Source organism: Micromonospora sp. NPDC005806 (assembly GCF_042871425.1).
Classification (GTDB): domain Bacteria; phylum Actinomycetota; class Actinomycetes; order Mycobacteriales; family Micromonosporaceae; genus Micromonospora.
In genome coordinates, this window is sequence record NZ_JBIAIL010000018.1 from 1 (window position 1) to 55323 (window position 55323).

Sequence of the window (55323 nt, forward strand, 5' to 3'; positions counted from 1 at the left end):
ATTCCGAACCCGGAAGCTAAGCCCTCCAGCGCCGATGGTACTGCACTCGGGAGGGTGTGGGAGAGTAGGACACCGCCGGACAAACTTTCCAGTCAGGGTCACCCTTCGGGGTGACCCTGACTGCGTTTTCGGGCCGGTTCTGCCAGCCCCCGCCGCCGCCGAACGACCGCGCCGGCCTTTCGGAAAATGCCCGCGTACCTGCTGTCGGTTCTCGTACCGTCGGGACGGGACCGGCCCCGGTGGCGAGCCCCGCCGCGGTGGCGGGAAACGTGACATGGGGTACGTCTGGTCCATGATCGGGACGCACCGGTCCGGGTACCTGCTGATGGTTCGGCCGGAACTGACCGCCAGGCGTTGGCGGAGGCAGGAGTGGTCATGAAGATCGGAATCATCGGGTCGGGGCATGTCGGTGGCACGCTGACCCGTCGACTGCGCGCGCTCGGGCATGACGTGACGGTGGCCAACTCGCGCGGGCCGCAGAGCCTGACCGGCCTCGCGACGGAGACCGGTGCCCGGGCCGGCACCCTGGAGGAGGCCGCGCAGGGGGCGGAGCTGGTCGTCATCGCCATCCCGGTGAAGGCGGTGCCGGACCTGCCGGCGGGGCTCTTCGACGACAAGACCGTCGTCGACGCGGACAACTACTACCCTCAGCGCGACGGCGACATCCCCGAGCTCCTCGACCGCAGCCTCAGCTCCAGCCGGTGGACCGCGGACCACCTCAAGGGCGCCCGGGTGGTGAAGGTCTTCAACAACATCCAGGCGGTTCACCTGATGGACAACGGCAAGCCGGCCGACACTCCGGGCCGGATCGCGCTGCCGGTTGCCGCCGACGACGCAGACGCCAAGCAGATCGTCATGGCACTGGTGGAGGAGCTGGGCTTCGACCCGGTGGACGCCGGCACGCTCGACGAGAGCTGGCGGCAGCAGCCGGGCACCCCCGTCTACGGCACCGACCGTGACGCAGCCGGCGTACGGACGGGGCTGGCCGCGGCGCGGCCCTGAGGGCGTACGACGGAAGGGAAGCCCCGCCGGCGACGTGGCCGGCGGGGCCTTTGCGTGCCTGCGCTCGACGGGGGTCAGGCGGGCGGCTTGACGCCGCAGATGAATCTCGGCTCGGGGTCGTAGCGCCAGCTGAACTTCTCCCGCTTGATCACCTTGCCGTCCTTCCTGATGACCCGGTAGGCGTCCTGGGCGAAGCCCACGCTGCCCGCGGCGGAGATGCAGTCAGGGCCGGGTTCCAGGTAGACCGTTCGCGGCTGGGTGATGTCGCGGCGCGGGCTGTACTCGGTCTTGACGCTGTCGTAGATCTTGGTGCTCCAGATCGACACGGTGATCGTGCTGGACGTGTACGACGTGTCGATGAGGACGCCGTGCGGGGTGTTGTTGCGGAACTTGAAGTCGAGTTGCGGCCAGTAGATGGTCGACTCGATCACGGACGGGTAGCGGCTGAAGTAGAACGAGTGCGGCTTGTGCTCCACGTCCTGCATGCCGGCGTAGTAGGTGGCGTTGAACAGCGTCGTGGTGAACTGCGAAACGCCGCCGCCGACGCCCGGCACCAGCTTGCCGTTGACGATGGTCGGCGCATCCTGGTAGCCCTGGTCGTACCCGCGCTCGCCGGTGTGGCCGTTGAGGGAGAACGTCTCGCCCGGCTGCACGATCGTGCCGTCGACGTCCTTGGCCGCCTGGACGATGTTCTGGCTGCGCGGGGAGGAGAGGCCACCGGGGAACCGGGTGGTGAACGTGGACACCTGTTCCTTGATGCCCAGGTCGGCGAGCTTGGCCTCGGTCAGCTCCGGCTGGGCCGGCTTCAGCTCCGCGGTGACCGTCCGGCCCTCGGCCTTCGGCAGGACGGCGAGCAGGTCCCGGCTGAGCGTGGCGGTGTCGACCTGCTGGCCGGCCCGGCCGGGCACCACCGTCGGCTTGCCGCCGACGATGGTCAGGCCGGCGTTCCTCGGCTCCACCTCGACCTTCGCCAGCCCGTCGCCGAGGGAGTCCCGCAGTCGCTTGACGTCGACACGGGGTGTCAGCTTGCCTGCCTCGTCGGCCGAGAAGCGCAGGCTCCGGGCGATCGCCGCGGGCGGGATGGTGACCGAGCCCCGGCCGGTGGCGAGGGTGACGGGCGCGGCGACGGCCGGCCTGGCCAGTTCGGTGACGAGGCGGTCCAGTTCCTCCCGGCTGGTCGCCGGCCACTTCTCGATCAGCGGCACGCTCACCGGCTTGCCGGCGAGCCAGCCCGCCGTGATTGCGCCGACCGCGCCGTCGTGGTCCATGGTCAGTGCCGGCTTCGGGTAGACCGGCTTCGGGGTGGTGCCGGTGAAGATGATCGCCGGCATGGTCATCTCCCGGCCCTGGCCGCCCACCACCCGGCGCAGCACCGCGTCCAGCCGGGCGGCGTCGACGGTCAGCACCGGGTCGACCGTACGGGAGCCGAAAAGCCGGCTCACCGCGTGCGCCTCGGCGGCGGCCGCCGCCGCCACGGTGGCGTCCACGTCGACCGCGAGGCCGATGTCGGCGGGCCTCACCTGGAGGCTCCTCACCTCGGAGGTCTTCTCGAATGCGGTGAGGGTGATCGGGGCGCTCAGCGCCGCCGCCCGGCGATCCAGCTCGGCCCGTAGCGCCCGAGCCGCCTCGGCCCGGCTCCGGCCACCCAGCTCGGCGCCGAGCACGGTGGTGCCACGGGGGATGTCCCCGGCGTACGCCCAGGTGCCGGCACCCACGCCGGCGGCCAGCACGGCCGCGGTGATCCCACCGGCGAGCAGCATCCGGCCTCGCCGGTACCAGGCCGGACCGCCCGGCCGGCCGGGTGTGACGGCGGCCTCCGGCCCATCGTCCGGCCAGCTCACCGCGGTGACCTGCACCGTGGGCCGGTCGTCGGCGGGCGGGAGTTTTTCCCCGTACAGCGTCACAGCAACCTCGATCGGAAGTACCACGTGGGGATCTCTCTCGCCCACCCGGAAGACACCTACGGTAACCAACGCTCGAGCCGGTCGGGAGTCTCCGTCCGGCCCTCATCGGCGCAGCGTGTCGGCAGGTCGGCGAGGTGTCGCGGTGATCACCCGTCCCGGGTATCCGCCGGACCGCCGGTCGTGGCACGGTGTGCGGGTGCGGACGGATGAGCAGGGCCTGGCGTACGGCGGAGGGTGGCTGGACCGGGCGGGCGCGCTGCGTACCGACCCGGGGTGGGTCGCCGACCGGCTGACCGAACGGGAGAGCGTGCTGTTGCCGTTCTGGCAGGACCGCTGCCTGGTGTCGGCGGAGCGCCTGCCGGTGCGGTTGCCGGCGGTCGACGCGGCCGGGTTGCTCACCGCCGCCGACGAGACGGTCTTCCTCGGCCTGGACTCGGGTCGGGCGGTGTTCGCCGCCGACCTGTCCGGGCGGGCCGAGCGGGAGGCGGTGGAGCTGGCCGGCGCCGCCGAGGCGGTGGATGTCCGGGCCCTGGTGGGCGGGCTGGGGGCGGCCGACGCGGCCGTCCAGGCCTACGCCAAGGGGTTGCTGCACTGGCACCGGGGTCAGCGGTACTGCGGGAGCTGTGGGGCGGCGACGGCGGCGCGGGACGGCGGGCACACTCGCTCCTGCACCGGCCCCGGCTGCGGCCGGCTGCTCTTCCCGCGCATCGAGCCGGCGGTGATCGTGCTGGTGGAGGCGCCCGGCGAGCCTGGGCGCTGCCTGCTGGCCCGGCACCGGGGCGCGCCGGAGGGGTCCTGGTCGACGCTGGCCGGCTTCGTGGAGGTCGGCGAGAGCCTGGAGGACGCGGTACGCCGGGAGCTGGCCGAGGAGGCCGGGGTGACGGTGGCCGGGATGACGTACCAGGGGTCGCAGGCGTGGCCGTTCCCAGCGGGGCTGATGGTCGGCTTCCGAGCGACGGCGGCCTCGACCGAGGTCCGGGTGGACGGCGAGGAACTGGCGGATGCGCGCTGGTTCACCCGGGAGGAGCTGTGGGCCCGGGCGGCGCAGGGGCGTCCACTGGGCCGGATCGACTCGATCGACCATCACCTGCTGGGGTCCTGGTTGGACGGGCGGGGCTGACGGCCCGCCGACCGGTCAGCGGCCTCCGCCGGACGGGTGATTGGCGGGTCACCCACAGCGGTTTGTCAGCCCCCCGTTACCGAACTGTGACTTATCGCCGTGACGGCTACCACAAGTGAGACCCGATGGTCTTCGTGTCGTAATCGGGACGGTTTGTTCCGGACTTGTTGCTACTGGGATGTTAACCGTTGGTAACCGTGGGCGATGTCGCTACCACAACTGTGTTACCCGCCAGTAGCAAGGGACTTGTGAGCTGTGTCGCTTCGCGAGACCATCCAATCCGCGTACTGCGCGGCCCGTCGGCACAACGGTCGCCGCGCCACCCCGCAGCTTTCCCCGTCCCGAGTCGCGACCGCGCCGGTGACGCACCCCCGTCGAGGAGGACCTTGTGAGTGAATCGGAAGACCGCCAGGTGAGTGGCGGCACCCGCTGGCGTCGCTTCGCCGCGATGATGGTGCCGGCGACCGTCGTGGCCGGCGGCATCGTGTTGGGCATGACCAACGGCGCCATCGCCGCCTCGTTCGCCGTGTCGGGCCAGACCTTCAAGGTCGGCGCGTCGAAGCTGGAGGGCGACGGCTTCAAGCAGTACGGCGGCCTGGTCAAGGAGAGCGACGGCACGGCCCACCCGGTCGCCGTCTCCGAGATCGCCAGCGCCAAGCTCTACGACCTCTGCCAGTCGGTCAACGCCAGCATCCCGGGCGTGCCGATCGTGCTGACCATCAACGCCGGTGGCGGCGGCAACCCGGCGACCGCCAGCGGCCTGCTGATCGACATGGACTCCCTCGAGGGCAACGCGGAGTTCACCAACATCAAGATCGGCCGCGACGCGGGTGACATGAACCCGTCGCAGCCCGTCGTGCCCAAGTCCTTCGGCCAGAGCGCCGACAAGGTCGTCATCACCGACCTGGAGCAGGTGGCCCGCTCCACCAGCGCCGGCACCTTCACCCTGAACGGCCTCAAGCTCAAGGTGAACGTCGGCGCGGGCGCCAAGGAATGTTTCTGATCTGATGTCGAGGCCCGCGGAGGGCGCCCTCCGCGGGCCTCAGCCTTGTCTCACGCAGTCAGCACCGCCAGGAGGAGTACGTGACAAACGCCGAGACGCAGCACGCCCGGCCCAACCGGCTCGGGCAGGCGTGGCGTGGGTTCCGCCGCTGGCGGCGGACACGGCCGTTCTGGGGTGGGCTCTTCACCGCGCTGGCCGGTCTGGAGATCTTCGGCACCACGCAGATGAGCCTCAACGGCCTCACCTTCCAGATGGGCCCGACCGGTTTCCTCTCCTGGTTGATCCCGGTCATCCTCGTCGCCTGCGGGATGCTGCTCTGGTTCAGCCCGCCGCAGCGCATGTTCTACGCGATCGTCGCGGGGATCACTGCGGTCTACTCGCTGATCGGGGTCAACCTCGGGGGCTTCTTCATCGGCCTGCTGCTCGGCATGGTCGGCAGCGCGCTCGGCTTCGCCTGGGTGCCCGCCAAGAAGCCGGCCCCCGCCGTGGAGCCGCCCGCCGAGGCCGTCCCGGCCGGCGAGGAGGACGCGGACGACGACGAACCGGCCCTCATCGACGAGCTGCTGCCCCGGCAGCGCGAGGACGAGACGACCGGCGTCCTCACCGACACGCTGCCCGAGCCGCGCAACCCGCTGCGGGAGCAGGCCCCGGCGGAGCCGCCGGCCGGGTCCGCCGACACCACGCAGGTGCTGCCGGCCGTCCAGCCGGACGGTCCGGAGGGCACCGGGCACCGCGACCCGAAGCTGTACGCGATCCTGCTGGTGGTCGCCAGCGTCGGCGCGGCCGGCCTGCTCGGGATCCGCGGTGAGCAGCCCGCGATCGCCGCACCCGTGGCCTGCCCGACCACCACGACCGCCCCGGCGACGCCGAAGCCGACCGCTTCCGCCTCCCCCTCGGCCAGCGCGAGCCCCGCCGCAGCGGAGCAGAGCTCGGGCGGCAACCTGCTGACCGGCATCATCGACGGCATCACCGGCCTCTTCACCGGCGGCGACTCCGGCAGCGCCGAGCCGTCGACCGCCCCGACGCCGAGCAGCGCGGGCACGGCGGCGGCCGCGGCCGAGCCGACGGCGAGCGGCGCCACGCCCACCGCGAGCACCAGCACCAGCGCGGCACCGGAGCCGAGCACCAGTTCCTCGGCGCAGCCCTCCGCCCCGGCCGAGCCGGGCACCGACCCCTGCGCCGACCCGACACCGACCAAGCCGGAGCCGGTGGAGCCGGGCAAGCCACTGCCCAAGCTCGCCGCCGACCCGAACCAGCCGATCGTCGCCGATCCGCCCTCCGACATGACCGGCTCCAAGCTGACCATGACCGGGCTGCGGTTCGAGGGGGTCGTCGAGCTGCCCACCCGCGACGGCACGCTCAAGTGCCTGAAGTTCACCATGGACAAGGCGGTGACCGAGGACTTCACCCTCCTGGCCAGCGGTCCGGCGGGCAAGAAGCAGCGGTACGTCACCGACCGGCTCACCGTCGAGGGTGATGTCGCCTTCTATGCCACCCGCTTCGTCGGGTACCTGCTCGGCATCAAGATCACGCTCGACCCGGACCTGCCGTTCCCGGACGGTCTCCCGATCACCTCGCCGCTCCCGGTCACCTTCACCGACCCGTCGATCAAGCTGGCGTACGAGAACTCGAAGTCGCTCACCGCCACGCCGACGCTCAAGGTCGACCTGGCCTGACCCCGAATACGCGAAACGGCCGGGAGCCGGAGGGAAACCTCCGACTCCCGGCCGTCCGTCGCCCTAGAGCCGGGCCAGCGCCCGGCGCAGCGGGTCGAGCCCCAGCGAGCCGAGGTCGAGCGCCTGGCGGTGGAACTCCTTGAGGTCGAAGTCGGCCCCCTTGCGGGCCTTCGCCTCCTCCCGGGCCTGGAGCCAGATCCGCTCGCCCACCTTGTACGAGGGGGCCTGCCCCGGCCAGCCCAGGTAGCGGTTCAGCTCGAAGCGCAGGTTCTCGTCCGGCACCCGGCAGTGCGCCCGCATGAACTCCCAACCCAGCTCCGGCGTCCACCGCTCGCCCGGGTGGAAGCCGAACGGGTTGCCCTTCGGGATCTCCAGCTCCAGGTGCATGCCGATGTCGACGATCACGCGGGCCGCGCGGAACGCCTGACCGTCGAGCATGCCGAGCTTGTCGCCCGGGTCCTCCAGGTAGCCCAGCTCGTCCATCAGCCGCTCGGAGTAGAGCGCCCAGCCCTCACCGTGCCCGGAGACCCAGCAGAGCAGGCGCTGCCAGCGGTTGAGCAGCTCGGCGCGGACGGCGGTCTGGGCGACCTGGAGGTGGTGACCCGGCACCCCCTCGTGGTAGACCGTGGTCACCTCACGCCAGGTGGAGAAGTCGGTGATGCCCTGCGGGACCGCCCACCACATCCGGCCCGGGCGGGAGAAGTCCTCGCTCGGACCCGTGTAGTAGATCGCGCCGTCGCTGGTCGGCGCGAGGCAGCACTCGATCCGGCGGACCTGCTCCGGAATGTCGAAGTGGGTGCCGTGCAGCTCGCTGATCGCCTTGTCGGCGAGCGCCTGCATCCAGTCCCGGAACGCCTCCTTGCCCTGGATGGTCCGGGAGGGGTCGGCGTCGAGCGCCGCCACGGCGTCGTCGACGGTGGCACCCGGACCCGCGATGCGCTTGGCAACGGTTCGCATCTCGGCCTCCAGGCGGGTCAGCTCTGCGAAACCCCAGGCGTACGTCTCGTCGAGGTCGACCTTGGCGCCGAGGAAGTACTGCGACGCCAGCTCGTACCGCTCCCGGCCGGCGGCCTGCTTCTGCCGCCCCTGCGGGGCCAGCTCGGTGCGGAGGAACTGCCCGAACTCCGCGGTGGCGGCGGTGGCGGCGGCCGCGCCCTTGCGCAGCTCGGCACCGAGCGCCCCGTCGGCCCCGAGCCGCTCGGCCAGGCCGTGGAAGAAGTTGTCGCCATTCGGGTCGGTCCAGATGTCGCACTGCTTGGCGACCTCGACCAGCTGCACCTGCGAGCTGACCTGCCCGGCCGCGGCCACCTCGCGCAGCGTCCGCTTGTAGCTCTCCAGCGCCGCCGGGAAACGGTTGAGCCGGGCGGCGATGTTGGCCTTGGCGTCGTCGCCCTCGGTCGGCATGAGGTCGAAGACCATGCGGATCTCGTGCAGCCCGCTGGCGATCACGTTGACCTCGCTGGTGGTCTCGCCGGCCTCGTGCCGGGCGAGCTCAAGACCGAGGCGCTCCTGCATCGCCTCCTTGGCGGTCCGCTCGGTCTCGGTGTCCGGCTCGGTCACGTCGAGGTCGGCCAGGGTGCGCCGAACCAGATCGGCGCGGGCCTCGTACCCCTCCGGGGAGAGGTCGTCGAGCTGGTCGTCGTAGCCGGCGATGCCGACGTAGGTGGCGCCGGTCGGGCTCAGCGGCGCCCAGTCGGCCACGTACCGGTTGGCGAGGTCATCGATTCGTCCCACGCTGCGACCCTACGTGACGGTGCCGCCTCGTTGTCGACCGTGTTTGCGGTGTTCACGCCAGCAGATCGGCCGGGTCGAGGTCGGCCGGGAACGGCAGGTTCTATGGCCGCCGCCGGCCCGGCGCGGCCGGCGTCCTGGACCGGTCAGCGCCCCGCGGCACGGCGGTTGCTGTGGCGGTCGACACGAGGTCCGATTTTCGCGGGACTTCGTCGCACCCCTCCGGCAGAGTGTCAGGGGTGACGGCGGACTTCACTCCTGACCGGGCAGCGCTGCGAAGCTGGCTGCCCGGGTTTCTGGCGCTCGGTGTGATCTGGGGATCCAGCTTCCTCTTCATCAAGGTCGGGGTGACCGAACTGCACCCGCTGCACCTCACCCTCTACCGGGTCGCCACTGGTGCGGCGACCCTGCTGGTGGTGCTGGCCGTGCTGCGCGACCGGCTGCCCCGCGAGCCCCGGGTGTGGGCGCACCTGCTGGTGGTCGCCGCGTTCGGCGTCGCACTGCCGTTCACCCTGTTCGGCTTCGGCGAGCAGCGGGTGGAGTCGATGCTCGCCGGCATCTGGAACGCCACCACGCCGCTGATCGTGCTGCCGCTGGCGGTGCTGGTGTTCCGCACCGAGCGGCTGACCGTGCGCCGCGCGGTCGGGCTGGGGCTGGGCTTCGCGGGTGTGCTGGTGGTGCTCGGCGTCTGGGAGGGCGTCGGCGGGTCGCACTTCACCGGCCAGCTCATGTGCCTCGGGGCGGCGGCGTGCTACGGCGTGGCCATCCCGTACCAGAAGAAGTTCATCGCGGGGAGCGCGTACTCCGGGCTGTCGCTGTCGGCGGCGCAGCTGCTGGTCGCGACGGCGCAGCTGGCGGTGGTGGCGCCGCTGGTGGCCGGGGCGCCGCCGGTGCCGACCAGCCTGTCCCTGCGGGTGGTGGCCAGCGTGCTGGCGCTCGGCGCGCTCGGCACCGGGCTGGCCTTCGTGATCAACCTGCGCAACATCCGGGTGGCCGGGGCAAGCACGGCGTCCACCGTCACGTACCTGATCCCGGTCTTCGCGGTGCTGGTCGGCGCGGTGGTGCTGGGCGAGCGGATGAACTGGCACCAGCCGGTGGGCGCGCTGATCGTGCTCGTCGGGGTGGCGGTCGCGCAGGGGGTCCTCGGCCGGCGCCGGAGCCGGGCGGTGGTGGGCACCCCCGCCGCGCCGGCCGCCGAGCCCGCCACCCGCCGCTGACCCGCCCGGTCAGCGGCGGGTGCCGGCCCACTTCACCAGGCGGCCCGTCTTCCAGGTGTTGACCACCCGGTTCGCCGGTACGCCGCAGAGCGCGGCGCGTTCGCAGCCGAACCGCTGCCAGTCGAGCTGACCCGGGGCATGCGCGTCGGTGTTGATGGCGAACCGGCAGCCGGCCTCCAGCGCGCGGCGGATCAGCCGCTTCGGCGGGTCCTGCCGCTCCGGCCGGGAGTTGATCTCGACGGCGACGCCGTGCTCCGCGCAGGCCGCGAAGACCGCGTCCGCGTCGAAGTCGCTCTCGGCCCGGGTACGCGCCCGGTGCCCCCGGTCGCCCGGCCCCGTCACCCCCGCCGGCCGGGACGACACCATCCGACCGGTGCAGTGGCCGATGATGTCCAGGTGCGGGTTCGCGATCGCGGTGAGCATTCGCCGGGTCATCTTCGCCCGCTCGTCGTTCAGGCCGCTGTGCACCGAGCCGACCACCACGTCGAGGCGGGCGAGCAGCTCCTCGTCCTGGTCCAGCGACCCGTCGGCGAGGATGTCCACCTCGATGCCGGTGAGGATGCGAAAGCCCTTCGGCAGCGCCTCGTTCACCGCGGCCACGTGGTCGAGCTGCTTTCGCAGCCGGTCCGCGGTCAGCCCCCGGGCCACCTTCAGCCGGGGCGAGTGGTCGGTCAGCACCAGATATTCGTGGCCCAGCTCGACGGCCGCCAGGGCCATCTCCTCGATCGGTGAGCCGCCGTCGGACCAGTCGGAGTGGGTGTGGCAGTCGCCGCGCAACGCGTCCCGCAGCTTCGCCGCCGCCTCGTCCAGGTCGGTGCCTTCGGTGGCGACGAGCCGGCGCAGGTAGACCGGCTCCTCGCCGGTCAGCGACTCGGCCACGCACCGGGCGGTGACGTCGCCGACCCCGGACAGCTCGGTCAGCTTGCCGGTACGTGCCCGTTCGGCCACCTCCGCCGTGGGCAGCGCGGCGAGCGCGTTGGCCGCCGACCGGAAGGCCCGGACCCGGTACGTGGCCTCGTTCGCCTTCTCCAGCAGGAACGCGATCCGGCGCAGGTCGGCGATGGGATCCCGGGCAGTCATGCCCTGCAACCTACGCGCCCGCGCCGCCGGCCGCCGAGCGTGCGCGCGGGGTGTCGGGAGTGGACGCCGCTCAGCCGGCGGCGCTGGTCGTGGTGGGGGCCTTCGGGCAGCCGTGCCGGCGCTGCCAGGCGACCACCTCGGCGGCCGGGCCCCGGTTGCCGCCCTTGCGCCACGAGGTCAGGTACGGGGCCGGCCAGATCACGCCCCGCCGGATCCACCAGTCGTCGTGCCCGGTGCACTTCGGGGAGAGGCCGAAGTGCAGGTGGCACACGTTGCTGGCGTTGCCGGTGTGGCCGACCTTGCCGAGCGCCTGCCCGGCGTGGACGCGTACGCCGGCGTCGATCCCGGACTCGATGGCGCTCAGGTGCGACCCGTAGTAGCGGACCCCGTCGTCACCGAGCAGCGAGACCGACAGCCCCCCGTTGTACGGCCCGAGGAGTACGCGACTGCTGAACCGGTCCACCCGGCTCACCTCGAGGATCCGGCCGTCGGTGACCGCCACGACCGGCTCGCCGCAGTCGGCGAAGATGTCCGTCCCCGGGTACGCGGAGTGGGTCGGGTGGTAGGCGACGTTGCTCGCCCGCACCGGGAAGACGTGCCGGAGGTTCGCCGGCGTCGGGGAAGCGGCGGCGGAGGTCGGTGCGGCAGCGGACGATCCGCTGGGCTGCGCAGCGCTGGCCTGGGCGCTCGGACCCTGCCACGCGTTCCCCGGGGCCGCCGGGCCGCCGCCGTCCTGGGCGCACCCGGCGGCCAGGGCCGGGAGGAGCAGCAGCAGGACCGGGAACGCCGAATGCGGACGGCGGCCGATCGATCGCGAGCGCATCCGGTCATCCTGGCAGAGAAGTACGGTGGGGACGAAACGCTGGAAGCCGGCCGGGAACGGTCGCTCCGCGTGACGCCGATGGGGTGCACGGTCCGTGAAGGGAGCAGGGGCGATGAGCGGGTGGGACGCCGTACCCGGGGAGACCGGCGCGGGCCCGGCCCGCCCGGGGCCGCGTACCCCCTCGGGGCTCTTTCCCGCCGGGGCGCCGATGCGGCCCACCTGGCGTGAGCCCTACCCGGTCACCGGTGGCGGCGTCGCCACCGGCGCGGTGACGGCCTTTGCCTGGCTGCTGCTGTTCGGCCTGCTCGGCCGGGACGTGCCCAGCTACGCCTGGTGGACGGTGATCGGCGGCGGGCTGGCCTGGCTGGCCGCCGCGGCACTGGTCCGGTACGGCGACCGGGGGGTCGCGACCGGCGTGGCGATCGTCACGGCGGGGGGCTGGAGCATCGCCGCGGCCATCGTCGTGGTCCGCTGGGCGCAGAGTGGCGACTGGCCGCTCTGGTAACTGCCCGTGATGGCTCCGCTGCGTAGCGAACGCCTCTTGACGTACGTGCGGTGACGGTTCACGCTCGCGGTATGGCCTGGACCACCCCGCCGCGGCTCGACCCTGAGCGGAGCCGCCGCCGCCTGCAACTCCTCGCCGAGTTGGCCGGCGCCCGCGCGGTACGTCAGCGCGAGCGGCCGCAGCGGGTCCGGACCGAGCGTCTGCGCCAGCTCATCGCCACCCGCCGGCGCATCGCCGGCTGACCGACTTTCTCCAGGAACGGCCGGCCCTTCGGGGCGTTGACCGGTCGCCTGCCGACCCGACCGGTTAACGTGCACGCGTGACGAGTCGGCGTCTGCCGAGGCCAATTTTGGGGGGACCGTGTCGTACTTCGCTGCTGCCGTGGCGCGCATCGACGGCGGCTGGACCGCCGACGAGGTGAGCCTGCGGGGCGTCACCGACATCGAGGAAGTCGCCGACCGGCTGCGCGACGTCGAGCCGGACGCCGACCTGTCCCTGCTCTTCGTCGAGGCCGACGACACGTACCTGGTGATCCTGCGCCTGGACGAGGGGGAGGACCTGCGGATCTTCGGCTCCGACTCGGCGTACGCGGACGAGTCCCGGCTCGGCGCCCTGCTGGTCGGCGACCTGAAGACCTCGGTCACCGGGCTGGAGGACACCGAGGAGCCGCGGGCGGTCGCCGGAAGCGACGACGACGCCGAGCAGCCGGCGGTGGACCCGGAGGCCGACCCGGTGGGCGACGCGGACATCCTCGCCGACCTGGGCATCTCGGCGCAGAAGCTGCTCGCCCTCTGCGGCCACGAGGGCATGATGCCGGCCGACGTGACCGCCGAGATCTGCCAGGTGCTGGGCTGCGGGGACGAGGTCGAGGAGCTGCGTGAGGTCTGAACCGTCCGAGTCTGTGGTGCCCGGCGCCGCGGAACCGGCTGACGCCACCGACCCGGCGCTGGAGACCGTACGCCCGGGGCAGCCGACCCCGGGCCGGCTGGGCCGGGTCGGGCCGGGCGCGGACGAGGGGCTGGCCGACCCGGGTGGCGTGGGCCGCCGGCAGCGGCACGAGCTGTGGATGCGCCGGGCCCTGGAGGTCGCGGTGACCGGCCCGGACACCGCACCGGCGGAGGACGTCGACGCGGCCGTCGAGGACATCCCGGTCGGCGCGGTGCTCTACGGCCCGGACGGCGCCGAGCTGGCGGTCGGGCGCAACGAGCGGGAGCTGACCGGGGACCCGACCGCGCACGCCGAGGTGCTGGCGCTGCGGCGGGCCGCCGAGCGGCTGGGACGCTGGCGGCTGGACGGCTGCACCCTGGTGGTGACCCTGGAGCCCTGCACGATGTGCGCGGGGGCGATCGCCCTGGCCCGGATCTCGACCGTGGTCTTCGGTGCGTGGGAGCCGAAGACGGGCGCGGTCGGCTCGCTCTGGGACGTGCTGCGCGACCGCCGCCTGACGCACCGCCCCGAGGTGTACGGCGGCGTGCTGGAGACCGAGAGCGCGGCGCTGCTGCGCGCCTTCTTCCGCTGACCGGTGCTGCCGGGCTCAGGCCGGTGTCGGCGCGGGGCGGAGCAGGGTCTCCGCCACCGCCCGGGCGGCCCCGCTCCACGGCGCCGGGCGCAGGGTCGCCGGGTCGAGCCGGACGATGGCCCGGGTGCCCTCGGCGTACACGGTGTCGCCGTCGAGCGAGCGGAATCGGAAGGCGTACTCGGCGCTGCTGGTGCCGAAGTGCTCCAGCCAGAAGTGCACCGCCACCGGACCGGTGGTGGCGATCGGGGCGCGGTAGCGGATGGTGAACTCGCGGACCGCGTGGAACACGTCGGGCGAGCTGTCCCGGCCACGGAAGCCGTGCCCCCGGCTGGCCCAGTACGGGGTGAGCGCCCGTTCCAGCAGCACCGCGTACCGCGCGTTGTGCAGGATGCCGAGGGCGTCGAGGTCGTCAAAGTGCACCGTGACGTGCTCGACGTGACCGAACTCGACGACCGGCCGGTCGACGGTGGCGTGGCTCATGGGCGGCCTTCCGGTAGCAGGGTCGGGTCGGGGCAGAGCGCCCGCAGTCGGGTGAGCAGGCCCTGGCGGGCGTGCCGGTAGGTGGCGTCCGGGTCCAGCAGCCGGGAGTGCATGGCCGCGCCGATCCCGAGCGCGTCGATCTCGTACGCCAGTTGCGGGACGTCCACGTCGGCGCGGAGTTCGCCGAGGTCGACGGCCTCCTGGACGAGGCGCTCGAGGAAGGCGGTCCAGCGGCCGAACGCGTCGGCGAGCCGGTCCCGGACCGGGCCGGGGCGGGCGTTGTACTCGAACTCGGTGTTCGCGAAGAAGCAGCCGCCGGGGAGCACCCGGGCGGCGTAGAAGTCGATCCGGGCCTCGTGCAGGGCCAGCAGCCGCCGGACCCCGCGCGGGGCGCGCAGGGCCGGGCCGACGATCCGCTCCTGCCACTGCGCCACGGCCCGGTCGACGGTGGCGAGCTGGAGCGCCTCCTTGGACCGCCAGTGCGCGAAGAGGCCGGACTTGCTGACCCCCAGCCGGTCGGCGAGCTGGCCGAGGGAGAGGCCGTCGAGGCCGGCCTCGGTGGCCAGCGCCACGGCGGCGTCCAGCACCGCCGCGCGGGTGCGGTCGCCACGGGCCACGCGGCCATCGGAGGTCATGCCGGCAGCGTAATCGAAAAAAGCATGACCGGTCGTATTTATTTATGTGACCTGGAACGCCGGCCGCCCCGCCACCGGGTGGTGGTGGGGCGGCCGACGGCTCCGGACGGGTCAGGCGATGGCGGTGTCGAGGGCGACCTCGACCATCTGGCTGAAGGTCTGCTCGCGCTCGGCGGAGGTGGTCTTCTCGCCGGTCTTGATGTGGTCGCTGACCGTCAGGATGGTCAGCGCGCGGGCCTTGAACCGGGCGGCGATCGTGTAGAGCGCCGCGGACTCCATCTCCACCGCGAGCACGCCGTAGTCGGCGAGGGTGTCGTAGAGGTCCGGCCGGTCGGTGTAGAAGGCGTCCGCCGCCAGGATCGGGCCGACGTGCATGGTGATGCCGCGCCGCTCGGCCACCTCGACCGAGGTGCGCAGCAGCCCGAAGTCGGCGACCGGGGCGTAGTCGATCAGCCCGTCGAACCGCATCCGGTTCATGTTCGAGTCGGTGGACGAGCCGATGGCGGCGATGACGTCCCGCAGCTGGAGGTCCTCGCTGAGGGCGCCGCAGGAGCCGACCCGGATCAGCGTCCGCACGCCGTACTCGTTGATCAGCTCGTGTGCGTAGATGGAGGCGGAGGGCATGCCCATGCCGGAGCCCTGGACGGAGACCTCGACGCCGTTCCAACGGCCGGTGAAGCCCAGCATGCCGCGAACCGTGGTGTAGCAGCGGGCGTCCTCGAGGTAGGTCTCCGCGATCCACTTGGCCCGCAGCGGGTCACCCGGCATCAGGACCCGCTCGGCGATCTCTCCCGGCTCAGCGCCGATGTGCGTACTCATGGCAAAGATCCTGCCAGGCCGGGCCCGGGGATGCCGGTTCGGCGTCCGGACCGGTGGTCCTGTACCGTACTCGGCGGTGGCGTGTCCGAGTGGCCTAAGGAGCACGCCTCGAAAGCGTGTGAGGGTTTACGCCCTCCGCGGGTTCAAATCCCGCCGCCACCGCTCGTGAGATGCGAGAACGCCCGGTCGATCCTGACGGATCGGCCGGGCGTTCCGCTTCTGGTCTCATTTTTGGTCTCAGTTCGTGCTCAAGAGGCCGGTTTCGGGTCCGCTGTCGGGCTGTCCCATAGCTAGCTCAGCCTTTGGTCTGGCGCGGGTCACGGCTACGGGGGTAGGTGCTTTTCTCGCCGATGGTGCCGTCCTTCTTCTTGATCACGTGCTCGACGTCGCGCTGGCTGGCGGTCTGTCGGCCCGCGGCCTCCGCTTCTGCCTTGGTGTCGTGCGTCGTGCTTGCGCGCTGGTTGCCCTCGGGGCGGTTCTTCCACTGACCGTCCTCGTGGTACGTCTCGATGTCGCCCTTTGCCATGGGTCGTGGCCTCCCTGAGTTGCATGGTTGGTCACGAATATTTGCCCCGGTCACATCTGCCCTCAAACGTCCCGAGCCGGACGCCGCTCAGCCTCGGGAAGGGCCAGGCGTCATGAAACACGACCTAGTGTGCCGGGGAGGGGGCCTCGGGAGGCCGGCCGGCGGCGTGGCGGGCGTCGGCGAGGGCGACGGCGAGCAGGACGAGCGCGGCCACGACCGCAGCGGCCAGCGCCGGGACGAAATACAGGGGGACGGCGGCGATCGCCAGGGCGGCGATGGCGACGACCCGCCGGATGGAAAAGGCATCAGGATGAGCGGCCGGCCGCACTGCAGGATCACGTACGGCAGCACGAACGCCCACCCGCGGCCGATGAACGCGTACGGCAGCGAGGTCGACATGACCAGCAGCCCGAAGGCACTGGCCAGGACGATCCACTGGATCTTGCGGCGGCGAGGGTCGAACCAGCTGGTGATGTGCGCGGTCGTGATCCACAACCAGATCAGCGGCAGCGACAGCACCGGCAGGAAGGCCATCGCCCGCCACCGGACGACGGCGTCTTCGCTGATGATGTCCCGCGCGACCCGGCTGACCACCCCGGCCAGGGCGAACACCAACACCAGGTCGACGAACAGTTCCAGGAAGTTGGCCTGCCGCACGTCCTCGCGCCGTTGCAACAGGTCCTGACCGTCTCCACCGCCTTCCCGATGCCCCATACCGCTCATGTTCGCCCGCACGACCCGGCTCACCGCGCCTTGGACATACAACGTCTACACCGACGCCATTGGCGCAGTCTCAGGCACTCCCCCAGTCCCCGACGGGACCGGGGCGGTGCGGTTGCTGACGCGGGTCGGATTGCCGGAGTTCCCACTCCTCCGCCAGGTCGTCCCAGTAGTCCGCGGAGAGCCCGCGGCGGCCGTGCGCCAGCCAGCCGGCCGTGTCGCGTTCCAGGTGCAGGCCCAGCTCGGCGAAGGCGTCGATCCACGGCCCCGGCTCGGCGCCCAGCCGGGCGAGCGCGGCGTTGATCGGCCATTCGCCGCGCGGTCGGTCCAGCGCGCGGTCGAAGCACGGCCCCCAGCTCACCTCGCCGCCCAGCCACACCACCGCCGACTGGTGGCCCAGCCCGCCAGCGAACTCCGCCTCCAGGTACGCCACCGGGCCCTGCCGGGACCAGCGGGCTAGCAGCTCCGACAACTCCAGCTCGGCGCGTCTGCCGCCGCGCCGCGACCTGGAGTCGTCGCCGGCCAGGGACGGCGAGAGGACGAGCTGGAACGGCTGCTCCGCCGACGGCTCCCCGGTGGCGAAGTCCGGTAGCTCGCCGGTCAGCTCCTGGACCAGTTGCGGGGTGACCGGCAGCAGCGCGAAGTCCTGGCGGAGCGCGCCGAGGACCGCGTGGTCCAGGTCGGTGATCTGCTCGCGGAGCAGCTCGACGTCGGCCACCACCGCGCTGAGCTGGTAACTCATCCGATCCTCTCGGCGTCCACAGGCTGTGGATGGAACATGTGTACGACGACGGGTCAGTCCTTGGCGGGCGGCGGGGAGTCGGTCATCTCGAAGGCCATCAGCGTCGCGCCCACCCGCACCGTACCGGGGGCGTGCGGGGGTCGGGCCGCGTCGTGCAGTTCGGTCATGACCGCTTGCAGGCGACGCCGGGCCGCCTCCCACTCCGCGGGGGAGACCCAGAGCTCGGCGTCGACCGTGACGCCGGCGGTCTCCGGGGTCCGGTGGGCCACCCGGTCCAGCAGGTTGCGGGCCAGCGACTCGGCGAGCAGCGCCTGTCCCTCCTGCTGCTCGGTGAGCCACGGACCGCGTACCGCGCGGTAGCGGCGTTCCCGGCCGCCGCGCCGGCTGCGTACGTCGGCCAGTTCCACCAGGCCGGCGGCGTCCAGCCGGCGCAGGTGCTGGCTGGCGAGGGCGTGCGAGATCTCCAGCTCGCGGGCGAGCGCCGCGGCGGAGAGCGGCGCGCTCCACAGCAACGAGAGCATGCGCAGTCGTACCGGATGGGCCAGCGCCCGCAGGCGCGGATCGGTGGTGCTCACGGCCGCCATTGAACCGCATCCGGCCATCGGACCGACACCCAAGCATTGACTTGGGGGTCCGCGGTGGACAGAATCGCGGCACCACGGGGAGGTGCCATGAGCTGGGGTACGACGAGAGTCCTGGGCAACCGCGACGCCGGCCGCTACCTGGTCGCGGTGCTGGTCTCCGGGTTCGGCACGGCGGCGATGCTGCTGGCCGCCGGGATCTGGGTAAAGGACCTGACCGGGTCGAGCAGCCTGGCCGGGCTGGTCACCCTCGGCATCTGGGGGCCCACCCTGGTCGGCCCGCTGATCGGCGTGCTCGCCGACCGGTTCCGCCGCCGGCCCCTGCTGATCGTCCTGCACGTCGCGATGGCGGCGCTGCTGCCCGTGCTGCTGCTGGTCGACAGCGCCGCCCGGATCTGGCTGATCTTCGCGGTAATGGCCGCGTACGGGGTCAGCTTCGTGCTGATCGACTCGGCCGAGGCCGCCCTGGTGCCGCGGGTCGTTCCCGGCGAGCTGCTCGGCGACTTCAACGGGCTGCGGATGACCGTCAGCGAGGGGATGAAACTGCTCGCCCCGCTGGTCGGCGCCGGCCTCTTCGCCGCGTACGGCGGGCACATCGTGGTGCTGCTCGACACCGCCACCTTCGCCCTCGCCGCGCTCGTGCTCGCCTCGCTCCGGGTACGCGACGATCCGCCGCCCCCACCCGAGCCGTGGGGCCGGCAGCTCGCCGACGGGCTGGGCCACCTGCGCCGGCACGGCCCGCTCCGGCACCTGATTGTCTGCGCCGGCGCCACCCTGCTGCTGATCGGGATCGACGGCGCCGTCGCGTACGCCGTGGTCGACGCCGGCCTGCACCGGCCGCCGGAGTTCAACGGCGTGCTCGGCACGGTGCAGGGGGTGGGGTCGCTGGTCGGTGGACTGGCCGCCGGGGCGCTGCTGCGCCGGCTCGGTGAGCGGCGGGTGACGGCCGCGGCCATCGCGCTCCTCGCCGCCGGCCTGGCGCTGCGCGCCGCGCCCGCCCTCGCCCCGGTTGCCGCGGGCAGCCTGGCCATCGGGGTCGGGGCACCGTTGGTGCTGATCACGGTCTGGACCGCCGTGCAGCGGGAGACGCCGGACGCGCTGGTCGGCCGGGTCTCCGCCGCCGTCAACACGCTCACCTTCGGCCCCGGCACGCTGGCCGTGCTCGCCGGCGCCAGCCTGCTGGTGCTGGTCGACCACCGGGTGATCCTGCTGGTCTCGGCGGTCGGCGCGGTGGCGCTCGCCGGCTGGGCGCTGCGCGGCGGCGACCATCGGGGCGAGCCCGCCGACCGCCCGCCGGCCGATCCGGCACCGTCAGGCCGGCCGGGGCCGCAGCCGACTGGTCCGGCCACGACGGGGTCGACGCCGACCACCGCCGCGATCGTAGGGTCGCCTGGCTGCGCCGGCCACGGGTCCTGAGATCGCCGCAGGGCATACTGAGTATGCTGGCCGGCTGTGCGATCTGATCATCGAACATTGGCCCTCACCGTCGTGGTGGGAGGTTTCCTGCTTGGCTTCGTCGACTTCGTGTGGATCAAGTCGGTGCCGTATCCCTTTGCCGAACTCGGCAACTCCACCGCCACGTGGGCAGTTGCCGCCTTCGCCTTCGGGTACTGGGTCCGGTCGGGCCGCGTGCGCCCGGCCCTGGGCGCCGCCGTACTGCTCGTCGTCGCGGTGCCCAGCTACTACCTGGCGGCGACGCTCGTCCAGGGCGACGACCTGTCCGTGGTGTGGGCACCGACCTCGTTGGTGTGGATGGTCTTCGGCGTTCTCGCCGGGGTGGTCTTCGGCACCGGCGGCACCTGGGCGCGTGAGAAGGGCTGGCGACAGGTTGTCGGGATCGCACTGCCGGCTGCGGTGTTCTTCGAGGAAGCGGCAAGGTTCGCCCGCCGGGCCAATGATCCCAACTACCCCTCCGGCTCCGGCTGGAATGTCGCCATCGATGTCGCGCTCGGTGTTCTGGTCGTCGTGCTGATCGGGAGAACGAGCCGGCAGCGAGCGCTCGCGTTGGCCGTGGCCCTGCCCCTAGCAATGACCATCTTCATCGGATTCGCGGTGGCCGGCGGCTATTAGCCTCGGCATCCGGCCGGAACAGGGGCAAGTGAGACGAGAGTGACCGTAGAGACGACAAACGGCCGGCCCCGGGTCGGGGCCGGCCCTTTTCGTCGACGGCGGAGGATACGAGATTCGAACTCGTGAGGGTGTTAACCCAACACGCTTTCCAAGTCTGCTCGGCCCTATACGCGCTTGATCGGGTCGGTTCGCTACCTGGGCCAACTCGACCGACCGGTCGTTCACGGTCGCCCCCGCACACTGGCGAACGAGACGCCAAGTGAGACGAAGTCAGGACGGCGCCCAATCATCCTGATCTAAAGGCCGCCCCCGACGGTCAGACGTAAATCCGCGGCGCGCCGACGCCGGCCAAGGGCTCTAGCTCGCGCCAGCCATGTCGGTATCGAGTAATTCGCCACCGAACTCCCCCCACAGCCACTTCTGGTCGGAGGCGTCGCAACTACGATCCACCCATGCCCGAGTCTTCCAGATTGCCGGAACTTCCCAATACGCCTGCAGGGACGGCGGCGCTGTCCGTGGCCACCCGTTACTGCTCGCCTGCGCTGCTCAACCACTCCATCCGGTCCTACCTGTGGGGGGTCATGTACGCCCGTGCACACGGAATTGCCTTCGATGACGAGCTGCACTACGTCTCGGCCCTCCTGCACGATGCCGGGCTCACCGAGCCGTTCGACAGTCATTCGCTTCCGTTCGAGGAGGCCGGCGGGAACCTCGCCTGGGTATTCGGAGTCGCCGCCGGCTGGCCCGAGACCCGCACGGCCCGCGTGGAACACGTCATCGTCACCCACATGCGCGCCGACGTGTCCGGCGCCGAGGACGCCGAGTCCCACCTGCTGCAGGTCGCGACGGCCTGGGACGTGGCAGGACGACGTCCTGAGGAATTCTCCGAGGCCAGCAGGAAAAGCGTGCTCGACCGGTACCCCCGACTCGACTTCGCCACGGAGTTCCTGGCCTCGTTCGAGGACCAGGCGGAACGCAAGCCGTCCAGTGCGGCAGCACAGGCAATCGAATCCGGCGCACGCCTCCGGATCCCCGCGCATCCGCTCGACGCCTATTCGTCCCGGCTCTGACCTGCCCCTGGCTCAGGCCCTATTAACTCTCGCCAACACCCGGCGGAATCGGCCTGCGAGATCCCAGAAGCAGAGCTCAGGCGTACTCAGTCCCGATGCCGAACATCAGGAGCACGAAGACGGGAGGCGCATACAGCCCCAGCCGCAAGTCGGCGATTTCATGCCGATCCCGCCGATTCCCAGAATCCCCCGGCCGCCAGCGGGGCGACGTGGCGGTAAACATTTGTGAGCCTCCCTCCCTGGACGTGCTGACGGGAAGCTGGCACAGGTGGGCTGGGCAGCGGCGTCTTGCCATACCTGATGGTGCTACGAGGGGATGGAGCAGACTCACCACGCTGATCGTCCCCAACACGCGGGTCCAATCGTCGAGCGGATGGCGATCCACGTGGATCGAGATTGCCACGAACACAAGCCCAAGGAATGCGCCGCCAGTGGTCGCGGCGGCTAGATAGAACTCTCGCCAACTGGCGAGGGCTTCAGACAACTCACCGGACGGTCCAGGGTTGCGACACATGCGCCGAAAGCTGAGAGAAAGACAGACGCCGAGGGTGCCGGCGGTGCCGACCTGCATCTGCGTTAACGAGGACACCTGGGGATTGTCAACCGCTCGGGCAGCCAGGCAGGCGTATTTACGTAGGTCTCGAACTGACAAACGGGCACCGAGATGGGCGTGAAGCCGATGGCGTCGAGATGGCGGTCGCCATGGGGAGGGGGTCACCATTTTTGCGCGCGCGTCAACGAATGGGTCGCTACCAAGATCCGCTGGCGGCTCACCGTCGACACCACGGAGAAGAACGCTCTGACCGGCTGGGCGAACCCCTGCCCCAACGTCACCATCACCGTCGTCCGCGCCTGCTAACAGCTACGGGTAGGGCGGTGGGGGCATACCCGCCCCGCCGCCCTCGGCCAATCTACGCATTACGAGTCGGTCCCCGGCTGCTGATCCGCCGCCTGCCTCCTACTCCCCCTGGTGCCTCAGCCCGCGATCGTCCGCTCTTGCTCGCCGGCTTGGCTGCTCGATTGGCCGCTCGGCGAGTCCGGAGGGCCGCGGCCTTGCCTGCTGGAAGCGGCTGCTCAAGCTCGCTGGGGTGCGGGACGGCCGGTTGCACGATGCCCGGGCACACCGCCGCCACCGTGCTCCTGGTCCTCAGCGTCGCTGGCCGGGCCGTGATGGGCATCATGGGCTGGTCGAACTCGGCCATGGCGGTCCGGTACCAGCACATGACCGACCAGGTGCGCCGGGACATCGCGCAGCAGTTTGGCGGGGCTGCTCTGGGGCGACCCGCCCCGCTGGCCGGCGGATTCCGGAGCCGGGCCGCCAGACGGGCCGGAACAGGGCAAGTGAGACGACAACAGAGACGAGGGCGACGTGGAGACGACCAAGGGCCGGTCCCTGATGGGGCCGGCCCTTCCGTTTGCGCCGTTCATAAGAGCGGAGGATACGAGATTCGAACTCGTGAGGGTGTTAACCCAACACGCTTTCCAAGCGTGCGCCCTAGGCCTCTAGGCGAATCCTCCGCGAGCCAGGATACAGGTCTCTCGCGGGCGGGCCACCCCACCACCCCCTGAAGATCCACGCCCAGTCGGGTAGGCTTGGCGGCACCTCCCGTGCGGCGGTATCTCGTGAACCTCCCCAGGGCCGGAAGGCAGCAAGGATAAGCGAGCTCTGCCGGGTGCACGGGAGGCCTTTCTGTCTCCGGGTGCCGGTAACGTTCCTGCGGGTCAGGTCACGGGGTGGTGGGTGGTCACCCGCGCCCGACCGGCGCAGAATGGCTCGGTCGAGAGGAGGCGGTACGGGTGGCACTGGCCCTATACCGCAAGTACCGGCCCCGTACGTTCGCCGAGGTCATCGGCCAGGAGCACGTCACCGAGCCACTGTCGCAGGCATTGCGCAGCGGGCGGCTGAACCACGCGTACCTCTTCTCCGGCCCGCGCGGCTGCGGCAAGACCTCCAGCGCCCGGATCCTGGCCCGCTCGCTCAACTGCGAGCAGGGTCCCACCCCCGAGCCCTGCGGCCAGTGTGAGTCGTGTCGCTCGCTGGCCACCGACGGCGCCGGCTCGATCGACGTCATCGAGATCGACGCGGCCAGCCACGGCGGCGTCGACGACGCCCGTGAGCTGCGCGAGAAGGCGTTCTTCGCGCCGGCCCGCAGCCGCTTCAAGATCTACGTCATCGACGAGGCGCACATGGTCTCGTCGGCCGGCTTCAACGCCCTGCTCAAGCTGGTCGAGGAGCCGCCGGAGTACGTCAAGTTCATCTTCGCCACCACCGAGCCGGAGAAGGTCCTCGGCACGATCAAGTCGCGGACCCACCACTACCCGTTCCGGCTGATGCCGCCGAAGGTCCTGCGGCCCTACCTGGAGCAGCTCTGCGCGGCGGAGGGGGTCAAGGTCGAGCCGGCGGTCTTCCCGCTGGTGGTGCGCGCCGGCGGCGGCAGCGCCCGGGACAGCCTCTCCGTGCTCGACCAGCTCATCGCGGGCGCCGGCCCGGAGGGCGTCAGCTACGCCCGGGCCGCCGCCCTGCTCGGGGTCACCGACTCGGCGCTGATCGACGAGATGTGCGACGCGCTCGCCGCCGGGGACGGCGCGGCCGCGTACGCCACCGTCGACCGGGTGGCCGAGGCCGGGCACGACCCGCGCCGGTTCGCTTCCGACCTGCTGGAACGGCTGCGCGACCTGATCGTCATGCAGCAGGTGCCGGACGCCGCCGCCCGGGGCCTGATCGACGGTCCGGAGGACCAGATCGAGCGGATGGCCGTCCAGGCCCAGCGGCTCGGCCCGGCCACCCTGTCCCGCTGCGCCGACATCGTGCACAACGGCCTGGTCGAGATGCGCGGCATCACCGCGCCCCGGCTGCTGCTGGAGCTGATCTGCGCCCGGATGCTGCTGCCCGGCGTGGACGACTCGACCGGTGGCCTGCTCCAGCGCCTGGAGCGGATGGAACGGCGGCTCACCCTGGGTGGCGCCGAGCTGCCGTCGGCCGCCGCCGGCCCCGCGCCGGTCGCCCCGACCACCGAGGTACGCCGCGAGCCTCCCGCCCCGACCGCGGCTGCCGCCGCGCCCCACCCGGACACCGCCGGCACGCCGGCGGCTGCCGGCTCCCCGTCCGGGCCGGCTGCCGCCCGCGCCGCCGCCGCGGCCGCCGGTGCCCGTTCGGCGTCGGCGGTGATGCCCGACCCGGCCACCCCCGAGCCGCCCCGTCCGGGTGCCGCCCCGGCCGGCGCGCTCGACGCCGTCGCCGTACGCCGGGTCTGGCCCGAGGTGGTCGGCAAGGTCAACCGGACCAACAAGCGGATCGCGGCGCTGATGCGCGACGCGGTGGTCCGCGAACTCGACGACGACACGCTGGTGCTGAGCGTGAAGTCGACGGTGCTGGCGAAGATGATGGCCGACCACGCCGCGGTGCTCACCGACGCGCTCTACGAGGAGCTGGGCGGCCGCTGGCAGATCCGCTGCGAGGTGGCCGGGGAGCGGGGCGCTGCCACGCTCGGCGGGCCGGCGCGCCCGTCCGGCCCGGCCCGACCGGCGCCGTCGACCCCGGCGGGCCCGTCCGACGCCCCCGCCGGTGGCCGGTCCGGGAACTCCGCCGGTGGGCCCGCCCGGGCGTCCGATCCGTCCGGTGGTCCGGCGCGGCGACCGGCCGGTCCGGCCGCCCGGGAGACCGGTGCCGGTCCCGTCGACGATGACGACGAGGAGGACTGGCCGGAGCCGGCCCGACCGGGTGGTGCCACCGAGTCGACGCGCGCCGGAGTCGACCCGGCGACCGCCGCGGAGAGCGCGGACGACTGGCCGGAGGCCGCTCGCCCGGGTGGTCCGCCGGCCGCCGCGACCACCGCTGTCCCGTCGCCCGTTTCCGCGCCGGCCGTCGCGGCTCCCGCCGTACCGAAGCCGGCCGGACCGCCGACCACGCCGCCGCAGCCCGCGGCGGGTGCCGCCGGCGGCGCGCCGGTGAGCAGCGCGATCGCGGCGGCCCGGGCGGCCGCGGCGGCTGCGGCGGGGAGCGGCCCGGGCAAGGGTCCCCGAGGGCCGCAGGCGGCCCGGCAGACCGCGGACGCCGACTGGGCGGGCGAGCCGCCCTACGATCCGGACTTCGACGGGCCGATCCGTCCGGGCGGGCGGGCGACGGCCCCGACCCCGGCAGCCCCGGCCTACGAGGGCTTCGACCCGGGTGACGAGCCGCTGGACGACGTGATCGACGAGCGGACCGCCCGGCAGTCCAGCGAGGAACAGGCGGTGCAACTGCTGCGCGAGACGTTCGGCGCCGAGAAGATCGACGAGGTGGATGCGCGCTGAGCGTGCGTCGACCGCCGAGGAGCTGTGCCGTCGCCCGACTAGGCTGGGCGCGGCCGACCAGACGACTGTGAGAAGGAGCCATCCGTGCGCCCAGGTGGACAGCCGAACATGCAGCAGATGCTGAAGCAGGCGCAGAAGATGCAGCAGCAGATCACCAAGGCCCAGGCCGAGCTGGCCGAGGCGGAGCTGACCGGCACCGCGGGCGGCGGGCTGGTCACCGCCACCGTCTCCGGCACCGGTGAGGTCAAGAGCATCAAGATTGATCCGAAGGCGGTCGACCCGGAGGACGTGGAGACCCTGGAGGACCTGGTCGTCGCGGCCCTGCACAACGCGGCCGAGGCGGCCCGGGAACTGACCGAGAAGAAGATGGGCCCGGTCACCGGCGGGATGGGCGGCCTCGGCCTGCCCGGGTTCTGAGCCGGCAGATGTACGAGGGTGCCATCCAGGATCTGATCGACGAGCTGGGCCGGCTGCCGGGCGTCGGCCCGAAGAGCGCCCAGCGGATCGCCTTCCACGTCCTGTCGGCGGATCCGGCCGACGTGAACCGGCTGGCCGGTGCGCTGCGCAAGGTCAAGGAGCTGGTGCGGTTCTGCACCACCTGCTTCAACGTGGCCGAGTCGGAGCAGTGCCGGATCTGCCGCGACGCGCGGCGTACGGACGAGGTGCTCTGCGTGGTCGAGGAGCCCAAGGACGTGGTGGCGATCGAGCGGACCGGTGAGTTCCGCGGTCGCTACCACGTGCTCGGCGGCGCCATCAACCCGCTGGAGGGGATCGGCCCCGACAACCTGCGGATCCGGGAGCTGATGACCCGGCTGGGCGGGGGTGCGGTCCGCGAGCTGATCCTCGCCACCGATCCGAACACCGAGGGTGAGGCGACCGCGACGTACCTGGCCCTGATGGTCAAGCCGATGGGGATCGCGGTGACCCGCCTGGCGAGCGGCCTGCCGGTCGGCGGCGACCTGGAGTACGCCGACGAGATCACCCTGGGTCGGGCGTTCGAGGGCCGCCGGGCGGTCTGACCGCCTGCTCGGACGGGGGAGGTGTTGGTGGCGCGAAGGTCGGGCGACGCCTCCCCCCGCACCGAGCCCACGGTGCGGCGATGGTGTCGTAACCGGAATGTGGGACGAGTGAGCTTCGCCACGTGTCCATAGGGTCGGCCCCAGTATGGGCCGTTTTGTGGGCGCCCGTCCGATCTCACCGTCTGCTCATAGCTGTGACAGTCCTGTTTGTCGATAGATCAGGTGCTGTCAGACGCGGCCGCTTGGTGTCGGGTTGATAGCGATTGCCTAACGGCCGTTCCGCTTCTGTGTGTCGTGTCATAGCCTCCCGCACACGGACTGAGTCACAGCTCGGCGTGGACATGCGCATGACAGAGGTGAGAGATGCAGGCGAGCAGGCTTAAAGCGGCCGTGGCCCTGGCGGCCGCTGCCGCTCTGGCGGTCGGGGCATCCGGCTGTGCCAAGAGCGAGCGCGACGGGGACAGCGGTGGGGCCAAGACTGGCGGCACCTTCGTCTTCGCGGGCGCTGGCGACCCCAAGAACTTCGACCCGATCTTCAACGACGACGGTGAGTCCTTCCGGCCGATCCGCCAGATGTACGACACCCTGGTGCAGAACAAGCCGGGCACGGCCGACCTGCAGGGTGCCCTGGCGGAGAGCTGGGAGCACGACGCGGACGGCAAGGTCTGGACCTTCCACCTGCGCAAGGGCGTGAAGTTCCACGACGGCACCGACTTCAACGCCGCCGCGGTCTGCTTCAACTTCGACCGCTGGTACAACATGAAGGGCGCCGGCGCCCAGTCGCAGATGATCTACTACTCGGACGTCTTCGGCGGCTTCGCCAAGAACGAGGCTCCGGACCTGGGCAAGCCGGTCTACAACAAGTGCGAGGCGAAGGACGACGCCACTGCCGTCGTCACGATGAACCAGTACAAGGGCGCCTTCCCCGGTGCCTTCGCGCTGACCGCGCTCTCCATGGCCAGCCCGGAGGCGCTGAAGAAGTACGACGCCGACACGGTCAAGCAGAACGGCGACTCGTTCGAGTACAGCGCGTTCGCCAACGAGCACCCGGTCGGCACCGGCCCGTTCAAGTTCGCCGGTTGGGACAAGGCCAAGGGTGAGATCACCCTGGAGCGGAACCCCGACTACTGGGGCGAGAAGGCCAAGGTCGACAAGCTCGTCATCAAGATCATCAAGGACGAGAACACCCGCAAGCAGGAGCTGAAGGCCGGCACCGTCCAGGGTATCGACTTCCCGGCCCCGGCCGACCGCAAGTCGCTCGCCGCTGACGGCTTCCAGGTCCTCGACCGCCCGGCGTTCAACATCCTCTACATGGGCTTCAACCAGAAGAACCCGAAGCTGAAGGACCTGCGGGTGCGCCAGGCGATCGCCTACGCCCTCAACCGTCAGCAGCTCGTCCAGACCAAGGGCCCGGGTGGCACCAAGGTCGCCGACGAGTTCATGCCGGACACCGTGCTCGGCTACGCCCAGGACGTGCAGAAGTACGAGTACAACCCGGACAAGGCCAAGCAGCTGCTCAAGGAGGCCGGGGTCACGAACCTGACCCTGAACTTCTACTACCCGACCGACGTCTCCCGGCCGTACATGCCGAACCCGCAGGAGATCTTCACCGTCCTGGCCAACGACCTCCAGGCCGTCGGCATCAAGGTCAACGGTGTGGCCCGCCCGTGGAACGGTGGCTACAAGGACGACGTGCAGCAGTTCGGCAAGCAGGACCTGCACATCCTCGGCTGGACCGGTGACTACAACGACCCGGGCAACTTCGTCGGCACCTTCTTCGGCCGGTCCAAGGTCGAGTTCGGTGACGCCGCGATGACCGACATGTTCGACGCCATCAGCAAGGCCGACGGCACGGTCGACGAGGCCGGCAAGAAGGCCGCCTGGGAGCAGGTCAACCGCGACATCGCCGCGAAGTGGCTGCCGGCCGTGCCGATCTGGCACGCCCCGCCGGCCATCGTGGTCACCAAGGACGTCAAGGGTCTGGTCGCCAGCCCGCTGACCGACGAGCGGTTCAACACGGTCAGCGTCGGCTGAGGACGCCGCTGACGCCGTACGTGGATTCGGCCCGGGCCGGGCTTCCCCGGCCCGGGCCGACCCGCTGTTATCGAGAATCTGGTGTGTGAGAGATGTTGCGAGTCATAGTCCGCCGCCTGCTGCAACTGGTGGTGACCCTGATAGCGCTGTCCGCGCTGATCTTCATCTGGCTGCGGAACCTGCCCGGCGGCCCGATCGAGGCGCTGCTCGGTGAGCGGGCCACGCCGGAGCGGCGTGCCCTGCTAACCAAGGCGCTCGGCTACGACCAGCCGATCCTGGTGCAGTACGCCAAGTTCATGCAGCGGGTCCTGGGCGGCGACTTCGGCAACTCCATCCGGACCGGCGACTCGGTCATCGACGTGATCGGCCGGGCCTTCCCGGCCACCATCGAGCTGGCCGTCGCCGCCATGATCATCGCGGTCGGGCTCGGCGTGCCGCTGGGTTACCTCGCCGCCCGGCACCGGGGCCGGCTGCTGGACAACCTCAGCATCGCCGGCACCCTGCTCGGCATCTCGATTCCGATCTTCTTCCTGGGCTACCTGCTCAAGGACGTCTTCACCCAGAACATCCACTGGTTCCCGCCCTCCGGGCGGATCAGCACCGGGGTGGACAACACCGAGATCACCGGCTTCTTCGTCCTCGACGGACTGCTCACCCGGGAGTTCGACGCCACCGCCGACGCGCTCTGGCACCTGATCCTGCCGGCGTTCACGCTGGCCACCATCCCGCTGGCGGTGATCGTGCGGATCACCCGGGCCAGCGTGCTCGACGTGCTCAACGAGGACTACGTCCGGACGGCGGAGGCCAAGGGCCTGCGGCACAAGGTCATCCGGGGCCGGCACATCCTGCGCAACGCCCTGCTGCCGGTGGTCACCACCATCGGCCTGCAGACCGGCGCGCTGCTCTCCGGCGCGGTGCTCACCGAGAAGGTCTACAACTGGGGCGGCCTGGGGACGCTGATCACCGACTCGATCAGCGGGGGTCGTGACTACCCGGTCCTCCAGGCGCTGATCCTGCTGGCCGCGCTGGTCTTCGTGGTGGTCAACCTCCTGGTCGACCTCTCCTACGCCTTCATCGACCCGAGGGTGCGTGTGCGATGAGTGATCCGATCACCCGCCCCACCGTGGGCGCCCAGCGCGACGGCGTCGACCCGTCCGCCGTCGAGGAGAAGCCCGAGGGAGTCCTCCCGAGCGCCATCGGCCGGCTCGGCGAGCGGAAGCGGGCCCGGCTGGAGGCGCTGGCGCAGGCCAGCGCCGACAAGGGCGGCGTGAGCCTGCTCCGGGACGCGTTCCGCCGACTGCGGCGGAACCCGGTGGCCATCGTCGGCGCCGTCATCGTCGGCCTCTTCGTCCTGGTGGCGATCTTCGCGCCGCTGCTCGCGCCGCACGACCCGGCGCAGCGGTTCGACGAGCTCACGAAGAACCTCACCGTCGACAGCATCCCCGGGGCCAGCAGCAACTTCCCGTTGGGCTCCGACCCGCTGGGCCGGGACTTCCTGTCCCGGATGATCTACGGCAGCCGGCAGACCCTCTTCGTCGGCGTGGTCGCCACCCTGATCGGGCTGGGCCTCGGCGTGCTGATCGGTGCGCTCTCCGGCGCCTTCGGCGGCTGGGTCGACAACGTCCTGATGCGTTTCACCGACGTGATGCTGGCCCTGCCGGCCCTGCTGCTGGCGATCAGCCTGGTGGCCATGGCCAGCCGGTCGAGCCAGTGGACGGTCATCTTCGCGGTGGCCATCGTCAACGTGCCGATCTTCGCCCGGCTGCTGCGCGGGTCGATGCTGGCGCAACGGGAGAGCGACCATGTGCTGGCCGCCCGGGCGCTCGGCGTGAAACAGCGCTCCATCGTGGTGCGGCACATGCTGCCCAACGCGATGACCGCGGTGATCGTGCAGGCGACGCTGACCCTCTCCACCGCGATCCTGGAAGCCGCCTCGCTCTCCTTCCTCGGTCTCGGTGACCCGGACATCAACCGGGCCGAGTGGGGCCTGATGCTCGGGGTGGACGGCCAGCGCTACTTCGACGTCCGCCCCGAACTGGCCTACTACCCGGCCATCGCGATCATCGTGGTCGCGCTCGGCTTCACCCTGCTGGGTGAGGGCATGCGCGAGGCGATCGACCCGAAGAACCGGCGGTGACGACGGTGATGCGGTGGACCAGCACGGCCGGCACGTGCCGGCGAGAGGAAGTGACCCGATGAGCCTGCTCGACGTACGCGACCTGAGCGTGGTGTTCCAGCGCCGCGGTGAGCAGCCGTTCACCGCGGTCGACAAGGTCAGCTTCAGCGTGGAGCCGGGACAGACCGTGGGTCTGGTCGGCGAGTCCGGCTGCGGCAAGAGCGTGACCAGCCTGGCGATCATGGGCCTGCTGCCCCGGCGGGGCAACAAGGTCAGCGGTCAGGTGCTCTTCGAGGGCGCCGACCTGCTCCAGCTGCGCCCGGACGACATGCGGGACCGGCGCGGTCGGGACATCGGCATGATCTTCCAGGACCCGCTCTCCTCGTTGAACCCGGTCGTTCCGATCGGTGTCCAGGTTGCCGAGGTGCTGGAGCGGCACCGCGGCATGGACCGCAAGGCGGCGCTGAAGGAGGCCCGGGAGCTGCTCGACGCGGTCGGCATCCCGGACCCGAACCGGCGGCTGAAGGAGTACCCGCACCAGCTCTCCGGCGGCATGCGGCAGCGCGCGCTGATCGCCATCGCGCTGGCCTGCAAGCCGCGGCTGCTGATCGCCGACGAGCCGACCACCGCCCTGGACGTGACCATCCAGGCGCAGATCCTCACCCTGCTCAAGCAGCTGGTCGACGAGACGGGCACCGCGCTCATCATGATCACGCACGACCTGGGCGTGGTGGCCGGCCTCTGCGACACGGTCAACGTGCTCTACGGCGGCAAGGTGGTGGAGCGGGCCGCCCGGCACGAGCTGTTCGCCCGGCCGCGGCACCCGTACACGCACGGGCTGCTCAACTCGGTGCCGCGGCTGGACTCGCCGCGCGGCGAGCGGCTGCACGCCATCCGCGGCTCGGTGGCCGACAACATCCCGTGGGTCGAGGGGTGTGCGTTCGCGCCCCGCTGCAACAGCGTGGTGGACGCCTGCCTGGAGGGCACGCCTCCGCTCGAGCCCACCGCGACCGGCGGCGACCTGCGCTGCAACAACCCCGTAACCGAGGAGGTGGCGGTCCCGTGACCGAGCGGACCGAACCACTGGTCGAACTGCGCGACGTCAAGGTCCACTTCCCGATCAAGAGCGGCGTGCTCTTCGACCGGACGGTGGGCTATGTCTACGCCGTCGACGGTGTCTCGCTGTCGATCAACAAGGGTGAGACGTACGGGCTGGTGGGCGAGTCGGGCTGCGGCAAGTCCACCCTCGGCCGGGGCCTGCTCCGGCTGGTCGAGCCGACCGACGGCGAGATCGTCTTCGACGGCACCGACGTCCGCTCGCTCAAGGGCGAGTCGATGCGCCGGGCCCGCCGCCGGATGCAGATGATCTTCCAGGACCCGCTGTCCAGCCTCGACCCCCGGCAGTCGGTGGAGTCGCTGCTGGTCGAGGGGCTCAAGGCGCACGGCCTGGCCGACGACAAGGCGGCCACCGCCAAGAAGCTCCGGGACGCCCTGGCGGCGGTCGGCCTGCCCGCCTCGGCGCTGAGCAAGTACCCGCACGAGTTCTCCGGCGGCCAGCGGCAGCGGATCGGCATCGCCCGGGCGCTGGTGCTCGACCCGGACCTGATCGTCGCCGACGAGCCGGTCTCCGCGCTGGACGTGTCGATCCAGGCCCAGGTGCTCAACCTGCTGGAGGACCTCCAGCACGAGCACGGCCTGACCTACCTGATCATCGCGCACGACCTGGCGGTGGTCCGGCACATCGCCGACACGGTCGGGGTGATGTACCTGGGTGGCCTGGTGGAGGAGGCGTCCAGCGACGACCTCTACCGCGAGCCGATGCACCCGTACACGAAGGCGCTGATGTCGGCGGTGCCGGTGCCGGACCCGCAGGTGGAGGACCGCCGCGAGCGGATCCTGCTCGCCGGCGACCTGCCCTCGCCGACGAACCCGCCGGCCGGTTGCCGGTTCCACACCCGCTGCCCGTGGGCCCAGCCGACCCGCTGTGCGGACGAGCGGCCGGCGTTGCGCGAGGTGCTCGACGGCCACCGGGTGGCCTGCCACTACGCCGAGGACATCGCGGCGGGCCGGATCCGGCCGCACGAGGTGGAGCCGGAGCTGGTCCGGCCGGACGACGGCGCGGCGTCGGGCGACACCGGTGAGCTGATCCCGACCCTGTGAGCGCAGGACGAGGCCCCCTTCCCCGGTGAACCGGGGAAGGGGGCCTCGTCGCGTCTCAGCCCTCGGGGCGGTTGAGCAGGGCGACCGCGACGGTGTGCACGGCGTCGAGCCCGGCCGGGTCGGCCAGCGACGCCCGGCCGCCGGTCACCACGTACCACTCGTCGGCGTCCTTGTACTGCACGCGCAGGATGACCTGGCCGTCGGCCCACTCGGTGCGCAGGGTCAGCTCACCGGTCACCACGCCGACCTCGTCGGTCATCACTCCGCCCGGACCGGCCGTGATGTCGGTCGTCCGCTGGGGCGGCCCGGCCGGTGCGCCGCCGGCGGGAGCTCCCGGGACGGCATCGGCCGACATGCCCGCCCCGGAGATGTCGGCGGGGGCGGGGGGCGCGCCGTCGGCTGTCATCCCGGCCGAGGTCGGGCCGGTCGTGGCCCCGCCACCGGTCGCCGCCGCCGCGTCCTCGCCCGCCGCGTCCGGCGTCTGCTCCGGCGTCTGCTCCGGCGCCGGCTTGCCGCCGGTTCCGGTCACGGCTTGTTCGCCCATGTGCAACCCTCCAACATGTCGGTCAGGGCGGCCTTCTCGGCGCTGGTCACCGTCAGCCGCCAGTAGTGCTTGACCGTCACCCAGTCGGCGGCGTACTGGCACCAGTACGACTTGTTCGCCGGCTTCCACTGGGACGGGTCCTGGTCACCCTTTGCCCGGTTGGAGCGCAGGGAAACCGCGATCAGCTGCGGCCGGGTCAGGTCGTTGGCGAAGTCCCCGCGCTTCGAGTCGTCCCACTCGTCCGCGCCCGACCGCCAGGCGTTGGCCAGCGGCACCACGTGGTCGATGTCGACGTCGGCGGGGTCGGTCAGCACCAGCCCGTCGTACGCGCTCTCCCAGCGACCGCCGACCACGTTGCAGCCGGAGAGCTTGATGCTCTCCCCGTCCCGCTGCAGCACGCTGTCCCGTACGTCGCAGTTCTTGCCGGTGTCCCGCCAGTGCGGGAAGCGGGACCGGCTGTAGCCCTTCATCGACCCGGCGGCGGCGACGGTCAGCTCGCCGAGCTGTTTGTTGACGTTCCCCGCTGCGCTCGGCGGGGCGTCCGGCTCGTCGACCACCGGCTGGCACCCGGCCGCGCCGAGGGCGAGCACCGCGGTGAGTGCGGCCGCCAACCCGGCACGGGCTTCTGACTTGGTACGCACAGACGACACCTCTCCAGCTTGCGGGCTCCCGGCGAGTCCGCACAGTACCCCGCGGCGGTTTCCGTGATTTGTGGCGTCGGGAGTGGAGCCCGGGCAGAGTGGTTTTCCATGACCACATCCGCACCCGCCCTGCGTACGAGCACCGTTGCCGGGCGGGGCACCCTGCTCGCCGCGATCCTCGCCTCCGGCATGGTCTTCCTGGACAGCACGGTGGTCAACGTGGCGTTGCCCCGGCTGGGCGCGGAACTCCACGCAAACGTGGCCGATCTCCAGTGGACCGTGAACGGCTACCTGCTCATGCTGGCCGCGTTCGTGCTGCTCGGGGGTGCGCTCGGCGACCGGTTCGGCCGGCGGCGCATCTTCCTGCTCGGCGTGGTGTGGTTCGCGGTGGCCTCCCTGCTCTGCGGTCTGTCCCAGGGGACCGGCTGGCTGATCGCCGCCCGGATCCTGCAGGGTGCCGGTGGGGCGCTGCTCACCCCCGGCTCGCTCTCCGTGCTCCAGGCCAGCTTCCACCCGGACGACCGGGGTCGGGCGATCGGCATCTGGTCCGGCCTGTCCGGCGTCTCCACCACCCTCGGGCCGCTGCTCGGCGGTTGGCTGATCGACGCGCTCTCCTGGCGATGGATCTTCTTCATCAACCTGCCGCTCGCGGTGGGCGTGGTGCTCGCCGCGCTGCGCTGGGTGCCGGAGAGCCGCGACGTGGAGGCGTCGCGTGCCGGGGGACGGCGGTTCGACATAGCCGGCACGCTGCTCGGCGCGTTGGGCCTGGGCGGCGTCACGTTCGCCCTGATCGACGCCCCGGCGCACGGCTTCAGCTCCCCGGCGGTGCTCGCGGCGGTGCTGGTCGGAGTGCTCTCCGTGGTGTTCTTCGTGCTGGTCGAGCGGCGGCGCGGGGACGCCGCGATGCTCCCCACCGGCCTGTTCAGCAGCCGGCTCTTCTCGGTGCTGAACATCTTCACCGTGGTGGTCTACGCCGCCCTGGGCGGCTTCACCTTCTTCCTCGCCGTCTACCTGCAGAACGGGGTGGGCTGGTCGGCGCTGCGCACCGGGCTGGCCACCGTGCCGATGTCGCTGCTCCTGCTGGTCGGCTCGCCCCGGGCCGGGGCGCTGTCGGCCCGGATCGGGCCCCGGCTGCCGCTCACCGTCGGCCCGGTGATCGCCGCAGCCGGGCTGCTGCTGCTGCGTCGGGTCGGACCGGGGGCGTCGTACTGGACCGACGTGCTGCCCGGAGTCGCCCTGTTCGGGGCGGGCCTGGCCCTGGTGGTGGCACCGCTGACGGCCTCCGTGCTGGCGGCGGTGGCGGACCGGTTCGCCGGGGTGGCCAGCGGCTTCAACAACGCCGCGTCCCGGGCCGGCGGCCTGCTGGCGGTGGCGGCGCTGCCGCTGCTGGTCGGCCTCTCCGGCACCGGGTACGAGCAGAAGACCGCGCTGGCCGGCGCGTTCCGGGGGGCGATGCTCTGGTGCGCGGGGCTGCTGCTGGTCGGAGCCGCGATGGCCGGGCTGCTGATCCACCGCCCGACCCGGAAGGCACCGCCGTCCCAACCCTGCCCCTCGCTCCCCGCGTCGACCCCGCCGGAGCGGAAGGGAAAGACTCCTTCTTGACGCCTCCGGTAGAGAAGGGGCCCCCTCTCAACAAGCGGCCCGGGCGCGGAGCGGAGCGACCGCAGGAGGTTGCTACGGTCGCCGGATGAGCGACCACGACGACCGGCTGCGGTACCGCCTGCTCACCGGGCCCGACGACGCGGAGTTCTGCCGCCGGGTCAGCGCGGCGCTGGCCGAGGGCTACCGACTGCACGGCTCGCCCGCGATGACGTTCGACGGTCAGCGGGTGATCGTCGCTCAGGCGGTCGTTCTGGACGACGGAACGCCGAGGATTCTGCCCGCCTGACGTCGATCCGGGGCCGGCCAGATCCGGCGTTGAGCAGGGTCCCCTGCTAGGCACGAGGCGTCAACAGGGGACCCTTCCTGGCAACTCAGCTCCGGGCGCGGTTTACCGCGCTGGTGACCGCCTTGATGGAGGCGGTGACGATGTTGGCGTCCACCCCGACGCCCCACACCGTCCGGCCGTCCACCTCGCACTCCACGTACGCGGCGGCCTGCGCGTCCCCACCGGAGGAGAGCGCGTGCTCGTGGTAGTCGAGCACCCGTACCGCCACGCCGAGGGACTGCAGCGCGTTGACGTACGCGTCGATCGGACCGTTGCCGACCGCGGTGAGCGGGTGGACCTCGCCGCGGTAGCCGACCCGGGCGTCGATCTCGACCTTGCCGTCGGCGGTGCCGATCGCGTAGTCGGCCAGGCTCACCACCGGGTCGACCTGGTGGTCGACCAGATAGTTGCGGGCGAAGATCTCCCACATGGTGCCCGGCTCGACCTCGCCGCCGTCGTGGTCGGTGACCTGCTGGACCACGCCGGAGAACTCGATCTGGAGGCGGCGCGGCAGGTCGAGCTGGTGCTCGGTCTTCATGATGTACGCGACGCCGCCCTTGCCCGACTGCGAGTTGACCCGGATGACCGCCTCGTAGGTGCGGCCCAGGTCCTTCGGGTCGATCGGCAGGTACGGCACGGCCCAGGTGAACTCGTCGACCGGCACCCCGGCCAGCGCGGCGTCGGCGTGCAGGGCGTCGAAGCCCTTGTTGATCGCGTCCTGGTGCGAGCCGGAGAAGGCGGTGTAGACCAGATCGCCCGCGTACGGGTGGCGCTCGTGCACCGGGAGCTGGTTGCAGTATTCGACGGCCCGCTTGACCTCGTCGATGTGGGAGAAGTCGATCATCGGGTCGATGCCCTGGGAGAAGAGGTTCAGCCCCAGGGTGACCAGGTCGACGTTGCCGGTCCGCTCGCCGTTGCCGAACAGGCAGCCCTCGATCCGGTCGGCGCCGGCCAGCAGGCCCAGCTCGGCGGCGGCCACGCCGGTGCCCCGGTCGTTGTGCGGGTGCAGGCTCAGCACCAGGCTGTCCCGCCGGGGCAGGTGCCGGTGCATCCATTCGATCGAGTCGGCGTACACGTTCGGCATGGCCATCTCGACGGTGGCCGGCAGGTTGATGATCAGCTTCCGGTCCGGGGTCGGGTCGATCACCTCGATGACCTTGGTGCAGACCTCCAGCGCGTACTCCAGCTCGGTGCCGGTGTAGGACTCCGGCGAGTACTCGTAGTGGATGTCGGTGTCCGGGGTGTGGATCTCCGCGTACTTCTGGCAGAGCCGGGCGCCCTGGGTGGCGATGTCGGTGACGCCGTCGCGGTCCAGGCCGAAGACCACCCGCCGCTGCAGCGTCGAGGTGGAGTTGTAGAAGTGCACGATGGCCCGGTGGGCGCCGCGCAGCGACTCGAAGGTCCGCTCGATCAGGTGCTCCCGGCACTGGGTGAGCACCTGGATGGTGACGTCCTCGGGGATCAGGTCCTGTTCGATCAGCTGGCGGACGAAGTCGTAGTCGGTCTGGCTGGCCGACGGGAAGCCGACCTCGATCTCCTTGTAGCCCATCTGCACGAGCAGCTGGAACATCCGGCGCTTGCGCTCGGGGGACATCGGGTCGATCAGGGCCTGGTTGCCGTCGCGGAGGTCCACGGCGCACCAGCGCGGGGCGGCCTCGACGCGGCGGGTCGGCCAGGCGCGGTCCGGCAGGTCGACCCGGAACTGCTGGTCGTACGGCAGGTAACGGTGGAACGGCATCCGGCTGGGGCGCTGCCGGGCGATCGGATCGGTCTCAGCGTCGGTGGCAGGTTGAGCCATCTCGAAGTGCTCCCTGGAACATGTGGCGTCAGCAGATCGGAAGGTGTCGGCGAGATGCCGGGCGACGGTGCCGGGCGGTGCCGAGAAAGAAGTTCGGATGTGCTGGACGGCGCGGTTCAACTCCGCGACGAGGTGCCGGCCGGTCAGGCCTCGTCGCGGCAGCCAAGGAGAAGGTACGCCTGCCACATGACAAGGTCACCCTACGTGGCGGGACGGGTGGTGGGAAGGCGCGTCCGGACTATGGGACGGGGGTCACCCTCTCGGCTTCCGGGGTCGCCTCCCCCAGCCGAGGAGTCCGCTCGGCCCACGCGACCGCCGGCAAAACGGCCAGCCCGACCAGCGCGAACAGGGCCGCCATCGGGAACCAGCCCCAGCCGCCGCTGGTCACGCCGAGCGCGGTCAGCCCGATCGGGCCGGCCAGGAACTGGAGCTGGCTGCCCAGCCGGAACGCCCCGACGTACGCGCCGCGCTGGGCGGCCGGCGGCAGGGTGCTGGTCAGGCCCCACGCGCCGCCCGACTCGACCAGCTCGGCCACGGTGAGCACCGTCGCGGCGGCCACCAGCACCACCACCGTGAGGGTGCCCCCGGTGACCCCGGAGATCGGCAGGACCAGGCAGAACAGGCTGATCAGCAGCGCACCCCGGCGGGACGCCCGGGCCGCCCCCGGGGCGGTGTCCGCGCCCCGGCTGGCGCGTACCTGGAGCAGCACGACCAGCACGGTGTTCAGCAGCACCAGCCCGGCGATCACCGTCTTCGGGGCGTCGGTCCGGGTGAGCACCCAGAGGGGCAGGACCGTCAGGTAGAGCGTCTGGTGCGCGGTGAGCAGCCCGGAGAGCAGGGCCACCGTCATGAACGGCCGGTCCCGCAGCACCGCCAGCCGGCTCATCGGCTCGGTCGGACGGGTCGCCTCCGGCAGCCGGGGCAGTCGGCGGACGAAGACCGCCGTCACCAGGAACACCGTCGCGATGAACCAGACCATTCCCCGGTACGCCGCGATGGTGTCCACCGCCAGCACCAGGCCGCTGATCACCGCGCCCAGCCCGAACCCGACGTTCAACAACGAGCGCTGGTACGCGAGCGCGGTGACCCGCTCCTCCGGGCGCAGGGCGTTGATCGAGTAGACCTGCCGGGCCGTCCCGCTCGCGGCGTCGACCAGGGCCAGCGCGACCACCACGGCGAGGAAGCCGGGGAAACCGCCGACGAAGGGGTACGCCGCGAACAGCGCCGCCTGCAGCAGTTGCCCGAACACCCAGACCCGCTGCGGGCCGTACCGGTCGGTGAGCCCGCCGAGCGGGACGGTGCCGAGCAGGGACACCCCGGCCGCCAGCGAGAGTCCGAAGCCCACCTGGGCCGGGCTGAGCCCCAGCGCCCGGGTGAAGAACACGGCGCTGCCGGCCTGGAAGAGACCGTGGCCGACGGCGTACACCATGGCCTGCACGGCCAGGGCTCGGGTCAGGCCGGCCGGCGGTACGACGTGCCGGACGGCGGTGCGGATGGTGTCCCTGGTCCCCATGACCAGCGAGCAAAGCGTGCCCCCCACGGCTCCGTCGAGCCTTTTTGGCTGAGGCGAAATCTTGGGATCCGCGCAGTCTCCCGACGTCGTGCGGACACTGGGACCGGTCAGCGGAGGAGGAGGGCGGGGAGGGGGTGACGGCGGCGGAGGGCGGTCTCCCGGTCCCGCAGTTCGGCGGGGAGGGCGTACGGGTCGCCGAGGCGGCCGACGGCGGCCACCACCAGCGGCCGGATCCCGACCGCCAGGTCCAGCTCGGCGGCGAGGCGGGCCCGGTCGAAGCGGGTGAGCTGGTGCACGTGCAGGCCGAGCGCGGCGGCCTGCACGGTGAGGTGGGCGATCGCCTGACCCAGGTCGTACGCGGCGCGTTCGGCCTCCCCGCCGGCGGGCACCCGGGAAGCGCCGGTGTGCGCGCCCACCACCAGCGCGGAGGCGTGCCGGGCCCAGCCCTGGTCGCCCTCGGGGAGGCTGACCAGGATCCGTTTCCAGGTCTCGTCCTGCCGGTGCCCGAGGGCGAACCGCCACGGCTGGGCGTTTTCGGTCGAGGGGGCCCAGCGGGCGGCCTCCAGCAGCGAGGCCGCCTCGTCCCCGGTGAGCTCCGCATCCGGGTCGAACGCCCGGGGACTCCAGCGGAAGGCGAGCAGGGGGGTGAGGTCGGCCATGAGGTGGAGCATCCCCGATGGGGCGTTTCGCCCGCTGCGCCGGGTCGGTCAGATGTGGCCAACAGCACCCGTAACGGACAAGGGGGTCACGGCGTTGTGGGGCTCGCGCTGTCGGTGGGCGACGGTGCCTCCCGCCCGACCGGGTCGCCCTCGGTGACCGGACCGGCCAGCTGCACGGTGGCCGGCGCCGGCCCCGGCTCGCCGGCCAGCTTCAGGGTGCCGAAGGCGGCCCGGACCGCGGTCGGGGTGCCGTCCGGCCGGTAGCAGTAGATACCCACGTCCAGCGGAGCGTTCAGCGAGGCCGAGGTCGTCTCGACGGAGTAGCACTCACCGGTCGCCCCGACGGGCGGGCTGGCGGGCGAGACGGCCAGCGGCGCCCGACGGTCGGTGAGCACCTCCAGCCAGTCGGTGAACGGGTGCTGCACCTTGGGATCCAGCTTCCGGGGCACGGCGTCGTCGGGGTCGCCGAGGCGTACGCAGCCCGCCGGCGCCGGACTTCCGGCCGAGGGGAGCGCGCACTGGAACAGCCCGTCGGCGGTCGCCACGAGCGAGACGTCGACCGTGCCGCCCTGGCCCCAACCGGGCACGTCCACCCGCCAGCTGCCATCGTTCGCGCTGGTCACCGTGATCGTCCGGTCCGGGCCGTCCCCGTTGGTGAAGGTGTACGTGGCGGTGAGGTGCCGGTCCTGTGCGGCGGCCGCCAGCGCGGCCAGTTCGTCGCGGGCCGCGTCCCCCTCCGCCGGTGCCGGGTCGGCGGTGCTGGTCGGGGCCGGCCTCGGCGGGTCGGCGGCGCAGGCGGCCAGCAGGGTGATCGCCAGGATGCCGGTCAGTCGCCGGGCCGCGCGAAGGTGAGCGTGCACCCGGACATTCTGCGGTGCCGGCACGGCTCCGCGGAGCCCGCCGTACGGCTGTGGTGCCGGCGTGTCGCGCGGCCCGTAAACCGGCGGTCCGCCCTGGTGAGCCGCCCCACGCCGGGCCGGATGGTGGGATCACCCGACCCGGCGGCACGAGCCGCCCGATACCCTGGGGAGGTCTGACACGCGCCGCCGGACCGGAACCCGGCGGCGTCGGCACGCTCAGGGTCGTAGCTGGGAGGGAGTGCACCGTCGTGGCACTCGTGGTGCAGAAGTACGGCGGGTCCTCCGTCGCCAACGCCGAGCGGATCAAGCGCGTGGCCGAGCGCATCGTGGCCGCCCGCAAGGCCGGCGACGACGTGGTCGTGGTGGTCTCCGCGATGGGCGACACCACCGACGAGCTGCTCGACCTGGCCAACCAGGTCAGCCCGCTGCCCCCCGGCCGGGAGCTGGACATGCTGCTCACCGCCGGGGAGCGGATCTCCATGGCGCTGCTCGCCATGGCCATCCACAACCTGGGGTACGAGGCCCGCTCGTTCACCGGCTCGCAGGCCGGCGTGATCACCACCTCGGTGCACGGCAGGGCGCGGATCATCGACGTCACCCCGGGCCGCCTCAAGGGCGCGCTGGACGAGGGCGCGGTGGTGATCGTCGCCGGCTTCCAGGGCGTCTCGCAGGACACCAAGGACGTCACCACGCTGGGCCGGGGCGGGTCGGACACCACCGCAGTGGCGCTCGCCGCCGCGCTCGACGCGGACGTCTGCGAGATCTACACGGACGTGGACGGCATCTTCTCCGCCGACCCGCGGATCGTGCCCAACGCCCGGCATATCAAGCAGATCACCTACGAGGAGATGCTGGAGCTGGCCGCCTGCGGCGCCAAGGTGCTGCACCTGCGCAGCGTCGAGTACGCCCGGCGCGCAGGCTTGCCGATCCACGTCCGTTCGTCATACTCGACCAACACCGGCACCATGGTCACCGGATCGATGGAGGACCTTCCCGTGGAACAGGCACTGATCACCGGGGTCGCCCACGACCGCAGTGAAGCGAAGATCACCATCGTCGGGGTACCCGACGAGCCGGGTGCCGCCGCGAAGATCTTCGACACCGTCGCCGGTGCCGAGATCAATATCGACATGATCGTGCAGAACGTGTCCACCGAGGGCACCGGGCGTACCGACATCTCGTTCACGCTGCCCAAGACCGACGGCCCGACCGCCATGGCCGCGCTCAGCAAGATCCAGGAGGCGGTCAAGTTCAAGGGCCTGCTCTACGACGACCACGTGGGCAAGGTGTCCCTGATCGGCGCGGGCATGCGCTCGCACCCGGGTGTCGCGGCCGGCTTCTTCGCCGCCCTCGGCGCGGCCGGCGTCAACATCGAGATGATCTCCACCTCGGAGATCCGGGTCTCCGTGGTCTGCCGGGACACCGACCTCGACGAGGCGGTCCGGGCGATCCACGAGGCCTTCGACCTGGGCGGCGACTCCGAGGCCGTGGTCTACGCGGGCACCGGGCGGTAGCGGGGATGTCGTCGTCGCTGCCCACCCTTGCCGTGGTCGGGGCGACCGGTGCCGTCGGCACGGTGATGTGCCAGCTCCTGTCCTCCCGCCGCAACGTCTGGGGTGAGATCCGGCTGCTCGCCTCGGAGCGCTCGGCCGGGCGGCGGGTGCAGTGCCGGGGTGAGGAGTTGATCGTCCAGGCCCTCACCGCCGAGGCGTTCGACGGCGTCGACGTGGCCATGTTCGACGTGCCGGACGAGGTCTCCGTGGCGTGGGCACCGGTCGCGGTGACCCGGGGCGCGGTGGTGGTGGACAACTCCGGCGCGTACCGGATGGACCGGGACGTGCCGCTGGTCGTCCCCGAGATCAACCCGGAGCAGGTCCGCAACCGGCCCAAGGGCATCATCGCCAACGCCAACTGCACCACCCTGGGGATGATCGTGGCGATCGCCCCGCTGCACCGCGAGTACGGCCTCCGTGAGCTGGTGCTCGCGTCGTACCAGGCGGCGTCCGGGGCGGGGCAGGCCGGCGCGGACGCGCTGCACGCCCAGCTCGGCAAGGTCGCCGGTGACCGGGTGCTCGGCTCCCGGCCGGGCGATGTGAGGCAGGCGGTCGGCGACGAGCTGGGCCCGTTCCCGGCCCCGCTGGCGCTCAACGTGGTGCCGTGGGCCGGCTCGCTCGGCGACGGCGGCTGGTCGTCCGAGGAACTGAAGATGCGCAACGAGTCGCGCAAGATCCTCGGGCTGCCCGACCTCAAGGTCTCCGCCACCTGCGTACGGGTGCCGGTGGTGACCGGCCACTCGGTGGCGGTGCACGCGGTCTTCGCCACCGAGGTGGACGCCGAGGGCGCCCGCGAGGCGCTGCGCCACGCGCCCGGCGTGATCCTGGTCGACGACCCGGCGGCCGGGGAGTTCCCGATGCCGATCGACGCGGTCGGCACCGACCCCTCCTGGGTCGGCCGGATCCGCCGCGCGGTGGACGACCCGCGCGCCCTCGACCTCTTCGTGACGGGCGACAACCTGCGGAAGGGCGCCGCCCTGAACACCGCCCAGATCGCCGAGCTCCTCGCCCGGGAGTTCACCCGCTGACGTCCGGCGTGGCGGGGGTCAGGCGGCCAGGCGTACCCCGTCGCGGCCCTGGCGTTTGACCGCGTAGAGGGCCTGGTCGGCGCGGTGCAGGGTGCGCTCCGGCGTCTCGCCGAGGTAGGGCAGGGCGACCCCGACGCTGATGGTCCGGCCGGTCCGCCGGGCCGCCTCGGTCAGCCGCTCGGCGATCCGCACCGCCTCCTCCGGACGGCTCACCTCGATCACCGCGACGAACTCGTCGCCGCCGGTGCGGTACAGCTCGTCGCCCTGCCGCAGCGCCCCCTCCAGCGCCCGGGCCAACCCCACCAGCAACTGGTCCCCGGCCTGGTGGCCGTACGTGTCGTTGACGTTCTTGAAGCCGTCGACGTCGATCGCCAGCAGGGCGGTACGCCCCGGCGTGGCGTTGGCGATCCGCTGCCCGAAGGGTCCGGTGTGGCGCAGCCCGGTGAGCGGGTCGGAGCTGGCCTGCTCGCGCAGGCGGGTGAGCGTACGCAGCCGGTCGAGGCAGGTCCACGCCTGCCCGGCCAGCAACTCCATCAGGTTGACCGTGGTCGGGTCGGGACGCAGCAGCCGCTCGTCGGCGACCAGCAGCGCCCCGCCGCCGTCCGGCGGCCCGACCGGCACCGCCACCAGGGTGCGGGCCCCGGCCCAGGCCAGCGGCAGGTAGTCCTCGGTCGGCGGGTGTCCCGCCTCGCCCAGCGTGTACGCCGAGCCGTGCCGGTGGGCCCGCGCGATCATCCGGCTGAGCGCGGCGGGGCCGGCCTCGGTCAGCTCGGCCCGGAGCCGCGACTCCAGCTCGCCCGGGGTGCCGGTCGGGGCGCCGAGCCGGGGCCCCCCCCGGCCGGCGAGGAGCAGCACCGCCGCGGGGAGCCCCGAGACGTCCCGAGCGGCGGTGATCGCGGCGGCCATCAGGTCCCATTCGGTGGGGGCCGCGGTCATCGCGGCGACGTGCCGGAGCAGTTTCTCGCTGCGGCTCTCCGCCGGCGGGCCGCCGAGCGCGGTGATCCGGGCGCCCAGCCGGCCGGCCACCCGCTCGGCGGTCTCCCGCCAGCGGTCCAGCTCGACCGGGCCGCTCCACTGGAGGTCGAGCACGCCGATCGGCCGCCCCGCCGGGTCCAGCACCGGCACGCAGATCTCGGCGGTGACATCGGGGCGTAGCGGAAGGTAGTCGGGGTCGGCGGTGACGTCGGCGACGGTGGCCGGCTCGCCGGAGGCGTACACCCGGCCGACGATCGACCGCTCCAGCGGCACCGTGGAGAAGACCTGCCAGGTGCCGGTGGCCGCGACGCAGCGGAGCCGGTCGTGGACCTGGAGCAGGATCGAGATGGTCGCCGGGGTGTGCCGGGCGAGCGCAGCGACCGCCCACTGGCACGCCTCCGGAGCGGTCGACGCCATCGGGAGGCGGACCGTGACGTCTCGGATGACTCGCTCGTGATCCACGTCGTTCCTGGTCGGAGGGGTCGTTGCGCGATCAAGGGTACTCAGCGGCCGGACCGTCGACCTTCGTACACATGTGCTATCCACAGGGTGTGGACGCGGCCTGTGGGCACGGTGGGACGGCGTGGCGGGGTGGTCGGCGATAGCGTGAGGGTCCCGGTCCCGAGGAGGCGTCGATGCTCATCGCCCAGCTCAGTGACCCGCACGTGACCACCGGCCCGCTCGCCGCTGAGCAGGCCTCCGGGCTGCACCGGGCCCTCGGTCGGGTGCTGGCCCTGCGTCCTCGGCCCGATTGCGTGGTGATCACCGGCGACCTGGTGGACAGCGGTCGCCCCGACGAGTACGCCGCGCTCCGCGAGATCATCGGGCGCTTCCCGCTGCCGGTGCACCTCGCCGCCGGCAACCACGACGACCGGGAGTCGTTGCTGGACACCTTCGGCGGCACCCCCTACCTGGGTGGCGGCTTCTCGGCCCACTACCACGTGGACCACCCGGGCGCGACGCTCGTGGTGCTCGACTCGCTCGTCCCCGGGGACGGCGCCGGGCGGCTCGGTGAGGAGCAGCTCGGCTGGCTCGACGGGGTGCTCGCCGGCCGCCCCGAGGCACCCGCCGTCGTGTGCCTGCACCATCCGCCGGTCGCGGTCGGCGTCCCGGCCATGGACGCCATCCGGCTCACCGACGCGGACGCCCTCGCCGCGGTGATCAAGCGACACCCCCATGTCGTACGTGTCGCCGCCGGTCACCTGCATCGACCGGTGACCAGCAACTTCGCCGGCACGGTGCTGACCACCGCGCCGAGCACCTGGATGCAGGTGAGTCTGACCATGACCGACGATCCGGAGATCGGGATGGTCGCCGAGCCGACCGCCTTCCTGCTGCACCGGGTGGCCGACGACGGCTGCGTCACGCACACCGTCCAGGTGAGCCACGCCGCGGGCCGGACCTGCTGGTTCTGACCCCCGGGATGCGCGGAGGCCGCCGGGATCGACTCCCGACGGCCTCCGCCTTCAGCCCCGGCTGGATCTACAGCAGGGCGAGGATCCGGTTGAGCAGGGCGACGATGCCGTTCAGGGGCCCATTGCCCGGGTTGTCGAGCAGGCCGGCAACGGCGCAGAGCAGGTTGCCGAGCAGGTTCCCCGGGCCCTGCTGCGCGGTGATGTCGAGCACCACCTCGTTCAGGTGGACCTGGAGGCCCAGCAGGTTGAGGTCCAGCGGGCCGAGATCCAGGTTGAGGATGTCGCAGGTGCCGCTGACCTGGACCGGGACGGAGACCTGCTGGTTCACCGCACCGAGCGAGGTGCCCGCCGAGTTGGTCAGGGCGCCGGTCAGCGTGCCGACCGTGGCGAGGCGACCGTTCTGGTTGACGAACCGGGTCGGAGTGAAGGTGCCGGCGAAGGTGCCGGTGCCGCCGAGCGCGTCCGTGAAGGTGCCGGTTACCGGCGTGCTCAGGGTCGATGCCGTCGGGGCGACGGTCGGCGCCTGCTGGGCGGCCGGTGCGGCCTGCGCCACCCCGGTCGCGCCGAGAACCAGGCTTGCGCTCGCGGCCAGGGCGACGAAGGTGGTGCGGAGACGTGCTGCGTGCATGAACTCTTCCTTCCACTGGGTTGCCCGTGCCTCCATCCGGTACCCGACCGAAAACCGGCAAACCACATAAAGATTCTCACTTTCGATCCCTTTCGGACGATGGGAGTGGCCCTTCGTGCCCGCTGGGCTGACCGCGCGGCACGGGATCGCCGAACTCTCGGCCGGACCGTCGAAATCGGACAGCGGACGATCCGTCGCCGGATCGTCAGCTCGTGGTCGACATTCGGGTGCGCGTACATCTGGAACAACACCGGCGACACGGCGTACCTGCGCAACTCCGCCGGCACCTCGATCGACACCTGCTCCTGGGGCAGCAGCGGCAGCTACACCTACTGCTGATCCCGGAGGCCCGCGACGCCGGCTCCCCGGTCCCAGGGAGCCGGCGTCGCGCGGGTGTGCGGCGTCCTCAGCCGAGCAGGGCGTCGCGCAGCGCGGGGGCCAGCACCTCCGGCGGGACCTCATGGAAGCCACCCGCCAGGCTGAGGTCGGTGGCACCGGGAATCGCCCCGGCGGTCGCCGCGGCAGCGTCGCGCAGCCAGTCCGGGCTGCCCGTGCTCGCCACCACGACGGTCGGAACGGTGATCCTGCCGAGCCGGTCGGCCGGTAGCCCCGCGTAGCCGGTGACCGTGGTGTCGTACGCCAGCGTGTGTGCCAGGCCCTCCATCCAGGACCACTCGGGCGCGGCACGCATCCCGCTGACCGCCTCGGGCGGCACCCCGACCGCGTCGGTCAGGAACAGTGCCACCGCGTCGCCGCGCCGGCCGGCCGCCACCAGTTCGCCCAGCCGCTCGGCCAGCCCGGGCTTGCGGCCGCCGTGCGGGCCGGCCTGAAACGGTGGCTCGAAGAGCGCCAACCCGGTCACCGGCAGGCCCTCGGCCGTCGCGTACGCGGCGAGGATCGCCCCGGAGGAGAGGCCGTAGAGAAAGGAGGTGTCGCCCGCCCGGTCCAGCAGGGCCGCCACGTCCTCGATCTCCCGCTGCACCGCGTACGGCTCGGTGTCCCCGCTGTCGCCACGGCCGCGCCGGTCGTAGCCGTACACCGTGAAGTCGGACGCCAGGACGGCGCCGAGCGGACGGGTGGTGCCGCGGTCGTTGAAGGCCCCGCCGACCAGGACGATCGGCGGCCCCTGGCCGGCCGTCTCGTAGGCGATCGTGGTGCCATCGGCGGACCGCACCGTGTCCACCGTCCAGGTGGTCCCGTTCGACGTCATGGCTACTTTCCTAGTGCAGACGGGCGACTTACGGTGGCCATGAAGGAATTCACCTGCCAGTCATGTCGGACTCGTCGGGCAGACCGGTGCAAGCGGCCGGCCATATCCACTGTTCTGTTGTGCTGGCCCGGTCGACCAATCACGTGTCGGATGGCAAGCTTTCTCCGGCGGGGTGGTGTCCCCGACTGCCGCCTTCCGCGATCGACCCCTGTCACGGCACGGATCAGGGTCGCCGGACGAACCATCGCCCGGACAGCCACGCGCCGAACCTCATGAGGAGTTCCATGTCCGTCTCCGGGATGCGTCGGGCCGCCGTCGGCCTGGCCGCGCTCGCCGCGACCGCGTTCACCGCGGTCGCCGTCAACCCCAACCAGGCCGAGGCCGACCCCAAGCCGGTCGACGTCAAGCTGCTCGCCATCAACGACTTCCACGGCAACCTCGAGCCGCCGACCGGCTCGAGCGGCACCATCGCCGGGCAGGCCGCCGGCGGCGCGGAATACCTGGCCACCCAGCTCAACAAGCTGCGCGGCACCACCGAGGAAGAGCGGGAGCGCACCGTCACGGTCGCCGCCGGTGACCTGATCGGCGCCTCCCCGCTGCTCTCTGCGGCCTTCCACGACGAGCCGACCATCGAGGAGATGAACCTCGCCGGGCTCGAGTTCACCAGCGTCGGCAACCACGAGTTCGACGAGGGCGCCACCGAGCTGCTCCGGATGCAGAACGGCGGCTGCCACCCGGTGGACGGCTGCGCCGACGGCACCCCGTTCGCGGGCGCCAAGTTCCAGTACCTGTCGGCGAACGCCTTCAAGACCGCCACCGGCCAGCCGCTGCTGCCGCCGTACGGCATCAAGAAGATCGACGGCGTCAAGGTCGGCTTCATCGGGATGAGCCTCGAGGGCACCCCGCAGATCGTCAGCCAGCAGGGCGTCGCCGGGCTGTCCTTCGCCGACGAGGCGGACACCGCCAACAAGTACGCCCGTATCCTCCAGGCCCAGGGCGTGCAGTCCATCGTCGTGCTGCTGCACGAGGGTGGCGTGCAGAACGGCGGCGGCATCAACGACTGCACGGGCTTCAGCGGTCCGATCGTCGACATCGCCAACCGGATGGACCCGGCCATCGACGTGATCGTCAGCGGGCACACCCACGCCGCGTACAACTGCAACATCAACGGCAAGCTGGTCACCAGCGCCAGCTCCTTCGGCCGCCTGGTCACCGACATCGACCTGAAGATCGACCGGCGTACCAAGGACGTGATCAGCGCCAAGGCGAACAACGTCGTGGTCACCCGGGACGTCCCGAAGGACCCGGCCAGCACCGCGCTGATCAACCACTACAAGACCGCGCTCGGCCCGGTCGCCGACAAGGTGGTCGGCGAGACCACCGCCGCGATCACCAAGACCCAGGAGAACCTGTACCAGACCGGGGTCGACGCCAACGGCAAGCCGACGTACCAGACCGGTGAATCGCCGCTGGGCAACCTGATCGCCGACGCCCAGCTCGCCGCCACCGACAACGAGCAGAACGCGGTTGCCGCGTTCATGAACCCCGGTGGTGTCCGCGCCGACATCGACGCCGGCCCGGTCACCTACGCCGAGGCGTTCACCGTCCAGCCGTTCGCCAACAACCTGGTGACCCTGGACCTGACCGGTGCCCAGGTGTACTGCATGCTGGAGCAGCAGTTCACCGTGGCCCGCGTGCTGTACGCGTCCTCGACCGTGCACTATGTCGTCGACACCAACGGCACCACCGCGCCCGCCGGCTCGCCGTGCAGCGGTACCCGGGTGGTCCGGGGCAGCCTCACCATCAACGGCACCCCGGTCACCGACACCGCGACCTACCGGGTCACGGTGAACAACTTCCTCTCCGGTGGCGGCGACGGCTTCAGCGTCCTCACCGGTGGCACGAACGCGGTCACCGGCATGATCGACCTGGACGCCCTCAACGCGTACCTGACCGAGAAGTCGCCGGTCTCCCCGCCGGCGCTGGACCGGATCCAGACCACCGCCGAGGTCCCCGCCGCCTGACGCGGGCCCGGTACGACGACGGGCCCCGGAGCATCCGCTCCGGGGCCCGTTCGCATGTTCCGCCCGGTCCGTCCGCCGTCCGGCGTGCCGTCACACCGAGACGGGTGCCGGCTCCTGGACGGCAGCCGGGGTCGGGGTGACGCCGCGGCCGTCCTGGGTGGGGGTGAGCAGCCTGCCCAGCGACAGGGCCAGCACCGAGGCGGTCAGGCAGCCACCCACCACGACCGCCACCCAGAGTCGCCCGTGCGCCGCGCCGATCAGCGGGCCGGCGGTGACCGGGCCGATGATGCCGCTGATCCCGAAGATCATCGAGCTCATCGCGTTGTACCGCCCGCGCAGCTCGTCGGTGGCGAGGGCGTTGGTCAGCGCCGGCATCACCGGCGAGAGCATCGTCTCGCCGAAGCCGAAGATCGCCGAGCAGGCCACCACGCCGAGCGCGGCGAGCAGCGCATTGCCCGTGCCGACCAGACCGGCCGCGCCGAGGACCAGCCAGGCGGTCGCGAAGACCGCGCCCACCGCGGCGAGGGCCCTCGTCCGGCTGCGCCCCTCCATCCGCCGGATCACCAGCAGCTGGGCCAGCACGATCATCACCGTGTTGCAGGCCAGTGCCCAGGCCACCACCCGGGGCGTCACCTCCACCACCCGCACCGAGTACGCGGTGAAGCCCACCTCGATCTGCGCGTACCCGCAGGTGGTGAGCACCAGGCCGAAGAGCACCAGGCGGCGGAACGGGCGGTCGCGCAGCACGGTGAGGTAGCCCCCGGTCGGGCGCCCGGCGTCCGCCGTCGGGGTCTGCGCCGGCCGGTGCCCGACGTGCGACAGGGTCAGCAGGATCAGACCCGGCATCAGATAGCTCAGCGCGTCCAGCAGGTAGATGGCCTGGAAGGTGACCGGGCGGGCGATGTCGACCACCGCGCCGGAGATCACGCCACCGATGCCGATGCCGAGGTTGAGCAGCGCGAACTGGAGGCCGAACACCCGCTGCCGCTCGCCGTCGCCGGTGAGCGAGGCGAGGATCGTGGTCTGCCCGGACCAGAGCGCCGAGCCGCCCACCGCGATCAGGGTGCTGACCGCGAACGCCGTGCCGACCGAGTCGACCAGCGCGAGCGAACCGGTGCCGAGCGCTTCGATCGCCAGACAGGGCAGCACCACCCGGCGGGCGCCGAACCGGTCGATCAGCGTCCCGCCCAGCGGGGAGAGGGCGAGCGTCACCGCGCCGAACCAGCCGATCACCAGGCCAGCCTGGTTGTCGCTCAGCCCGCGCACGTCGGTGAGGTAGATGAAGAGGAACGGCAGGGTCAGGCCGCGCCCGACGGCCGACAGCAGGGTGCCGAGCAGGATCCGACGGGCTTCGGGGCGGGTGGGTAGGGCGCGGCGCAGCATGCCTGGATTCTCTGCGGCGGGTACGACGACCTGCCAATGGTTTACCGCCGGTTCTGCACTGGGCAGAGCCGGCGGGTGAGCAAGCACACGTCGTCTGCGATGCTGGCTCGGTGACCGTGACCTGGCGCCACCTGCCCGCACCAGCCCGCGAGATCGCGGAGGCCGCCACCGAGGCGGTCGCCGCCGCCCGCGACCGGGACGCCGAGGCGTACGGGCCGGCGGTGGCGCGGCTCACCACCGCCGACCGGGCCGGCCTGGTGCTCGGCGGGGTGGTCCGGCTGTTGCTGGAGGAGACCCACCCGGACGGCCTGGACGGCGACGACGTCCGCCAGGTGCTGGAGCGCTGCGTCCGGTCCAGCGCCGAGTGGTGCCCCGACGTCGACCCGCACGTGCTGCTGGTGCTGCTGGCCAGCACCCTCGGCGTCTACGACCCGGGGGACGACGACGCGCCACCCGACCCGGCGGCGATCGCCCGGCACGCCCCGTTGCTCGTCGCCGACCTGCTGGCGGCCACCGGGCGGCCCGTCGCGGACTACCTGACCGCGGCCTTCGCCGAGGTCGCCCGCACCGAGCGGCACGACTGAAGCGGGGCTGCCGGGCCGGTCAGGACAGGTAGAGGATCATCCCGTCGCCGTGCCGGGCCGCCCGGGCGAAGTGGACGACGAGACGGTCGTACACCTCGCGCAGCCCGGCCACGTCGTCCGGCGACCACGGCCCCAGATAGGCCGACCGGAGCGCCTCCGCGTCGTACGCCGCCACCAGCCGGTCGAAGGGCACCTCGGCGAGCTGCCCGGCCAGCTGGCGGACCTGCTCGGGGGTGAGCGCCCGGGGCCGGTCGTAGCTCCACACCTCGCCGAACGGCTCGCCGCCGAGGAACGGGCACGGCCGGACGGCGGCGGCCCGGTCGAGCAGGATCCGCAGCGCGTCCCAGGTCTTGTCAGTGTCGTAGCCCCGGGGCTCGGCGGGCCCGGCGTCGTCGAGCTGGGCGTCCAACTCGGCGTCGAGCAGGTCGTCGGTGAACTCCTCCGCCCACTCCGGATCGCGCAGCGACCGGGCCAGCTCCGCCGGGGTCATCCGGATGTGCTCAGCCACCATGCCCATGCACGCAGGCTAATGCCGACCCCCGACACGCCCTCGGCGCTACGGGCTGGCGGCGAGGAACACGAACGCGGCGAGAAGCACCAGGTGCACGCCGCCCTGGAGCACGGTCGCCCGTCCCGGCACCACGGTCAGCACCCCGGTCACGGCGGTGAGCGCGAGCAGCGCCATCTGCGTACCTCCGAGACCCAGCAGCAGCGGGCCGTCCAGCCAGATGGAGGCCAGGGCGATGGCCGGGATGGTCAGGCCGATGCTCGCCATGGCCGAGCCGAGGGCCAGGTTGAGGCTGATCTGGACCCGGTCCCGCCGGGCGGCCCGGGAGGCGGCCAGGGTCTCCGGCAGCAGCACCAGCAGGGCGATGACCACCCCGACGAAGGCCTGGGGCAGGCGCGCCGCCGAGACGCCCGCCTCGATCGCCGGGGAGATGGTCTTGGCGTCGCCGACCACCGCGACCAGCGCGACGATCAGCAGCACCAGGCTCGCCAGGGCGGTACGCGCCGACGGCGGGTCGGCGTGTCCGTCGCCGTCCGCGTCCTCGGCCAGGATGCTGCCCTCCTGGGTGACCGGCAGGAAGTAGTCGCGGTGCCGGCCGGTCTGCACCATCACGAAGAGCCCGTAGAGGGCGAGGGAGGCCACCGCCGCGAAGGTGAGCTGCGCCGGGGAGAACTCGGGGCCGGGCCGGCTGGTGGTGAAGGTCGGCACCACCAGACTCAGGGTGGCGAGCGTGGCCACGGTGGCCAGCGCCCCGCCGGTGCCCTCCGGGTTGAAGACCGCCACCCGCCGTCGTAGCGCGCCGAGCAGCAGGGACAGGCCGAGGATCCCGTTGCAGGTGATCATCACGGCCGCGAAGACCGTGTCCCGCGCCAGCGCCTGGGTCTTGTCCCCGCCACTGATCATGAGCGTCACGATCAGACCGACCTCGATCACGGTGACCGCCACGGCGAGGACCAGCGAACCGAACGGCTCGCCGACCTTGTGGGCCACCACCTCGGCGTGGTGCACGGCCGCCAGGACCGCGCCGGCCAGCAGCGCGGCAACCGCCATGATCAGCACGGCGGGCAGCTGCCGGCCCCAGGAGACCGCGAGCACCAGGACCGCGATCAGAGGTACGAGAGTGGTCCAATCGGTCAGGCGGGATCGGATCAGCGCGGCCATGCCATCAACCTTGCCAGGAAAATCGATCACCTGCCCATGCCGGGCGCTCAGGCATCCGCGACTCGACCCCGGGTTCCTGGCGGCGCAGGCCGTGACCAAATCCAGCGATCCGCTTGACTACGTCACTGCCTCCGTCGCCCTGCGGTCGGCTATCGTGACCTCGATCGACGGCTGTCCGCTAACCCACGAGACTCTTGGTCATGAGGTGCTCCCGACGCACGCCGTCGGGCATGAGGTCGCCGAGCTCACCCGTGTCACGGAAGCCGTTCCGCTGGTAGAGCGCCCAGGCGTTCGTGTTGCCCGCCACCACGGCCAGCCGCAGCGTCCCCGCGCCCACCTGCCGGGCCCAGTGCTCGATCGCCCGCACGAGGTGGTCGCCCACGCTCCGGCCGCGTCCCACCGGCGCCACGTACATCGAGATCAGCTCGACGACGCCGTCCTGATCGGTGGGCACCCCGCTGGCCATCCCGACGGGCTGCCCGTCGAGCATCGCCAGGATGTTGTGCGAACCGGGGATGGCGAGCCGGCCGCGCCACCGCTCCTCGCGGTCGCCGTCGCCCTGCCAGTCCGCCAGTTGAGAACCGAACGCGTACGCCGCCTCCGCCAGCGCGGCGAGCCGCAGTTCCCGCCACATCTTCCAATCGCCCTCGGTGAGCACCCGCGTCTCGATCATGCGGCGAAGGCTGCCGCACCCGTGGGAAGCAGGCAACCCGGATTCCGGTGTCTGGCGCATGCGGCCATGGCCGCTAATGTTTGCCACGGCCGGCGCCAGACGGATGCCGCCGACACCGGCGGTCGTCAGCTCCCAGCGGCTCGCGCCCTTATTGAAAGAGCCTGCCGGGCCTTCTGGAGCGGGACGGCTTGGTGATCACGGAATCCCTGCGCCTGCGGCGCACCATGATCGAGTTCGCCTTCCTCTTCAGCCCTCGCAGGATTCGGTCCTTCATCGCACGCCTTCCCTTCTCACGCACGTCAGATCAACCATGGCGATTCCGCGCGGGACATTCGGTCGGGGTGGCCCGGCCTGCCAGCGGCGCGGGAAGTCCGTCGGCCTGTGGTACCTCAGCCCGGGTACCCGGCGAGACAGCAGCCATTCATCACCGTCGGCCTACGCTGGCGGTCGAACGTGCATTCGGCGGCGCGCTCCTGCTGTGGGCTCAGGTGATTCCTCCCCTTCCTGCACTCGGGCGGAGGGAGCCCCGGTTAATCGTCGTTCGTGACGCGGATGATGGTCTTCCCGGGCACTCGGGGGGCGTCGGGCCCGAATGCGGCCACTGCCTCCGACAGGGGCCGGATGGCTCCGATGTTCGGGGTGAGTCGTCTGTCGCGCAGTCGCGTGGCCAGTTCGGTGAGTTGGGAGCGGTCGGCTTCGACGACGAAGAAGATCGCGCGACCGTTCTGCGGCTGGATCTCCGGCGGGCTGGCGATGGTGACGAGCGTGCCGCCAGGACGCACGAGTGCGGTGGAGCGGTCGCGGATGTCTCCGCCGATCACGTCGAAGACCACATCGACCTGTCCGACGTCCTCAAGAGTCTCGTTCTCGAGGTCCACGAACGCGGCGACGCCCAGCTTCAGCGCGGTGTCTCGGTCTCGTGCGCGGCCGGTGCCGATCACTCGTGCTCCGACCTCGCGGGCGAGCTGGACTGCGATCGAGCCGACACCACCCGCGGCGCCGTGGATCAGGATAGTTTGACCCGGTCCGATGCGGGTGTGGACGAAGAGAGCCTGCCAGGCGGTGAGTCCGGAGATCACCGTGGCCGTGGCCACGGCGTGGTCCACGTCCGCGGGCAGCGGCGCGAGGTTGCGGGCCTCGACGGCCACGTACTCGGCCAGAGAACCGTTGCGCGTCCAGTCGGTCAGACCGAACACGCGCTGCCCCACGCTCAGCCCCGTGGTGCCGTAGCCCAGCTCGGTCACGACACCGGACACCTCGTGTCCGGGAACGGACGGGGTGCGGTCCCGCCCGGCACGATCGGTCCAGGTACCCGGCCAGGTCAACTCCCCGGGAGTGAACCCTGACGCGTGCACGCGCACCATGACTTCGTTCTCCGCCAGATGCGGGCACGG

53 protein-coding genes, 2 tRNA genes and 1 other RNA gene (1 of these 56 only partly in view) are annotated in these 55323 nt (G+C 71.8%); 30 read left to right on the forward strand and 26 right to left on the reverse strand.

The window, feature by feature from the left end:
* Positions 1-375: 375 nt before the first annotated feature.
* Complete coding sequence (locus ACFYOS_RS19435; protein WP_387143151.1) at positions 376-1002, forward strand: NADPH-dependent F420 reductase; 627 nt, start codon at positions 376-378, stop codon at positions 1000-1002.
* Positions 1003-1076: 74 nt separating this feature from the next.
* Here ACFYOS_RS19435 and ACFYOS_RS19440 read toward each other — a convergent pair whose 3' ends face one another.
* Entirely contained in the window at positions 1077-2906 is a 1830-nt protein-coding gene (locus ACFYOS_RS19440; protein ID WP_387143154.1) for a VanW family protein, read from the reverse strand.
* A gap of 196 nt (positions 2907-3102) precedes the next feature.
* Here ACFYOS_RS19440 and nudC point away from each other — a divergent pair, with 196 nt between their 5' ends.
* The 3 genes from nudC (at position 3103) to ACFYOS_RS19455 (ending at position 6705) form a co-directional block, all read left to right on the forward strand.
* Positions 3103-4026: an NAD(+) diphosphatase gene (gene nudC / locus ACFYOS_RS19445; RefSeq protein WP_387143157.1), complete on the forward strand. Its 924-nt coding sequence runs from the start codon at positions 3103-3105 to the stop codon at positions 4024-4026.
* 448 nt (positions 4027-4474) lie between these two features.
* Complete coding sequence (locus ACFYOS_RS19450) at positions 4475-5029, forward strand: DUF6230 family protein (protein ID WP_387143476.1); 555 nt, start codon at positions 4475-4477, stop codon at positions 5027-5029.
* An 80-nt stretch (positions 5030-5109) separates the two neighbouring features.
* Positions 5110-6705, forward strand: a complete 1596-nt coding sequence (locus ACFYOS_RS19455) for a DUF6114 domain-containing protein (protein ID WP_387143160.1) — start codon at positions 5110-5112, stop codon at positions 6703-6705.
* A gap of 63 nt (positions 6706-6768) precedes the next feature.
* Here ACFYOS_RS19455 and ACFYOS_RS19460 read toward each other — a convergent pair whose 3' ends face one another.
* Positions 6769-8439 (reverse strand): DUF885 domain-containing protein, encoded by a 1671-nt coding sequence (locus ACFYOS_RS19460; RefSeq protein WP_387143163.1) that lies wholly within the window; start codon positions 8437-8439, stop codon positions 6769-6771.
* 236 nt (positions 8440-8675) lie between these two features.
* Between ACFYOS_RS19460 and ACFYOS_RS19465 the strand changes: the two genes are divergently transcribed.
* On the forward strand, positions 8676-9653 hold the full coding sequence (locus ACFYOS_RS19465; protein ID WP_387143166.1) for a DMT family transporter: 978 nt from the start codon (positions 8676-8678) through the stop codon (positions 9651-9653).
* A gap of 9 nt (positions 9654-9662) precedes the next feature.
* On the opposite strand, the gene ACFYOS_RS19470 is transcribed toward ACFYOS_RS19465, so the two are convergent.
* Together ACFYOS_RS19470 and ACFYOS_RS19475 are read right to left on the reverse strand one after the other, a co-directional pair.
* Positions 9663-10733: a PHP domain-containing protein gene (locus tag ACFYOS_RS19470; protein ID WP_387143169.1), complete on the reverse strand. Its 1071-nt coding sequence runs from the start codon at positions 10731-10733 to the stop codon at positions 9663-9665.
* Positions 10734-10803: 70 nt separating this feature from the next.
* Positions 10804-11556, reverse strand: coding sequence for a M23 family metallopeptidase (locus ACFYOS_RS19475; RefSeq protein ID WP_387143172.1), 753 nt, complete (start codon positions 11554-11556; stop codon positions 10804-10806).
* 112 nt (positions 11557-11668) lie between these two features.
* Here ACFYOS_RS19475 and ACFYOS_RS19480 point away from each other — a divergent pair, with 112 nt between their 5' ends.
* The 4 genes from ACFYOS_RS19480 to ACFYOS_RS19495 all read left to right on the forward strand — a co-directional run bounded on the left by ACFYOS_RS19480 (position 11669) and on the right by ACFYOS_RS19495 (position 13580).
* Entirely contained in the window at positions 11669-12061 is a 393-nt protein-coding gene (locus tag ACFYOS_RS19480) for a hypothetical protein (protein WP_387143175.1), read from the forward strand.
* 71 nt (positions 12062-12132) lie between these two features.
* Positions 12133-12303, forward strand: a complete 171-nt coding sequence (locus tag ACFYOS_RS19485) for a hypothetical protein (RefSeq protein ID WP_387143178.1) — start codon at positions 12133-12135, stop codon at positions 12301-12303.
* Between the two features lie 118 nt (positions 12304-12421).
* Positions 12422-12949 (forward strand): tRNA adenosine deaminase-associated protein, encoded by a 528-nt coding sequence (locus tag ACFYOS_RS19490; protein WP_387143180.1) that lies wholly within the window; start codon positions 12422-12424, stop codon positions 12947-12949.
* Between the two features lie 178 nt (positions 12950-13127).
* Positions 13128-13580, forward strand: a complete 453-nt coding sequence (locus ACFYOS_RS19495) for a nucleoside deaminase (RefSeq protein WP_387143479.1) — start codon at positions 13128-13130, stop codon at positions 13578-13580.
* 15 nt (positions 13581-13595) lie between these two features.
* Here the strand turns inward: ACFYOS_RS19495 and ACFYOS_RS19500 are convergent, their stop codons facing one another.
* From ACFYOS_RS19500 to deoD, 3 genes are all read right to left on the reverse strand, one after another.
* Entirely contained in the window at positions 13596-14060 is a 465-nt protein-coding gene (locus ACFYOS_RS19500) for an acyl-CoA thioesterase (protein ID WP_387143183.1), read from the reverse strand.
* Positions 14057-14695: a TetR family transcriptional regulator C-terminal domain-containing protein gene (locus tag ACFYOS_RS19505; RefSeq protein ID WP_387143186.1), complete on the reverse strand. Its 639-nt coding sequence runs from the start codon at positions 14693-14695 to the stop codon at positions 14057-14059. The genes ACFYOS_RS19500 and ACFYOS_RS19505 overlap by 4 nt, the downstream gene beginning before the upstream one ends.
* A 111-nt stretch (positions 14696-14806) precedes the next feature.
* Entirely contained in the window at positions 14807-15514 is a 708-nt protein-coding gene (deoD, locus tag ACFYOS_RS19510) for a purine-nucleoside phosphorylase (protein WP_387143189.1), read from the reverse strand.
* Between the two features lie 75 nt (positions 15515-15589).
* On the opposite strand from deoD, the gene ACFYOS_RS19515 reads away from it, so the two are divergent.
* Positions 15590-15676: transfer RNA gene (locus tag ACFYOS_RS19515), tRNA-Ser, on the forward strand.
* 133 nt (positions 15677-15809) lie between these two features.
* On the opposite strand, the gene ACFYOS_RS19520 is transcribed toward ACFYOS_RS19515, so the two are convergent.
* From ACFYOS_RS19520 to ACFYOS_RS19535, 4 genes are all read right to left on the reverse strand, one after another.
* A complete protein-coding gene (locus tag ACFYOS_RS19520) occupies positions 15810-16040 on the reverse strand; it encodes a DUF2188 domain-containing protein (RefSeq protein ID WP_387143192.1) in 231 nt (76 codons plus the stop codon).
* An 87-nt stretch (positions 16041-16127) separates the two neighbouring features.
* Positions 16128-16787 (reverse strand): low temperature requirement protein A, encoded by a 660-nt coding sequence (locus ACFYOS_RS19525; RefSeq protein WP_387143196.1) that lies wholly within the window; start codon positions 16785-16787, stop codon positions 16128-16130.
* Between the two features lie 46 nt (positions 16788-16833).
* Positions 16834-17502, reverse strand: a complete 669-nt coding sequence (locus ACFYOS_RS19530) for a hypothetical protein (protein WP_387143199.1) — start codon at positions 17500-17502, stop codon at positions 16834-16836.
* A gap of 53 nt (positions 17503-17555) precedes the next feature.
* A complete protein-coding gene (locus tag ACFYOS_RS19535) occupies positions 17556-18077 on the reverse strand; it encodes an ArsR/SmtB family transcription factor (protein ID WP_387143202.1) in 522 nt (173 codons plus the stop codon).
* A gap of 96 nt (positions 18078-18173) precedes the next feature.
* Between ACFYOS_RS19535 and ACFYOS_RS19540 the strand changes: the two genes are divergently transcribed.
* From ACFYOS_RS19540 to ACFYOS_RS19550, 3 genes are all read left to right on the forward strand, one after another.
* Positions 18174-19499: an MFS transporter gene (locus ACFYOS_RS19540; RefSeq protein WP_387143205.1), complete on the forward strand. Its 1326-nt coding sequence runs from the start codon at positions 18174-18176 to the stop codon at positions 19497-19499.
* Positions 19500-19535: 36 nt separating this feature from the next.
* Positions 19536-20153, forward strand: a complete 618-nt coding sequence (locus tag ACFYOS_RS19545) for a DUF6518 family protein (RefSeq protein WP_387143209.1) — start codon at positions 19536-19538, stop codon at positions 20151-20153.
* A 452-nt stretch (positions 20154-20605) separates the two neighbouring features.
* Positions 20606-21223 carry a hypothetical protein gene (locus ACFYOS_RS19550; protein ID WP_387143213.1) on the forward strand — a complete coding sequence of 206 codons (618 nt, stop codon included), beginning with the start codon at positions 20606-20608 and terminating at the stop codon, positions 21221-21223.
* Between the two features lie 1433 nt (positions 21224-22656).
* Here ACFYOS_RS19550 and ACFYOS_RS19555 read toward each other — a convergent pair.
* Positions 22657-22741, reverse strand: a tRNA-Ser gene (locus ACFYOS_RS19555).
* Positions 22742-22823: 82 nt separating this feature from the next.
* Between ACFYOS_RS19555 and ffs the strand changes: the two genes are divergently transcribed.
* From ffs to ACFYOS_RS19600, 9 genes are all read left to right on the forward strand, one after another.
* An RNA gene (gene ffs, locus ACFYOS_RS19560) (signal recognition particle sRNA small type) lies at positions 22824-22913 on the forward strand.
* Positions 22914-23020: 107 nt separating this feature from the next.
* Complete coding sequence (locus ACFYOS_RS19565; RefSeq protein ID WP_387143216.1) at positions 23021-25516, forward strand: DNA polymerase III subunit gamma and tau; 2496 nt, start codon at positions 23021-23023, stop codon at positions 25514-25516.
* 108 nt (positions 25517-25624) lie between these two features.
* Complete coding sequence (locus tag ACFYOS_RS19570; protein ID WP_302770750.1) at positions 25625-25933, forward strand: YbaB/EbfC family nucleoid-associated protein; 309 nt, start codon at positions 25625-25627, stop codon at positions 25931-25933.
* An 8-nt stretch (positions 25934-25941) separates the two neighbouring features.
* Positions 25942-26535: a recombination mediator RecR gene (gene recR / locus ACFYOS_RS19575; RefSeq protein WP_387143219.1), complete on the forward strand. Its 594-nt coding sequence runs from the start codon at positions 25942-25944 to the stop codon at positions 26533-26535.
* Positions 26536-26898: 363 nt separating this feature from the next.
* Positions 26899-28569: an ABC transporter substrate-binding protein gene (locus tag ACFYOS_RS19580; protein WP_387143222.1), complete on the forward strand. Its 1671-nt coding sequence runs from the start codon at positions 26899-26901 to the stop codon at positions 28567-28569.
* 92 nt (positions 28570-28661) lie between these two features.
* Positions 28662-29669: an ABC transporter permease gene (locus ACFYOS_RS19585; protein WP_387143225.1), complete on the forward strand. Its 1008-nt coding sequence runs from the start codon at positions 28662-28664 to the stop codon at positions 29667-29669.
* Complete coding sequence (locus ACFYOS_RS19590) at positions 29666-30706, forward strand: ABC transporter permease (protein ID WP_387143228.1); 1041 nt, start codon at positions 29666-29668, stop codon at positions 30704-30706. Before ACFYOS_RS19585 ends, ACFYOS_RS19590 begins: the two co-directional genes overlap by 4 nt.
* Before the next feature lie 58 nt (positions 30707-30764).
* Positions 30765-31751 carry an ABC transporter ATP-binding protein gene (locus tag ACFYOS_RS19595; RefSeq protein WP_387143483.1) on the forward strand — a complete coding sequence of 329 codons (987 nt, stop codon included), beginning with the start codon at positions 30765-30767 and terminating at the stop codon, positions 31749-31751.
* The gene (locus tag ACFYOS_RS19600; protein WP_387143231.1) at positions 31748-32845 is read left to right on the forward strand and encodes an ABC transporter ATP-binding protein; all 1098 of its coding nucleotides are present in this window, start codon (positions 31748-31750) and stop codon (positions 32843-32845) included. The genes ACFYOS_RS19595 and ACFYOS_RS19600 overlap by 4 nt, the downstream gene beginning before the upstream one ends.
* A 55-nt stretch (positions 32846-32900) precedes the next feature.
* Here the strand turns inward: ACFYOS_RS19600 and ACFYOS_RS19605 are convergent, their stop codons facing one another.
* Both ACFYOS_RS19605 and ACFYOS_RS19610 read right to left on the reverse strand, forming a co-directional pair.
* Positions 32901-33389, reverse strand: coding sequence for a hypothetical protein (locus tag ACFYOS_RS19605; protein ID WP_387143234.1), 489 nt, complete (start codon positions 33387-33389; stop codon positions 32901-32903).
* A complete protein-coding gene (locus ACFYOS_RS19610) occupies positions 33371-34030 on the reverse strand; it encodes an HNH endonuclease family protein (RefSeq protein WP_387143237.1) in 660 nt (219 codons plus the stop codon). The genes ACFYOS_RS19605 and ACFYOS_RS19610 overlap by 19 nt, the downstream gene beginning before the upstream one ends.
* 108 nt (positions 34031-34138) lie before the next feature.
* Between ACFYOS_RS19610 and ACFYOS_RS19615 the strand changes: the two genes are divergently transcribed.
* Both ACFYOS_RS19615 and ACFYOS_RS19620 read left to right on the forward strand, forming a co-directional pair.
* Positions 34139-35632 (forward strand): MFS transporter, encoded by a 1494-nt coding sequence (locus tag ACFYOS_RS19615; protein ID WP_387143240.1) that lies wholly within the window; start codon positions 34139-34141, stop codon positions 35630-35632.
* A gap of 85 nt (positions 35633-35717) precedes the next feature.
* Positions 35718-35918 carry a DUF1737 domain-containing protein gene (locus ACFYOS_RS19620; RefSeq protein ID WP_387143242.1) on the forward strand — a complete coding sequence of 67 codons (201 nt, stop codon included), beginning with the start codon at positions 35718-35720 and terminating at the stop codon, positions 35916-35918.
* 85 nt (positions 35919-36003) lie between these two features.
* On the opposite strand, the gene leuA is transcribed toward ACFYOS_RS19620, so the two are convergent.
* The 4 genes from leuA to ACFYOS_RS19640 form a co-directional block, all read right to left on the reverse strand.
* Positions 36004-37755, reverse strand: coding sequence for a 2-isopropylmalate synthase (gene leuA, locus ACFYOS_RS19625; protein ID WP_387143244.1), 1752 nt, complete (start codon positions 37753-37755; stop codon positions 36004-36006).
* A 238-nt stretch (positions 37756-37993) separates the two neighbouring features.
* Positions 37994-39268 (reverse strand): MFS transporter, encoded by a 1275-nt coding sequence (locus tag ACFYOS_RS19630; protein WP_387143247.1) that lies wholly within the window; start codon positions 39266-39268, stop codon positions 37994-37996.
* 107 nt (positions 39269-39375) lie between these two features.
* Positions 39376-39927 (reverse strand): nitroreductase family protein, encoded by a 552-nt coding sequence (locus ACFYOS_RS19635; protein WP_387143250.1) that lies wholly within the window; start codon positions 39925-39927, stop codon positions 39376-39378.
* A gap of 86 nt (positions 39928-40013) precedes the next feature.
* Positions 40014-40787 carry a hypothetical protein gene (locus tag ACFYOS_RS19640; RefSeq protein WP_387143253.1) on the reverse strand — a complete coding sequence of 258 codons (774 nt, stop codon included), beginning with the start codon at positions 40785-40787 and terminating at the stop codon, positions 40014-40016.
* 248 nt (positions 40788-41035) lie between these two features.
* On the opposite strand from ACFYOS_RS19640, the gene ACFYOS_RS19645 reads away from it, so the two are divergent.
* Both ACFYOS_RS19645 and ACFYOS_RS19650 read left to right on the forward strand, forming a co-directional pair.
* The gene (locus tag ACFYOS_RS19645) at positions 41036-42301 is read left to right on the forward strand and encodes an aspartate kinase (RefSeq protein ID WP_387143256.1); all 1266 of its coding nucleotides are present in this window, start codon (positions 41036-41038) and stop codon (positions 42299-42301) included.
* Between the two features lie 5 nt (positions 42302-42306).
* On the forward strand, positions 42307-43368 hold the full coding sequence (locus tag ACFYOS_RS19650) for an aspartate-semialdehyde dehydrogenase (protein WP_387143259.1): 1062 nt from the start codon (positions 42307-42309) through the stop codon (positions 43366-43368).
* 18 nt (positions 43369-43386) lie between these two features.
* Here ACFYOS_RS19650 and ACFYOS_RS19655 read toward each other — a convergent pair whose 3' ends face one another.
* Positions 43387-44805, reverse strand: a complete 1419-nt coding sequence (locus ACFYOS_RS19655) for a diguanylate cyclase domain-containing protein (protein ID WP_387143263.1) — start codon at positions 44803-44805, stop codon at positions 43387-43389.
* A gap of 173 nt (positions 44806-44978) precedes the next feature.
* On the opposite strand from ACFYOS_RS19655, the gene ACFYOS_RS19660 reads away from it, so the two are divergent.
* Positions 44979-45758, forward strand: a complete 780-nt coding sequence (locus tag ACFYOS_RS19660; RefSeq protein WP_387143266.1) for a phosphodiesterase — start codon at positions 44979-44981, stop codon at positions 45756-45758.
* 67 nt (positions 45759-45825) lie between these two features.
* On the opposite strand, the gene ACFYOS_RS19665 is transcribed toward ACFYOS_RS19660, so the two are convergent.
* Positions 45826-46386 (reverse strand): hypothetical protein, encoded by a 561-nt coding sequence (locus tag ACFYOS_RS19665; protein ID WP_387143269.1) that lies wholly within the window; start codon positions 46384-46386, stop codon positions 45826-45828.
* A 99-nt stretch (positions 46387-46485) separates the two neighbouring features.
* On the opposite strand from ACFYOS_RS19665, the gene ACFYOS_RS19670 reads away from it, so the two are divergent.
* On the forward strand, positions 46486-46725 hold the full coding sequence (locus ACFYOS_RS19670; RefSeq protein WP_387143271.1) for a hypothetical protein: 240 nt from the start codon (positions 46486-46488) through the stop codon (positions 46723-46725).
* Positions 46726-46792: 67 nt separating this feature from the next.
* Here ACFYOS_RS19670 and ACFYOS_RS19675 read toward each other — a convergent pair whose 3' ends face one another.
* Positions 46793-47596 (reverse strand): alpha/beta fold hydrolase, encoded by an 804-nt coding sequence (locus ACFYOS_RS19675; protein WP_387143274.1) that lies wholly within the window; start codon positions 47594-47596, stop codon positions 46793-46795.
* A 284-nt stretch (positions 47597-47880) separates the two neighbouring features.
* Here ACFYOS_RS19675 and ACFYOS_RS19680 point away from each other — a divergent pair, with 284 nt between their 5' ends.
* Positions 47881-49620 (forward strand): bifunctional metallophosphatase/5'-nucleotidase, encoded by a 1740-nt coding sequence (locus ACFYOS_RS19680; RefSeq protein ID WP_387143277.1) that lies wholly within the window; start codon positions 47881-47883, stop codon positions 49618-49620.
* 90 nt (positions 49621-49710) lie between these two features.
* Here ACFYOS_RS19680 and ACFYOS_RS19685 read toward each other — a convergent pair whose 3' ends face one another.
* The gene (locus tag ACFYOS_RS19685) at positions 49711-51003 is read right to left on the reverse strand and encodes an MFS transporter (RefSeq protein WP_387143280.1); all 1293 of its coding nucleotides are present in this window, start codon (positions 51001-51003) and stop codon (positions 49711-49713) included.
* A 110-nt stretch (positions 51004-51113) separates the two neighbouring features.
* Between ACFYOS_RS19685 and ACFYOS_RS19690 the strand changes: the two genes are divergently transcribed.
* Entirely contained in the window at positions 51114-51587 is a 474-nt protein-coding gene (locus ACFYOS_RS19690) for a hypothetical protein (RefSeq protein WP_387143283.1), read from the forward strand.
* Between the two features lie 19 nt (positions 51588-51606).
* On the opposite strand, the gene ACFYOS_RS19695 is transcribed toward ACFYOS_RS19690, so the two are convergent.
* The 4 genes from ACFYOS_RS19695 to ACFYOS_RS19710 all read right to left on the reverse strand — a co-directional run.
* A complete protein-coding gene (locus ACFYOS_RS19695) occupies positions 51607-52104 on the reverse strand; it encodes a YfbM family protein (RefSeq protein ID WP_387143286.1) in 498 nt (165 codons plus the stop codon).
* A gap of 39 nt (positions 52105-52143) precedes the next feature.
* Positions 52144-53256 carry a calcium:proton antiporter gene (locus tag ACFYOS_RS19700; RefSeq protein ID WP_387143289.1) on the reverse strand — a complete coding sequence of 371 codons (1113 nt, stop codon included), beginning with the start codon at positions 53254-53256 and terminating at the stop codon, positions 52144-52146.
* Positions 53257-53434: 178 nt separating this feature from the next.
* Positions 53435-53929, reverse strand: coding sequence for a GNAT family N-acetyltransferase (locus ACFYOS_RS19705; protein ID WP_387143292.1), 495 nt, complete (start codon positions 53927-53929; stop codon positions 53435-53437).
* A gap of 530 nt (positions 53930-54459) precedes the next feature.
* Positions 54460-55323 carry the 3' portion of an NADP-dependent oxidoreductase gene (locus ACFYOS_RS19710; protein ID WP_387143295.1) on the reverse strand. It continues 63 nt past the right edge of the window, so only the last 864 of its 927 coding nucleotides appear in the window; its start codon lies off the right edge, out of view; the stop codon is at positions 54460-54462.

What these genes read in the sequence shown, in the direction of transcription:
- ACFYOS_RS19435 (WP_387143151.1), top strand. Translation starts at nt 376, where the DNA reads ATGAAGATCGGAATCATCGGGTCGGGGCATGTCGGTGGCACGCTGACC.
- ACFYOS_RS19450 (WP_387143476.1), top strand. Translation starts at nt 4,475, where the DNA reads ATGATGGTGCCGGCGACCGTCGTGGCCGGCGGCATCGTGTTGGGCATG.
- ACFYOS_RS19470 (WP_387143169.1), bottom strand. Translation starts at nt 10,733, where the DNA reads ATGACTGCCCGGGATCCCATCGCCGACCTGCGCCGGATCGCGTTCCTG.
- ACFYOS_RS19475 (WP_387143172.1), bottom strand. Translation starts at nt 11,556, where the DNA reads ATGCGCTCGCGATCGATCGGCCGCCGTCCGCATTCGGCGTTCCCGGTC.
- ACFYOS_RS19480 (WP_387143175.1), top strand. Translation starts at nt 11,669, where the DNA reads ATGAGCGGGTGGGACGCCGTACCCGGGGAGACCGGCGCGGGCCCGGCC.
- ACFYOS_RS19485 (WP_387143178.1), top strand. Translation starts at nt 12,133, where the DNA reads ATGGCCTGGACCACCCCGCCGCGGCTCGACCCTGAGCGGAGCCGCCGC.
- ACFYOS_RS19495 (WP_387143479.1), top strand. Translation starts at nt 13,128, where the DNA reads ATGCGCCGGGCCCTGGAGGTCGCGGTGACCGGCCCGGACACCGCACCG.
- ACFYOS_RS19500 (WP_387143183.1), bottom strand. Translation starts at nt 14,060, where the DNA reads ATGAGCCACGCCACCGTCGACCGGCCGGTCGTCGAGTTCGGTCACGTC.
- ACFYOS_RS19505 (WP_387143186.1), bottom strand. Translation starts at nt 14,695, where the DNA reads ATGACCTCCGATGGCCGCGTGGCCCGTGGCGACCGCACCCGCGCGGCG.
- deoD (WP_387143189.1), bottom strand. Translation starts at nt 15,514, where the DNA reads ATGAGTACGCACATCGGCGCTGAGCCGGGAGAGATCGCCGAGCGGGTC.
- ACFYOS_RS19520 (WP_387143192.1), bottom strand. Translation starts at nt 16,040, where the DNA reads ATGGCAAAGGGCGACATCGAGACGTACCACGAGGACGGTCAGTGGAAG.
- ACFYOS_RS19530 (WP_387143199.1), bottom strand. Translation starts at nt 17,502, where the DNA reads ATGAGTTACCAGCTCAGCGCGGTGGTGGCCGACGTCGAGCTGCTCCGC.
- ACFYOS_RS19540 (WP_387143205.1), top strand. Translation starts at nt 18,174, where the DNA reads ATGAGCTGGGGTACGACGAGAGTCCTGGGCAACCGCGACGCCGGCCGC.
- ACFYOS_RS19550 (WP_387143213.1), top strand. Translation starts at nt 20,606, where the DNA reads ATGCCCGAGTCTTCCAGATTGCCGGAACTTCCCAATACGCCTGCAGGG.
- ACFYOS_RS19570 (WP_302770750.1), top strand. Translation starts at nt 25,625, where the DNA reads ATGCAGCAGATGCTGAAGCAGGCGCAGAAGATGCAGCAGCAGATCACC.
- recR (WP_387143219.1), top strand. Translation starts at nt 25,942, where the DNA reads ATGTACGAGGGTGCCATCCAGGATCTGATCGACGAGCTGGGCCGGCTG.
- ACFYOS_RS19580 (WP_387143222.1), top strand. Translation starts at nt 26,899, where the DNA reads ATGCAGGCGAGCAGGCTTAAAGCGGCCGTGGCCCTGGCGGCCGCTGCC.
- ACFYOS_RS19585 (WP_387143225.1), top strand. Translation starts at nt 28,662, where the DNA reads ATGTTGCGAGTCATAGTCCGCCGCCTGCTGCAACTGGTGGTGACCCTG.
- ACFYOS_RS19590 (WP_387143228.1), top strand. Translation starts at nt 29,666, where the DNA reads ATGAGTGATCCGATCACCCGCCCCACCGTGGGCGCCCAGCGCGACGGC.
- ACFYOS_RS19595 (WP_387143483.1), top strand. Translation starts at nt 30,765, where the DNA reads ATGAGCCTGCTCGACGTACGCGACCTGAGCGTGGTGTTCCAGCGCCGC.
- ACFYOS_RS19605 (WP_387143234.1), bottom strand. Translation starts at nt 33,389, where the DNA reads ATGGGCGAACAAGCCGTGACCGGAACCGGCGGCAAGCCGGCGCCGGAG.
- ACFYOS_RS19615 (WP_387143240.1), top strand. Translation starts at nt 34,139, where the DNA reads ATGACCACATCCGCACCCGCCCTGCGTACGAGCACCGTTGCCGGGCGG.
- ACFYOS_RS19620 (WP_387143242.1), top strand. Translation starts at nt 35,718, where the DNA reads ATGAGCGACCACGACGACCGGCTGCGGTACCGCCTGCTCACCGGGCCC.
- leuA (WP_387143244.1), bottom strand. Translation starts at nt 37,755, where the DNA reads ATGGCTCAACCTGCCACCGACGCTGAGACCGATCCGATCGCCCGGCAG.
- ACFYOS_RS19630 (WP_387143247.1), bottom strand. Translation starts at nt 39,268, where the DNA reads ATGGGGACCAGGGACACCATCCGCACCGCCGTCCGGCACGTCGTACCG.
- ACFYOS_RS19635 (WP_387143250.1), bottom strand. Translation starts at nt 39,927, where the DNA reads ATGGCCGACCTCACCCCCCTGCTCGCCTTCCGCTGGAGTCCCCGGGCG.
- ACFYOS_RS19650 (WP_387143259.1), top strand. Translation starts at nt 42,307, where the DNA reads ATGTCGTCGTCGCTGCCCACCCTTGCCGTGGTCGGGGCGACCGGTGCC.
- ACFYOS_RS19660 (WP_387143266.1), top strand. Translation starts at nt 44,979, where the DNA reads ATGCTCATCGCCCAGCTCAGTGACCCGCACGTGACCACCGGCCCGCTC.
- ACFYOS_RS19665 (WP_387143269.1), bottom strand. Translation starts at nt 46,386, where the DNA reads ATGCACGCAGCACGTCTCCGCACCACCTTCGTCGCCCTGGCCGCGAGC.
- ACFYOS_RS19670 (WP_387143271.1), top strand. Translation starts at nt 46,486, where the DNA reads ATGGGAGTGGCCCTTCGTGCCCGCTGGGCTGACCGCGCGGCACGGGAT.
- ACFYOS_RS19675 (WP_387143274.1), bottom strand. Translation starts at nt 47,596, where the DNA reads ATGACGTCGAACGGGACCACCTGGACGGTGGACACGGTGCGGTCCGCC.
- ACFYOS_RS19680 (WP_387143277.1), top strand. Translation starts at nt 47,881, where the DNA reads ATGTCCGTCTCCGGGATGCGTCGGGCCGCCGTCGGCCTGGCCGCGCTC.
- ACFYOS_RS19685 (WP_387143280.1), bottom strand. Translation starts at nt 51,003, where the DNA reads ATGCTGCGCCGCGCCCTACCCACCCGCCCCGAAGCCCGTCGGATCCTG.
- ACFYOS_RS19695 (WP_387143286.1), bottom strand. Translation starts at nt 52,104, where the DNA reads ATGGGCATGGTGGCTGAGCACATCCGGATGACCCCGGCGGAGCTGGCC.
- ACFYOS_RS19700 (WP_387143289.1), bottom strand. Translation starts at nt 53,256, where the DNA reads ATGGCCGCGCTGATCCGATCCCGCCTGACCGATTGGACCACTCTCGTA.
- ACFYOS_RS19705 (WP_387143292.1), bottom strand. Translation starts at nt 53,929, where the DNA reads ATGATCGAGACGCGGGTGCTCACCGAGGGCGATTGGAAGATGTGGCGG.